Below are 57,671 nucleotides of genomic sequence, written 5' to 3'. Positions count from 1 at the left end.
CGGTGCCTCGCCGAGAGCTTCCATCAATTTGTCAATTGCAGCACGGGCGATGGCTTTCTTGAAAAACCGCGCTTTCGTAATTCCGGAAGATGTGAAAGAAATAGCAAAAGACGTTCTTCGTCACCGTATCGGATTGAGTTTTGAAGCCGAAGCCGAAGAAATTACCGCTGATGAAATTATAGAAAAAATCCTGGGTAAAATTCAAGCGCCTTAACTAGGGCAACAACAAATCAGTGTAACTGTTTACTTAATAATTTAGGGTAAGTGTTACATTGATCAATTATTATATTGATTCATTTGTATGGAAATCAAAGACATCATAAAAAAAGTAAAACAAATTGAAATCCGGACCAAAAAAAAGTCCGAAGCAACTTTGATGGGTCAATACCACAGTGCTTTCAAAGGTCAGGGAATGACTTTTTCAGAAGTCCGTCCTTACCAGTTTGGTGACGAAATCCGAAGAATCGACTGGAATAAAACCGCCCGTTTCCGAGAACCGTTTGTAAAAGTGATGGAAGAAGAGCGGGAATTAACCTTAATGCTTTTAGTCGATATTTCTGCCTCCATGAATTACGGCACACAAACTCAGTTGAAAAGGGAATTCGTCGCTGAAATCGCCGCAAGTTTAGGATTTTCTGCCGCCGGAAATAATGACAAAGTGGGTTTGATTTTATTTGCCGATAAAGTGTATAAAGTGATTCCGCCACAAAAAGGACGAAAACATATTTTGGCGATTATCAGCAATATCTTATCCGCAGAATATATTCCGGCAGAAGCCAAAATTGACAAAGCTCTTGAATACATGATGAGCGTTTTCAAAAAAAAATCACTAATTTTCATGTTCTCTGATTTTGAGGATTCTTATGATTTGAAAATGTTGAGAGTTGCCTCGCGAAAACATCAATTATTAGGTTTGAGAGTTTATGATGAGAAAGACAACGAAATCCCCGATGTCGGATATGCCCTTTTTAAAGATGCAGAAACCGGAAAACAGATTTGGGCAAATACTTCCAATGCAAGATGGCGCTATGATTTTGCGGAACACCAAAAACAAAAAGTAAGAAACGTAACCGAAGATTTTGAAAGTTCTTCCGCAGGATTTATCAATATGAATACCGGCGAAGATTATTCTAAATTTTTATATCAATATTTTAGAAAAAAATAAGTTTTGAAAAGAACATACCTCATCCTTTTTTTACTGATTAGTGCATTCGCATCTTCACAAACCCTAAGTTCCAAACTCGACAAAACCACTTTGGCTCTAGGCGAACCTGGGATTTTGCACATTCATATTTCTAATCTGCAGGCCAAAAATGTTTTGTCTGCTCCGAAAAATGAACTGCTCCCTTTTCATTTTGAAGAAATAAAAGACAGCATTAATAAGCAGGTTGACACCTATGACCGTGTCATTGAATTTGCCGTTTATGATGAAGGGAAATTCACCGTTCCGGCCCTCGATTTCAGAATAAATGGTAAACTTCTAAAAACAATTCCTTACGATGTTGAAGTCATTAATACTGCTCAAAAAGGCGATCAGATCAATGATATCATGAAAAACAAAGAGGTCGATCTCGGCGTGCAGGATTACTGGCAAATGTACAAATGGTATATTTTAGGAGTATTTATTATATTGGCGTTAATTTTCATTATTTATCAACTCATTAAATATGGCAGACGAAAAAAATCTGATCCGGTCGTGATGACCAACCAAACACTGAGAGAATTAGATAAGTTGAAAAAGAAAAATTATATCGAAGACGGAAACTACAGATTGTTTTATGTCGAATTAATAGATATCACAAGAAATTTCATCACCAAACAATATAAAATCCCTGCCGATGTTTTGCTGACCGACGATTTAATAGATGTCATCAAATTAAACAACACCATTTCTCAAGAAAATGAGAAAACAATAGAAGACATTTTCTTGAGAGGAGATCTCGTGAAATTCGCAAAAGTTTTCCCTGATCAACAAAATATGCAGGACGATTTCGATCAGATGAAAGCTTTCGTAAAAAGGTCTTCCAAGGATTTGGAAGCCGAACAACTAAGAACTGGAGTATAAAAATGATGACACTGGATTTTTTAAATTTCGAATTATACAGCCCGTGGTTCTTATTGCTGTTTGTGACTTTCATCCCACTGATTATCCGCGACTTACGCAATAAAAAACGCTCCGGAATCACTGTTCCTTCTACTCAAAATATGCAGGAAAACAAATCGATTCACTTCGTTCTGTTCCTGCTGAAAATCTCAAAATACCTCATTCTTTCCTGCCTAATCATTGCGATGGCAAGACCGCGTACATTTACCATTTCGCAGGATCAGGATGACAGCAAAGGAATCGACATCATGCTTTCAGTGGATGTTTCCCTGAGTATGCTGGCGAAAGATTTAGAACCCGACCGTTTGACTGCGCTTCAAAGCATTGCCAAAAAATTCGTCAACAGCCGGCCTGGCGACAGAATCGGCTTGGTAACTTACGCCGGCGAAGCATTTACCAAAGTACCCGTGACTTCTGATCACGCCGTGGTGATCGATGAGCTGGATCATCTCAGCACTTCAGAACTGACACCGGGAACCGCAATCGGTGAAGGACTTTCTGTAGCAGTCGCCCATTTGAAAAACAGCAAAGCAAAATCGAAAATAATCATTCTGATGACGGACGGTGTCAGCAATGTGGAAAATGCAATGCCGCCGCAAGTCGCCGCCGAATTGGCACGCAGCAACGGGATAAAAGTCTATTCCATCGGAATCGGAACCAACGGTTATGCTTTGATGCCGACCCAACAGGATCTTTTTGGCGATTTGATTTTCACCGAAGCCGAAGTTCAAATCGACGAACCCGTTCTTCGGGAAATTGCGCAAACAACCGGTGGAAAGTACTTCCGTGCCTCTTCCAACCAAAGTTTAGAAGAAGTGTACAACGAAATAAACAAACTGGAAAAGTCAGAACTGAAAACCACCAAACTCTATAATTACCAAGAATACTTCCGAAACTTTCTATGGATTGCCTTAGCCGTTTTGTTGGTTGACGCGCTGTTGCGCTGGGTTTTCTATAAATTTTTAAGTTAGAAAAGAAATGAGTATTTTTAGGACCAACAAGATTTTCGCTTATCCCGAGAGTGGTCCCGCTGTCCACTCTATCCCAAGCAGCAGCAATGCCACCGCTTTTGGGGATGCCGTTCCCACCGGGGCTAGAACTTCAGGCAGTTTGTTTTTCAAAGGAAACCGCAAAAAGGAATACAAAACAAAAGCATTTAATAATAATATTTGGAGAAAAAATTATTTAAAAGTCCTTCAATGAAAGGAAATTAATTGTTGCATTAAGAAAAAATAAAAATAAAAATTTTGTCACTGCTGAGCATTTAATAAAAATCAGACCGTTTCAACATTCCAAAAACAAAATATGAACTGGACTTTAGGAAATAACCTCTATTTAATACTGTTGCTGCTTTTGCCGCTGCTGGGAATCATCATGATTGCCTATATCAAATGGAAAAACCAGCGGAAGAAAATCTTTGCCGAAGCAAGATTTCAGGAAGAATTATTTGAAAAAAATTCAGGTTTTACAAAACTGCTACCGGTTCTTTATTTATTGGCGACATTATTTTTAGTATTAGCAATCGTAGATCTGCTGAGCGGTTCGGAAGAAGTAAAGAGCAAACAAAAAATGAACAACGTTATTTTCCTGCTCGATGTTTCTAATTCGATGAATGCTCAGGATGTTGCGCCCAACCGTTTAGACGAAGCGAAAAACATCATCATCAACACGATGGAAAAAATGAAAAACGACAAAGTGGGAATCGTTGTTTTCGCCGGTGACGCAACTTCGATAATGCCTTTAACTACAGATTTCACGGCAGTAGAAACCTATCTGGGCGGCGTAGAAACCAATATCGTGAAAACACAGGGAACAGACTTTTTAAAAGCAATGCAAACGGTTGCAGACAAGTTCAGAAACATTCCGAAAGGTGCACGCCGGACCGTTCTGCTAAGTGATGGCGAAGACAATGAAAGCAATGAAAAACCAGCGGCAAAATTAGCTTCCAAAGAAGGGATCTCTGTGATCACTGTAGGAATCGGTTCCGAAGAAGGCGCACCGATACCAGAGTATGTGTTCGGTCAGTTGATGGGTTACAAAACCGACAGAGCGGGACAAACTGTGATTTCTAAAAGAGAAACGCTGGCCTTAAAAAATATGGCAAACCAAACGAACGGAACCTATGTGGACGGAAATAACCTCGAAAATGCAACTACTCAAATCATTGATGGGTTGCGTAAAAGCGCAGCTTCTTCCGAAACAATGGTGAAATCCAATAATGCAATTCATTATTATCAATATTTTCTGGCAGCTTCAATTCTTTTATTTCTGATTATTTTTCTGGCAAATCCTAAACGCGACTTCAATATTTGATTCAAAACCAGCACATTCAGCCGAATTTAACCGAAATTTAACAATTTGATCCATAGACTTTAACAAATAAAGGAATAATTTTGCAGTGATGAATCTGAATTTACTTTTTTCAACGTTTCTTGTACTGTTTGGCTGTTCTGTTTTTTCTGCTCAGGAAAATTACAAGACATTAGTCTTCAAAGGCAACAAGCAATTCGACAAAGAAAACTACGAATCTTCTTCTTCGAAATATATGGAAGCTGTACAACTCAACGATAAAGAGTTTATGGCTCACTACAATTTGGGCAATTCTCTCTATAAAAGAAAAATGTACGAGGAGGCCAAAGCGGAATTCGAAAAAGCAGAGAAACTTTCTGCCACTCTGCCGGACAAAAGTGCTGCGCTTTATAATCTGGGCAACACTTATATGCAGACTGAAGATTCCAAAAAAGCCGCCGAACTTTACAAACAGGCTTTAAAGCAAGATCCTTACAATGAAACCATTCGTAAGAATTACGGAATTGCCATGCTGAAAGAAAAGGAAAAAGAGCAGCAGAAAAAACAAAAAGACAATTCCGGTGGTGGCGGTGACGGCGACCAAAACAAAGATAAAAATAAAGGGCAGGACAAAGGAAATCAACCTCAGAAAGAAGCCGGAACCGGACAACAAAACAAAGGAGCGGGCGAAGGAAAAGATCCCAACGAAAACAAAAACAGTAATTCTGACAAAATGCCCAAAGACCTGCAGGATGCGCTACTGAACCGGGTTGGAAATAAAGAACGGGAAACCGCGAAGAAAATTCTTAACAAAAACTCTTATTCGATGCCGGAAAGCAATGAAAAGGATTGGTGATGAAAAAAAAACTTTCCTACATATTTCTACTATTTTCTGCCGTATTCACTTATGGCCAGGTCACTTTGGCGATATCTGAGGTAAAAGATCAAAAGTTAAATCAGCGGTTTACCCTAACTGTTCTTCTGGAAATCAGCGGTGAAAACATGGAGCAGCAAACGCCGCTTCAAATGCCGGATCTTTCGAAGTTTGATATTATCGGAACTGCATCTGAACGGAATACCATCATCCTGGATGCCAAAAAAGGAGATGCAATCAATCAGCTGGTTTATCAGTGCGTTCTTGCACCAAAACAAACCGGTAAAGTAAAAATTGGTTCTGCATTAGTTACCGTCAACGGCAAAATTTACAAAACCGAACCTTTCGACATTTTCGTAAAAGACAGCGAAAAGACAAGTTCTGTCGCCGATAATGCAGACAGGAGCAATATGTATCTGAATTTGGAAGTTCAGGACAAAGTAGTTTATAAAAACGAACCCACGATCGCCGTTTTACGCGCTTACAGCCGTGACTATGACAATTTCAGAAAACTGGGGAAAATTCATTTTCCTGACCAGCCCAATGCGAATATAAAAGCAGTAAGTTTTGCAAAATCCGAGATTGAATCCAATGCCGGAATGGCTTCTCAGGTTATCGGGGTTTTTATAATTTTCCCGTCTGAGTCAGGGACAGTAGAGATTAATCCGATTTCTGCTTCGTTTACCAATGCGTCAAAAGACAAAAGAATTTCATCAAATAAAGTACAGCTGAATGTAAAGAAACTACCCGCAGGAATGCCCGGACATTTTAAAAATGCAGTCGGTCAGTTTACGGTTGATTTATTTCATCTCCGCAATGACGAGATTCCGGAGATCGATAAACCTTTACATATTATTTTGAAAGTGACCGGTTCAGGAAATCTGGGAAGTCTGCATTTACCCAAAATTCTGAATTCTGCTGACTATGCTTATTTTCCTCCTAAAATCACCTCGGAAACGGCTGCGAAAAAGAATGGACTTTCAGGGTTTGTAAGTGCTGAATATATTGTGGTTCCAAAAAAATCAGGTCCAGTAGCGATCACGTTTGAAGATTTCTCGTACTTTGATCCTGATACCAAAAAATACTTAGATGTAGGTTCTAAAGAATTGGTGATCGATGTAAAAACACCCGCTCAGATTGCTGAAGAAAAAACAACTTTAGAAAAAGTAAATGATTATACGAATACTGTTTTAGAAACTGTAAACACTCCGGTTTTGCAAACCCAAAACTTTAAAGTAAAAGATAAAAGCACAATCGACTGGAAAATTGTTTTCGGAAATTTAGCACTGCTGACAACTTTCATTTCCTTATTTCTCATTGTTTTGCGAAAAAGAGAAAAGAGGAAATTAAGACCGCAACTCATCTCCAGTCCAGTTACAACCATTGCTGAAACGGAAGAACTCATCAGAAAAAACCTCAGCAACCACTTCGAAGAAAGTATAGAATATTTAAAAATTTTAAAAGACAATAAAGATTTTATCAATTTCTTTTCGGCCTACAGTGAATTGAACAGAGAGACGAAAGAATCTTATTTTGCAAACACCGATTCAGATTTCCGGGCTATTTTGGAACAAACTAAAGGTCAGCAAATTTCGGAACAGTACAGAGTCCTTTCGGAGCGAATTCAGATTGAAAAATTCGCGCCATTTCATTCCGATGAGCAGATGGATGAGCTCTACAACTCGATTTGTACCTTATATTCAGAAATTAGCAAATAATGATTTATTTTTCATATTTTTGCGAAATTAATAATCTTCACCAATGCTAGAATTTTTCTCATTAAAAGAAACCCTTACTGCCTCAATGATTCTTTTTGCGGTCATCGATATTATCGGGTCGGTTCCCATTATCGTCGGCTTAAAAAAGAAGTTTGGCAAAATTGAGGCTGAACGTGCTGCTATTGTGGCAGGAATTCTGATGATTGCGTTTCTTTTTATCGGGAACAAAATTCTAAAACTCATCGGTGTTGATGTAAATTCATTTGCGATTGCAGGTGCTATAGTAATTTTTGTAATCGCATTAGAAATGATCCTTGGCATTGAAATCCAGAAGAATACAGAATCAAAATCAGCCTCGATCGTACCTATCGCTTTTCCGTTGATAGCGGGCGCCGGTACCTTGACGACTACCCTTTCTTTACGGGCAGAATACCATGACATCAATATCATTATCGGTATTATAATCAATACAATTTTCGTATATTTGGTGCTGAAATCAGCGAACTGGTTGGAGCAAAAATTAGGGGACGGAACACTTCAGGTTCTACAGAAAGTGTTCGGAATTATTCTTCTTGCCATTTCAATCAAGCTGTTTACGGCAAACTTCGCCCAACTTTTTTCAACGTATGTTAAATTTTAATATTTAAAAAAATGCAACTGTTCTATAAAATATTCTTGGCACTTTTCATCGTATTTATCGGTATCAATCTGTATGTTATCGAATGGGGTCTCGGATTTTGGCATGAAGAAAATGCTAAGTTCATCTTTTCGATGTCAGCCGGAATTTTAGGGGTAATAATTGTTTTTGTATTACATACGATGAGCAGACTTGCTGCTGCGAAGAAATAAATTTTCTCCTTCTTTTTAAAACCGCATCACATCTTTTACAACCCCATTATTTTGGGTATGTTGTATCAATTCTCTGATGATGAATTCCTGAATTTTGTCTTCATCTATATTAGCCGGGAAAAGCAAATGAACATTTGCACCGGCATCTAAAGTAAAGAATAAAGGAAGACTGGTTTCTTTTCGGAACTGCCAGATTTTATTAATTACGGCCAACGTTCCGCTCTTCATTAAAATGAACGCAGGTTCGCTCATCATCATCATCGCATGCAAAGTTAAGGCTTCATGCTCCACCATTTTAATGAAAGCGGCCATATCTCCATTTTTCAAGATTGTTTTCAATGTGGCGAAATTCTCATGCGCCTCCTGAAATCTTCTTTCGGCATAAGGATTCGTGTTCATCAAACCGTGACCAACCGTAGAACTGACTGATTTCTCACCTTCGTGAATGAGTAAAACCCAGTCGTTGAAATTTCTGAAAACTTCATGAATTTCCTCATTCGGATAACGAACTGCAAATAAATCTGAACTTCCGGAAACTTCTTTTGTTTCTCCCCAAACGACCAATCCGTCGTACAAACTTCTGCACGCACTTCCGCTTCCTAATCTTGCCAGGAAACTTGCTTTTCTGAGTTTAAAATCCTGATCAACTTTTCCCGAAAACTGCTCATCCAGCTCCATCAAACATTTAGCAATTGCCCCAAAACCAGACGCCGAACTTGCAATTCCGGAGCTGTGCGGGAACGTATTTTCAGTTCTGATGATGTATTTCCCTTTCAAAATCCATGGCAAATATTCTTCAATATTTTTAAAATATTTTTCAATTTTTTCGGCAAATTTTGATTCTTCATTTCCGGCTAGAAAAGTCTGAACAGAAAACGTATCACCGGCAACAAATTCTATCTCCGTATTTGTTTTACATAAATTTAAAGTATAACTGATACTGGGATTTGCAGGAATCTGATTTTCATATTTCCCCCAATATTTAATCAGGGCAATATTTGAAGGGCACGATTCCGAAACCTTTTTATTTGAAACTGTATAATCATTTGAACCAAAAAAATTTTCCATATTGTCTATCGCAGCTTCGCTGCTTTTTTACCATTAAAATATTTACTGCCATCACGTCATGACTTTCACGAACTTCTTTCAAAAGATCGACGGGAAATTCGTCTTTAAGAATGATACATTTTATCTACAAGAACTGCATATTTCTCTAAGACGACGTTCCGTTTCACTTTCAGAGTCGGCGTTATTTCACCACTTCCTATTTCAAATTCAGAAGACATCAACACGAATTTTTTCACCTTTTCAAAACCCGAAAGTCCTTTCTGAATTTCTTCTATTTTTTCCCGATAAAACTCTTTAACGGTCTCGATATTTACGATTTCCTCCCAAGAGGTAAACGGGATATTCATTTTTGAAATCTGTTCCTGCAGCGCTTCAAAATTTGGAATAATCAAGGCTGTTACATAGGGTTTCCCTTCTGCCACAATCATCGCCTGATTGATATAATTGTTATTGGAGAACATATTTTCCATCGGTTGCGGAGTGATATACTTTCCGTTCGATGTTTTCATTAAATCTTTAATTCGGTCGGTGATAAAAAGATTTCCCTTCTCGTCAAATTTCCCGGCATCACCGGTTTTGAACCAACCATCCGCCGTAAAAACTTCAGCAGTTTCTTTTGGCTTTTTATAATAGCCTTTCATAATCCCACTTCCTTTGGCCAGAATCTCATCGTTATCGCCAATTTTAATTTCGGTATCGCCAAATGGAACTCCTGCCGAGCCATGTTCAAAATGATGGAAAGGGAAAGCTGTTAAAGTCGCTGTAGTTTCCGTCAAACCGTAACCCACTGTGATATGAATTCCCAAAGCTTCAAAAAACCGGGTCACTTCAGCCGAAACGGACGCACCACCACAAGGCATAAACCAAAGTTTTCCGCCCATTTTTTTCTTGATTTTATTGAAGACCATTACGCCCGCAATTTTATTCTTCATCTTTAATAAAAAAGGAACGTTTTTATCTAAACGTCTCAGTTCTGCCACTTCAGTCCCGATTTTGATTGCCCAATTGAAAATTTTCTTTTTAGAATCAGAACTTTCATTTACCATTTCATGAACGCCGGCGTAAATTTTCTGATAAAATCTGGGAACAGCGCACATTATCGTAGGCTTAACCTCGGCTAAAGCGCTTGCTATAAGTTTGGTATTCTCCAGAAAATACACTTTCGCACCACCGCAGAGTGCGAGTAAAGTCCAGCTTCTTTCGAAAATATGTGTCAACGGTAAAAAAGCCAGTGAAGTTTCCTTCCCGAAGTTTTTAAATTTAAAAAAATCAAAATGTGCTTCTACAGATTTATGGAAATTTCCGTGGGTCAACATCACTCCTTTCGGAACACCGGTGGTTCCTGAAGTATAAATAATGGTAGCCAGACCGTCATCTTCTACCGGAACTATGTCAAAAGTTTCTTCGGAGTTCTTAATAAAATCTTCGAGATATCGGCTCTTTTCTTTTTTGATCCAGATTGCTTTTTTCGAAACAAGTATTTGGGTCAAAATCTGGTTTCTGTTTAAAATAGAATATGCCGCATCATACTGTTCCTGATTCCCGACCAGGATCATTTTACATTCAGATTCATTGAGGATATATTCTGCCTGCTGCTCGTTATTGGTAGAATAAATGGGAACAGTTACGGCTCCTAATGACAGAATTGCCAAATCGGTAACAATCCATTCTGCTGAGTTATCGGAATAAATGGCAACTTTGTCGTGCTCAGAAATCCCAGCTTCACGAAGTGCATTTGCGGTTTTAAAAACCAGTCTTCTAAAATCCGACCAGGAGATTTCTGTCCACTTTTCTTTTTTCTTAAAGCCAATTGCCGGTTTCGTCGGAAACTTTGCGGTATTTATGTTTAGAAACTCTGCAACATTCATAATTCTTTTTTATCTGATATATAATTTTTTAAGTGAAAATCAAGACTTTCAAAAACCGGAATAAATTGATAGTCAAGTTTTTTTCTGATTTTTTCGTTAGAAACGATGTGGTGTGAAGTTACCGTCTCCAGATTTACTTTGCTCATCATTCTGAGTTTGGGAAACAGCCATCCGAATAATACATTCAAGACGTAACCCGTCTTCAAAATTCCATTTGAAATAACCTTCGCTTTTGATTTTCCTAACTTTTCACGAACAAAATTGGCAACCTCCAGTATTTTTTTTGTTTCTGAAATAACGATATACCGTTCTCCGAAAATATTGTTTTCCATTAATGAAATGGCGATTTTGCTAACATCCCTTACATCGACATACGTAGTACTTCCGCTCATTGCATAAGGATATTTCTCAAAAGTTTCAAACATTTCACCGCTGCTCGAATGCCAGTTTCCACTGCCGATAATTACGCCCGGATTGATGATGACGGTTTGAAGTCCTTCCGCTGATGCCCGCCAGACTTCCATTTCAGAAAAATGCTTGGATTTGGCATAAGGTGAATGATTAATTTTTGGATTATAATTGGAATCTTCCGTGGTTTCTCCATTTTCATTAACTCCATCCAAAACCGCAGTCGAACTTACAAAACAGAATTTCTGAACCGATGAATTTTCACACGCAAAAAGAAGTTGTCTGGTTCCCTCAATATTGGTTTGGTACATCTTAAGCCGGTGATCAGGATGAAAACTCACATGAGCAGCACAATGATAAACTTCCGTTACTTGATTCAGTGCATTTTTCAGAGATTCTAAATCTTGAAAATCGACATCAATCCATTCGATTTTATTAAAAAATGCGTCGGGTTCGCCGGTATAAAACCGGTAAGACTCGCGGACTTCCCGTATATTACTGGAAGTTCTTTTGGTTGCCCGAACCGATTTACCGCGTTTCAGCAAATCCAAAACGATCACTCTGCCGAGAATTCCCGTCGCGCCTGTGACTAATACCATAATGTAGAGGAGAGATTTATAGACATGAGATTTGAAACTTTGAGTTATTGAAGGTTTTGAATATTTTTAAATAAACCAGAATTAAACTCTGTTTTCCGAAAGGAAATCTTTCACCAGTTCGTTAAAGTCAGTCGGGTTTTCTGCCTGCACCCAATGTCCGGCATTTTTTACCGTAACAATTGATGCATTGGGAAATTGCTGTTTAATCTGGAATTCATCCTGAGGCAAAATATAGTTGGATTTTTCCCCCGAAACAAATAAAGTTTCTCCGGCAAACACGCCGAATTTTATGGCATTTGAAACAAATTCTGTGTATTTTTCGGAAAGGGTTTTCAGGTTAAACCGCCAGTTCAGTTTTTTATCATCCGTCCAATAAAGGTTTTTTGCTAAAAACTGAATCACCGATTTCTCAGGAATATATTGGTAAAGAACTTCTTCCACTTCCTGCCGCGAAGTCACTTTATCGAAATCGATACTTTCCAGAGCCTTTATAATCCCCTGATGATGGGGCGGATAGGCTTTTGGCGAGATATCAACCACGATCAGTTTCTGTACTTTCACGGGATATTTTATGGCAAACTGCATCACGGCTTTTCCACCGAGAGAATGCCCTAACAGATTGACTTTCTCTAACTTGTGGAATTCCATATAATGCAGAATATCATGCGCCAAATCATCGTGCGTCATTTCTAATGAATGAAAACTTTTGCCGTGATTTCTTAAATCGATTAAATGAACCGGGAAAAACTCGCTCATTTCTTTGCCGAAACTTCCCCAGTTATCGAGCATCCCGAATAATCCGTGAAATACCAAAAGCGGTATTCCGGGTTGATCTTCTCCGTATATTTTTGAGTGTAGAATTTCCATTTTTTTTTAATTAAAGTTTATTCAAACTGAGCGTTAAAAATCTGCTTTTCTCTTTCTATTTCGTTTCTCAATTCTTCTTCAGTAGGCAAAAACAGTTTGTATTTTGAGGCAAACAATTGTTCATTCCCTTTTAAAATAGAATATTTTGCAATATCACTGTCCGTTTCGGTACAAAGCACTATTCCGATGGTGGGATTGTCAGATTCTGATTTTTCTAAATCATCAAACATTCTCACATACATATCCATTTGGCCAATATCCTGATGGGAAATTTTCGCAGTTTTCAAATCCAACAATACAAAACATTTAAGTTTGTAATTGTAAAATACCAAATCGATAAAGAATTGATTGTGGTCTGTTCTGATTAATTTCTGCCTTTCTACGAAAGCAAAACCTTTCCCCAATTCAAGTATAAATTTTTGAAGATTGTCAATTAAAGCTTTCTCCAATTCTTTTTCGGTGTAGGAAAGACTATTCGGAAGATTTAAAAACTCTAAGACCGTGGGATTTTTAATAAATTCAAATGGATCCAACTGAAAGTCTTTTGTTTTCTCGATCATCTCCTCTTCTACTTCCTTCTTATTTTGACTCATCAAAAGTCTTTCAAAATAAAGGGTAGAAATGTTTCTGTCTAAAGTTCTTACCGACCAATTATTCTCTGCAGATTCTTTGAGATAATAGTTTCTGGCTTTTTCATTATCCTGCCTCATAATCAACCTTATGTGAGACCAGCTCAATTTGGCGCACAGTGTGTACCGCATCTCTTCATCTGGAAAAGTAAGGTAAAACTGTCGGAAATTTCTCAAATTCCGCTCCGAAAAACCTTTTCCCAAAGCCTTTGTAAGTTCTGTTGCGAGTGATTTGACGACAAACTTTCCGTACTCTGCCCTTTCTTCCCCATTTTGTTCCTCTTCAACTATTCTTTTGCCGACGAACCAGTATGCTTCTACCATCGCAGAATTAATGGCGGAATAAGACTTTTGCCTTGCCAGTTCTAAAATATGCTGAATGTCTGAAACAAAATTCATTTTTTAAATAAAATCGTAAAGCTTTTAATATTTAAAACAATACTACCATTTCGCCAATCTCTTCAGATAAGCCTGTACTGTATTTTCTAAACCCATATACAACGCTTCGGAAATCAGTGCATGACCAATTGAAACTTCCAGTAAATTTGGAATATTATCGGCAAAATATTTTAAATTCTCTAAACTTAAATCATGACCGGCATTGATTCCCAATCCATATTTTTCTGCTTCCAAAGCGGTTTCAATATACGGTTTTATCGCTTCTTCCTTATTTTTCGAATAATGGGTTGCATACGCTTCCGTATATAATTCAATTCTGTCGGCACCTGTTTCTTTAGCATATTTCACCATTCCGGGATTTGGATCTAAGAAAATAGATGTTCTGATTCCTGCATTTTTAAATTCCTCAATCACCAGTTTCAGAAATTCTAAATTGTGTTCGCAATCCCAGCCAGCGTTAGATGTAATAGCGTCATCGGTATCCGGAACCAGTGTTACCTGATCCGGTTTTACGTCCAAAACCATATCGATAAACGGACGGTGCGGATTCCCTTCAATATTGAATTCGGTATAAATTAAAGGTTTTAAATCATAAACATCTTTTCTGGTAATATGTCTTTGATCCGGTCTTGGATGAATGGTAATTCCCTGCGCACCGAATTCCTGCAACTTAACGGCAGCTTCGGTCACACTTGGTAATTCGCCCCCTCTTGCATTTCGAAGGGTTGCAATTTTATTAATATTTACGCTAAGTTTCGTCATTTTTTTAAATTTTATTGAGCTGCATAATTTCTAAATCAAATTCTTTTGATGCTACCAAAAGATGGTCAAAAATATCTGCCATTATTCCCTCATAATTTACCCATGCGGAATCGTTTGTGAAACAATAAATTTCCAACGGCATTCCATGAGGCGTATTCTCCAGCTGCCTCACAATCAAGGTTCCTTTTTGATCGATATGCTTATTATTTCTAAGATAGTTAAAGGTATATTCCCGAAAAACCCCAATATTAGTCAGTTGCCTGCCATTAATAACAAGTTCTGAATTTTCGATATGCGACCGTTCTTCGATTATTTCATCTTTCATTTCCTGAAGATAATCTCTGAGTAAATTAATTTTAGACAACCGGTCCACCTCTTCTAAATTTAAAAATTTGAAAGACTTAATATTAAAAATAATGGAGCGCTTAATTCTTCTGGTATTGCTCTCTGACATGACCTGAAGATTTTTAATTTCTGTGGTCAGAAAGTCATAAGTCGGAATGGTAGAGATCGTCTTATCGAAATTCTGAATTTTCGTTGTTAAAAGATTTAAATCGACAATGGTTCCTTCCAGATTGTATTTCGGGATGCCAATCCAGTCACCTACTTTTAAATTTTTAGAAGTTGCGACATGAATCCCAGTAACAAAACCAAGAATCGTATCGCGGAAAACCAAAACCAGAACGGCGGTAATTGCTCCCAAACTGCCAACGATTGCAGAACCGCTGATTCCGAAAATCACACAAATTGCAACAACGGAGGACACGAAAATTCCGAAAATTTTGACGGTTTGCGAAACTGCATTCAATGCAATAATTTTATAATAATCTTTTTTGATGACGAAGAAATTGCGGAAAGCACTCATCCCCCGGTACAGCATTCCAGCCACCACAAAAACGATGAATAAACCCATCATTCTTTCTAAGAAAGTAAAGCTTTTTGGGTGTCGGTAGAAAATAGAAAACAGGGCATAACTACCGAAAAGCAACGCGATGATATGGGAAAACGAATTCGTAATTCTCGCAGCATAAATGGACTTCAGAACAGGATATTTATCTTTATCAAAAAATAACTTAAAAATAGTATTAATTACCAGTTTGAAAAGAAAATCAACCAAGTAGATTATGCCTACAAAGAAAGCAAATTTCAATAAAATCTGAAGAAGCAGCACCCAACTATCCGGCGAATGATCTCTCACAAAAAAGTGAATCGAGTCGCTTACATTCTGCAGTAAATCTTTAGTATCTATCAGATCTTTATTCATCCCAGCAAAAATAAGAATTCTGTTTGTCTTTCGCAGATTTATAAGTACATTTAACAAAATTTAGTAACGATGGACACTACTTTAATTGAAATTGTCAGTATTATATTATTAGTTCTTGGGATTTTAGGGACTTTTCTGCCCGTTTTGCCGGGATTATTATTGAGCTTAGCGGGTTTGTTGATTTATAAATTCGGAACAGATGCACCTTTATCCATGGTTTATATCTGGATTTTCGTTTTCCTCACCATTCTGTCGACCGTTCTCAATTATGTAATTCCGGCCAGAACCAACCGGAAATATGGCGGCACGCGTTGGGGAAGTTTAGGTTCGGTGGTGGGAACATTTGTCGGATTATTTTTCATTCCTGTTCCGTTCGGATTTTTAATCGGGATGTTTCTGGGCGTTTTCATCGGCGAATTACTGCACGATGCCTCCGATAAAAAGAAAGCCTGGAATTCTACCAAAGGTGCTTTAATTGGATTTCTCTACGGAACAGGTTTCAATTTCATCGTGGGATTGGCAATGTTTTTGGTAGTTTTAATTGATCTGTTTTAAAAAACCAATCCTATGATTTACAGAATATTAGTAAGCTCACTGACTTTTTTCACTTTGGCAACCTGTCAGAGTCACACTGCAACAAATGCAACAAAAACAGGCAAAGTAAAAAACACCACAGTTATAACGGATTCCAGTTCGCAACCTATTCCCAAAAAAGAAGCGTCGGCAATGTCGACAGTTGTGCCACCCGACGACCAACCAGTGAAAACGGCAGAAAAGGAGCAATCAATCTCAAATAAAAAAAATGTGGTTTATTTCAAAGAAGGCGAAAACAAATTCCTGAAGGAATATGAGATGAATGTCACCTTCAAAAGAATGCTTGAAGACAGCCGCTGCCCGAAAGACGTACAATGCGTCTGGGCCGGAAATGCAATGGCAGAAATAGAAGTGATGGGTATTTATACCAGACCTGTAATTTTACAGCTCAGCACGATGAATGATGCAAGCAGAAGCTATTACAATACCCAAAACTTCAATGGATATAAGATTTCGCTGGTCGAAGTAAGTCCGGACATCACTTCTGCCAAGGGATTTAAAGCATTAAAAGGAAGCTACAAAATTGCTCTTCAGTTTGAAAAAGAAACGCCGGGAGATTCCCCAACTCAGAAAGGAGGGATTACCACGAAATAGGATTTATCTTTTTCGATTTCAAATAATCATTAATCTGCGAAAAGGGTTTGCTTCCATAAAAACCCCGATAAACAGAAAATGGCGACGGATGCGCAGATTTTACGATAAAATGTTTGGAGGAATCAATCAGTTCCTCTTTTTTTTGTGCAAATGCGCCCCATAAAACGAAGACTACATTTTCCTTTTTATCTGAAATCTCTTTAATGATAAAATCGGTGAATTTTTCCCAGCCTATATTTTTGTGAGAATTCGGTTCGTGGGCTTTCACTGTCAAGGTGGCATTCAATAGCAAAACGCCCTGTTTCGCCCAGTCATCGAGGTCTGTTCTGGATCTTTCAATTCCCAGATCATCTTTCAGTTCTTTAAAAATATTTTTAAGCGAAGGCGGTGCTTTTACTTTTTCAGAAACAGAAAAACACAGACCGTTCGCCTGATCATCATTATGATAAGGATCCTGTCCGATGATCACTACTTTTACGTTTTCAAAAGGAGTTAAATCCAACGCTCTGTATATTTCCTCTTTTGGCGGAAAACATTTTTGTGTTGCATAAGCTTCTTCTACTTTTCGGCAAATATTTTTGAAATATCCGGTGTTTGTAATCGGAGAAAGAATTTCAGTCCAGGTCATTGTATGATTTGATGATTAATTGATGTGGTGATGTGGTGATGTGGTGATTTTTTAAATGGCGCTTAATTCAAAAATAATATTTTCCGGGTACTTTTCATCCTTTCGTTTTTTGCTTAAAACAAATTTTGTTTTCTCGAGTAATTTTATAGAGTCCAAATTATTTTTATTGGTAAAAGCTTCGATTTTCTTTAAGTTCAAATCATTGAAACCATAATCCAAAATACAGTTTACGGCTTCCGACATGATTCCTTTTCCCTGATAATTCGGCAGTAATTCATATCCTAGTTCAGCCGTAGATTTATCTTTAGAAAAATTCCACAGGCAAATTGTGCCTATTAATTTCGGGTCATTTCCGAGCGTAATTCCCAGAAAAACGATTTCTTTATTCTCCGTTTTTCTTTTGATATTTAAAATAAAATAGAGCGCTTCAAAAGAATCTTTCGGAGGATCGCGGTGAAGAAATTCATTAATTCCAATATTGCTTCTAATGTTTAGAATGTCGTGGGCATCATATTCTGTGACCGTTCGCAAAATTAATCTTTCAGTAGAAAACTTCATCTTTCAAAGATATAATTTAGAAATTAATTTTGCATTGTCGAAACCGTTGTCTCAAAACTTTTGTAACTATGGCCTCAAAATAAGTAAATTTGCGTGTGCATATACAAAAAGAAGATTTAAACGAACTCGAATTTCCGGAACTTTTGGCGGAGATTTCCCCTTTTGCTTTCTCGAAAAAAACGGCAGCTAAAATTGCAGCCATCCGACCATTTGATATTGATGAGGCCGAATTATCCTTAAAAAAAGTGGCCGAATATTTATCGAGTTTTGAAAGTGACAACGCGATTCCTTTCAGCGAATTTGAAGATATCGACGCAGAATTAAAACTGATGCTGATTGAAAATTTCAGATTAGACAATGCGGCTTTCCTGAAAATAAAAAGTCTGACGGAGCAAATTGCCCGGCTTCAAAAATTTTATCCCGCGTATGAAGATTTATTTCTTCATCTCAATAACGATGTTAAAGATCTAGAATACCGGAAGGAAATCGTCGACAAAATCGACAAGGTTTTCAACCGTTTTGGGGAAGTGAAAAGCGACTCGTCTCCAGTTCTGAAAACTTTGCGGGCTGATATTTCCCACGCCAAAAAAACAATTCAGGAAAACTTTAACCGGGCACTTACCGCGCTTTCTTCCACTGATTTTCTCGATGATATCCGCGAGAGTATTGTAGACGACCAAAGGGTTTTAGCCGTAAAATCCGGTTATAAAAAGCGGGTTCCGGGAAGAGTTCTGGGACTTTCTAAAACCGGCTCGATTACTTATATCCAACCGGAATCGGTAGTAAAACATCAGTTTAAATTAAAGGAAGATATTGAAGAAGAAAAGAAAGAAGTCGATAAAATATTGCGGAAATTAACCTTTGAAATTTCAGAATTTCAACCTCAACTTTATTCTTACCAAAAATATATTTTTGATTTGGATGTCACACGGGCCAAAGCAAAATTCGCTGAAAAAATCGGCGGTATTTTACCCAAAATCAACCGTCACCGAACGATGCGCCTGATCAACGCTTTTCATCCATTATTGCTGATTAGAAATCAAGTTGAAAAGAAAAAAATATTTCCACAGACTTTAACCTTAACCGAACAGAACCGCATTTTGTGTATTTCCGGACCGAATGCCGGTGGGAAATCGATTACTTTGAAAACCGTCGGCTTACTGCAACTGATGATTCAGAGTGGGATTCTTGTTCCGGTTCATCCGAGATCTGAAATGTTTTTCTTTGATAAATTAATGACCGATATCGGCGACAATCAATCGATAGAAAACCATCTTTCGACGTACTCTTCGCGGCTCAAAAAAATGTCGAAAATCATTCGGGAAGCCGATGCCAAAACGCTGTTGCTCATCGACGAATTCGGAACGGGTTCTGATCCCGAATTGGGAGGTGCTTTAGCAGAAGCTTTTCTGGAATTCTTCTACGACAAGAAAAGTTTTTCTATTATTACCACGCATTACACCAACATTAAGCTCGTCATCGAACAGTTGCCCAATGCGCAAAATGCCGCAATGCTTTTTGATGAACATTCTCTGGAACCACTGTACAAATTAGAAGTCGGACAAGCCGGAAGCTCATTCACCTTTGAAGTTGCCGAGAAAAACAAAATCCCGAAATTCATCATTGAATCTGCTAAAAAGAAAGTGGAACACGATATTATTAATCTGGATAAAACGATTGTAAAATTACAGCAGGAAAAATTTGAAGTCGAAAAGCTGAAAACCGACCTGACAGAAAAAAGAGATTCCACTCAAAACAAAAAAGAAAATCTGGAAAAACTGAATGAGCAACTGGAGCAGAAACTTTTTAATTTTCAGAAACTCTACGAAGACGAACACCGCAAGCTGCAGTTCGGAAATAAAATTGAAGCATTCATCGATTCTTATGTCAAAGGGAAATCGCGGAAACTGGTCGTGGCAGATTTTGTAAAAATTCTGGAGCAGGAAAAGTTCCGCAAACTCGGCGCTGATAAAGATGAAAATAAAAAGCTGCAGATCGTAAAACGCAAAATCACACAGCAGTTAAAGAAAGTGGATGTTCGGGAAAAAATCGTGGAGACCAATGAAAAACTGGAAGACAAACGCCAAAAAGAACGCGCCGTCTGGATGAAAGTTGGCCAGCGTGTCCGAATAAAAGGATCCGCAAGCGTAGGAACCATCGATAAAATAGAGAAAAACGGGAAAGTTTCCGTAAACTACGGAAGTTTCAAAACGCAGATTTCTGGTGATGAGTTGGAGCGGATTTAAAATTTAAATAAACTTAAATAAATAATGCGAGATTTTTCAATCCCGCATTTTTTATTTGTATCCAAAATATTACAAATCAGCTTTCCAACTTGCCTTCATCAATTGCCTTTCTAAGCAAAATATCAAACGCTTCTCCCATTTCTTCGGAAGCCTTTCTCACTGCTTTGCCTACGATATTTTCAACCTGGTGCGGCTGTATTCCAGCTTCCGTCCAGCTGACACCATCACCATAAACATTTAAAATAAATGGCATTATCCGGTCGACAGCACAGGCGAAAACGGCGTCCGGAGTTTCTTCGGCTTCAAACTCAATCCAAAGACTAAGAAAATCGGAACTTAAAGGTTCATCCAATATGCCGAACGTCTTCTTTGCAGCTGCCAATTCTCTTTCATATTTACCGGTCATTGCACTTTCGTCAAAAATAAAAGTATCACCGGCTTCGATTTCAACCACATCGTGAATAGAAAGCATTTTGATGACCCGCAGAAGATCGATTTGTTTTTTATCTTTTGCATAAGGCCATAAAATCTGCGCAAAAACCACGATTTGCCAACTGTGTTCGGCAGTATTTTCCCGGCGTGAATTATCCAGATTAAAGTTTCTGCGATTCACATTTTTCAACTCATCCAGGGCGAGAATAAAATTTATTTCTTTTTCTAAAACCATGTTGCTAATTTCGGAAAAAAAAGCTCGGAACTTATAAAAAGTTCATTTTTCGGATCAAGTATAAAACTTGGGGAGAAAGATATAAATATTTAATTTTGAAGAATGTTAATTTTTAAATTCCTGCTGATTCAACCAGGCAATAAAGAGGAGCCAGACCTTCAATTATTCTACAAATACCGATATTCACCTCCTGAAACCATGATAAGAGTCAGCATACAGTCAGCATAAGCCAGGGGTTGGTATGGGGATGAGTGCACTTTGGTTATGTGGAGAAATGGGTATAGTTTGCGAAGCTCCAATATCTTTTTAGCTCCCGCACAGAAATCCGATTGCTGACTAAGGACTGTATCATTTTCACATTATTCAAAATTTTTGCCTAGTCCCCAAGTTTTGATACTGATCCTTGATACTGATCCCATTTTTCGTGCGTAAATCGTGCTAAACCAAAAAAAATCACCTACGAGAATCGTAAGTGATTGTAATTAAAGTGGTCTCTCCAGGAATCGAACCAGGGACACATGGATTTTCAATCCATTGCTCTACCAACTGAGCTAAGAGACCTTTCGTTAATTGAGTGGTGCAAAAGTAACAACTTTATCCTTACCATGCAAATCATTTGCAAACTAATTTTAACAATTTTAACAATATTACTGATTATCAGAGACATTATTTTCTTCCCGTCTGATCTGTTCACTCATTTCTTCTAAAACCGGCTTTATCGTACTCTCCGGTAATTCACTAATCCGAATATACATCAACCCATCAATCGCGTCATTAAAACTGGGATCTACATTGAAAGAAATCACTTTCGCATTTTGCTTGATATATTTTTTAATCAAAACAGGCATACGCATTTCCGGCTCCAAATCGTCGATAATCTTATCGAGCTTATTCAAATCAGATTCTACGTCATCGAAAAAAAGATGCTTGTCACGGTCCTTTAACTTCACCTTAAACTCATTTTTAGGGTGAATGTACTGCGCCACGGCAGAATCGTAGTAGTGAGACCTCATAAACTCAATCATCAGGGATTTGGAGAATTCCGAGAACTTATCGGAAATACTTACGCCGCCCATCAGGAATTTATGTTCGGGATTTCTTAAACAGACATGCACAATACCGCGCCACAAAAGGAAAAGTGGTAACGGCTTCTGCTGATATTCCTCGGAAATATAGGCTCTTCCCATCTCGATCACTTTCCTGAAAAAAGGGCGGAGTTCGGGATCAAATTCAAAAAGAGAACTGGTGTAAAAGCCATCGATACCGTGCTTCTTCATCACTTCACTTCCCAAGGCCATGCGGTAAGCTCCGGCTAATTTCTGCGCCTGGCTGTCCCACAGGAACAAATGGTGATAATGCTCGTCATATTCATCAAGATCAAACGGGAGATTGCTTCCCTCGCCGATTTTCCTGAAGGTAAGTTCGCGCTGCCTTCCGATTTCACGCATGATGGAAGGGATATCGTTATACGAGGCAAAAAATACTTCATAATTTCCATTCCTGAAAAGCATTTTATCATTTTTGCTGAGCGTTTCTATTTCACCTACAATATCTGCTGTCGGTGTTTCATCAATAATATTCTGAACGACATTGGCTTCTTTTTTCAGAGAAAAATTAAGTTTCAGATTGGGAATATTTAAGCGGTCGGTAATCGATTTCCTTTTTTCGTAATAAGACTTCAAAAGGAGGATTTTCTTTTGCAGAAACTCCCCCATTTCTTCGATGGTATCATGATCTTCCAGCACTTTTACCGAGACCGGTTTTCCCAGTCTGATCCGGATGGGTTTTTCTCTTTTATACATCATTTCAGATGGCAATAAAAGCGTTTGTAAATCAGGATGCACCTTTGCCAACTGATAAAATAACCGGCTGTTTTTTGCATGAAAATACATCGGAACCACGGGAACTTTTGCCATCTTGATTAATTTCAGCGCAGGCTTTTCCCATTTTTTATCTAAAATCTCACCGAATTCGTTGTTCCGGTTCGAAACTTCGCCGGCCGGGAAAATTCCGATGCAGCCGCCATTCTCTAAGTGTTTTAAAGATTCACGCATTCCTGCAGAACTGCTTCTGAGCTCTTTTCTGTTTTCGAAGGGATTTACCGAAATGACGAAAGGCTTCATCGGTTCAATCTTTTCTAATAAAAAATTCCCCATGATCTTGAAATCAGGCCGAATCTCGGTAAGAATTTTGGTCATTAAAATCCCATCAATAGCACCGAGCGGATGATTGGAAACCAAAATGAAAGAACCGGTTTTGGGAATTCTGGCCAAGTCTTCTTCGAAAACGATATATTTCAAATCACGTTCGCGCACGAAAGAATCAAAAAAATCTTTTCCGACTTTGTCTTTCAGCACATCGTATAATTTATTAACCTCATCGATTTTTGTCAACCGCATAATCGCTGATGCGGCAGGATTTTTCAGTAATCCTAATTTGCTTAAACCCGACGCTTTAATCAAATCACTTTTAGAAATTAAACTCATTGAAATTAATTAATTACAACCTGTATGGTTTTTTGGGAAATCTGCTCCAGCAATATTTTTTTATCTTGATAAAATTTATTCAACTGCTCTAAATTAGCGTTTCTTATGGTATAAAGCGAAACATTTTTAATAATTTCTGTATTGAACAGTTTTTGAAGTTCTTCATCCAGTTCTTCAACAGTCAGATAGAGATCTTCCAAACACAGATCCAGAGAAATCGCAGAATTCTGCATCAAAGAAATTTTGATTTTATATTTGGCCAAAAGAGAAAATATCTGGCTTAAATGCTCCTCAGCAATGAAAGAAAAATCTCGCGTTGCAATCCTCATCAAATGCTGGTTTTCCTTTAAAATAAAAGATTCTTTCTGGCTTCTTTCTTCACTCGCGCCAACTTTGGTTCCCGGATTTTTGGGCTCCAAAAAGGATTTTACATAAAAAGGAATATTCTTTTGTTTAAGCGGCTGCAGCGTTTTGGGATGAATTACCGATGCGCCGTAATAAGCCATTTCTATGGCATCTTCGTAGGAAATATGGTCGAGTAGGGAAACATCCGCAAACTTTCTGGGATCGCCCGTCATGACTCCGGGAACGTCTTTCCAGATCGTCATGGCTTCTGCATTCAGACAATAGGCGAAAATTGCGGCCGAATAATCGGATCCTTCTCTTCCTAAAGTGACCGTAAAATTATTATCATCAGAACCAATGAAACCTTGTGTCACATAACAGTTCTGCTGATTCAGCGAGTTCATTTTCTGTTCAGTTTCCTGCCAGTTGACATTTCCTTCGCGGTAATTATTGTCGGTCTTAATAAAGTCACGCGCATCACACCAGGTATTTTTAAACTGAATATCGTTCAGGTATTCGCTCAGAATTTTAGAAGATATCAATTCACCACAACTCACCACCTGATCGTAAACGAAATTGTAATTCGGCGATTTATTTCTTCTTAAAAAAGATTCGATATCACCAAAAAAGACAGAAATCTCAGCAAAAACGGGATGGTTCTCTGCAAACAGATCCTGTGAAATCTGCAAATGATTCTGTTTCACTTTTTCGATTTCAGCCTGGTAATCGGTTTTGGAAAAATAGTTCTCAACGACTTTTTCTAAAGCGTTGGTGGTCTTTCCCATGGCCGAAACCACGAGGAGACAACTCTGAAAACCCTGCGTTTCTAAAACCAGGGCTACATTTTTTACACTTTGTGCATCTTTTACCGATGCGCCTCCAAATTTAAAAACCTTCATTTAAACAGTTCAATATCAATAATTTATTTTCACCAGAGGCAATCTCTGTACATAATACCAGGGGTCAAAATTATTAATTATCGATGAATAAAAAAAACTTGGATTCATATTAAAAAGGAGATTAAAAAAATAATAGTTATGAGATAATTTTCCAGAAGCACGCTTTAGAGAAAAGAAACGCCGATTTCTGTCATTTAATAAAAACAAATGCTGCTAAATTGAAAGAATTTTACGAAATTTGTAACAACCCAAAAAGTAAAATAATGTCAGAACAGTCGTTCCAAACTCTTGGTGAATTCATCATCGACAAACAAGAAGATTTTTTGTATTCCACCGGGGAACTTTCCCGTCTGCTGAGCGCCATCCGTTTGGCCTCGAAAGTGGTTAACCGCCAGGTGAACAAAGCCGGAATCGCTAACATCATCGGCAAAGCCGGTAATGAAAACATTCAGGGCGAAGAACAGCAAAAGTTAGACGTACTGGCCAATGAAATTTTCATCGAAGCATTATCCCAAAGAGAAGTGGTGTGCGGAATTGCCTCGGAAGAGAGCGATGACTTTATCGAAATTCAGGCAAGCTGCAATGCGCATTTGAGCAAATATGTGGTTTTAATTGATCCTTTAGACGGATCGTCAAACATCGATGTGAATGTTTCTGTAGGAACTATTTTCTCGATTTACAGAAGAGTTTCCGAACCGGGGACTCCAGTTATTCTGGAGGATTTCTTACAAAAAGGAGTCAATCAGATCGCTGCAGGATATGTGGTTTACGGTTCATCCACGATGATTGTTTACACGACCGGAAATGGCGTCAATGGTTTTACACTGGACCCAAGTCTAGGTACTTATTACCTTTCCCATCCCAATATGATGTTCTCCCGTACCGGAAAAATCTATTCCATTAATGAAGGAAATTACATTAAATTTCCGCAGGGTGTGAAAGATTATATCAAATATTGCCAGCGAGAAGAAGAAGACCGCCCATACACTTCCCGATATATCGGAAGTTTGGTTTCTGATTTCCACCGAAATATGATCAAAGGCGGAATCTATATTTATCCTTCGACTTCGCAGTCACCCAACGGTAAACTGAGGCTTTTATACGAATGCAATCCAATGGCCTTCCTGGCTGAACAGGCAGGCGGAAAATGCACCGACGGCTTCCAGAGGATTATGGAAATTCAACCGACCGAACTGCATCAAAGAGTTCCGTTTTTCTGCGGAAGTTATGATATGGTAGAAAAAGCAGAAGAGTTTATGAGAGAAGCCGCTGCGAAATAATCAAAACAAAAACAATCTAATCCGGTCAGAGCGTGCTCTGACTTTTTTTATGAAAAAAGCAACTTTTAAACAATATCTTTTAGAATTCAAACAAGCCAGCGGAACATCCCGCGGTATTCTAACTTCCAAGGAAACCTATATTCTCGAAATCACCGAGGGTGATAAAAAAGGAACCGGAGAATGCGCAATTTTCCGCGGACTCAGTTTTGAAGACGTTCCCGAGTATGAGGAAATGCTTCAGTGGCTTTGCGACAACATCAATGAGAACAAGAAACTTCTCAGAAAAGAACTGCTTCATTTTCCTTCCATCTGGTTTGGTTATGAACAGGCGATGCTGAATCTGAATAACGGTGCAGACCTCTATTTTCCCAGCGATTTTTCAGAAGGATATTCTTCCATCAAAATCAATGGCTTAATTTGGATGGGCGATGCGGCTTTTATGCAGCAACAAATTAAAGAGAAACTTGACCAGGGCTTTCATTGCCTCAAACTGAAAATCGGTGCGGACTGGAAGTCGGAAAAAGAAATCTTAAAGCAGCTGCGGGCACAATTCCCGAAAGAGGAACTCGAATTAAGGGTTGATGCCAACGGTGGTTTCAGTTTTGAAGAAGCCAAAGTGGTATTACAGGAACTTTCGGATTTGGGAATTCATTCTATCGAACAACCGATTAAAGCTGGAAACACCGATCAAATGGCCGCACTTTGCAAGACGACTCCAACACCGATTGCTTTGGATGAAGAGCTGATTGGCGTCTTAAATTTCGAGGATAAAAAAGAGCTTTTAGAAAAGATCAATCCGCAGTTTATTATTTTGAAACCGTCCTTGGTTGGCGGTTTTTCCGGAACCGACGAATGGATTTCTTTCGCCGAAAACAAAGGCATCGGCTGGTGGATTACGTCTGCCCTGGAAAGCAATATCGGCCTGAATGCGATTGCACAATATACTTTTACGAAAAATCCAAAAATTCCGCAAGGTTTGGGAACCGGCGGATTGTTTACCAACAATGTAGAAACCAGGTTGGTTCTGCATGGAGATGAATTGATGATGAGATAAATTATTACGGCTCAGTTTTGAATTCTTTATTGAAGTTTTCAAAGCTGAGCCGAAATAGCTGTAATGAAAAATTAAATATTAAAACCGATATCCCACTGACAGACCAGATCTCACGCCGGCCCACGGTCCATCAACATTAATACTTGCTCCGTTCGCATCTGTTGTGGCAGTATATTTTACGAAAGGAATATCAAGGCCTTCAATTTCTTTTTTCAATTCCTGCTGCTCAGAAGGCGTTAGGATTCTGGATGAATTTCCACGGAAGTTTCCATTGCCTTTCCCGTAATGGGCGCCAATAATCCACCAGTCTAAAACCCAATTATCTTTTTTACCTAAAAACCATTGGGCGCCGACCAATAATCCGCCACTGTTTCCGCTTGCTTTACCTGAAATTTTCAAAGCAACATTTCCCATCCCGTAATCTGAAGTTAGCACTACACTATCAGCATTAAAAGATGAATACCTGTAATAGGGCGCCAGATAAAAACCATGTCCATATCCTTTGCCCAAATATATTCTCGGTTCTATGGTGAAATTTGTCAAAGAAACTTCGATGTTGGAAAGTTCTGTATCTTTTATATAACTGCTGCTAAAAGGAACACCTCCCTTTCCCATGGACCCGAATCCAACGGCAACGGAGAATTTTTGGTTGATAATACGCTCGTAACTGAGATTCACATTTCGAAACGCGTAAGCCGTGAGGTTTGTTTTAACAATATTCATTTTCTCCGGTGAAGCGGTTTGCGAAAAAAAAGTGCCTGAAATAAGCAGCATGAAAAATAAAGTCCTCATAGGGTTGTTGTTATTCATTGGTATTAGATTTTCATTTAAGATAAGCCTAAGATATTAAAAAATATTAAAGAAACATGCGTAATTTACACATATAGGGTCAGCAGTTATTTACAAATTATTCTTTTGATTTGCTGTTTTTCAAATTTGAATTTTGTCCTTTTTAAAAGGGATTGTATAGGCATTCACCTAGATTTCAAATTTTAGCCAAAATATCTTTCATAATGATTTCTGCATGAACCCGCGAGTTTTCAATGAACCACAGATGCGTGTCTTTACCTCCACAAACTACGCCGGCCAAATATAAACCAGCCACATTGGTCTCCATGGTATCTTCATTATAAAAAGGTTTGAGATGATCCCCATGAAGTTCGATGCCGGAATTTTTCAGGAATTCAAAATTCGGAAGATAACCGGTCATAGCTAAGACAAAATCATTTTCTATTTCCCGGATAGTGTTGTTTTCATCTTTAAAGATAATGGTTTCCGGAGTTATTTCTAAAACCTCTGCATTGAAGTGAGCGGCAACAGTTCCTTCTTTAATTCGGTTTTCAATATCCGGCTTTACCCAATATTTCACGCTTTTAGAGATTTCAGCATGACGGATAATCATGGTGACTTCTGCCCCTTTTCGGTAGGTTTCCAAAGCCGCATCAACCGCAGAGTTACTGGAACCGATCACGGCAATTTTTTGATCGGCATAAGGATAAGGCTCGGAATAATAATGCTTGACCTTGGGCAGATCTTCTCCTTTGACATTCATCATATTCGGAATATCGTAGAAACCTGTGGCGATGATAACCTTCCTGGCGAGATATTTACTTTTGTCCGTTTCAATTAAGAAATTATCTTTCTCAGTCACTTTTAAAACCTCTTCGTATAAATTGATATTTATTTTCCGATGTCTCGAAATTCCCTGATAATATTCCAGCGCTTCTCTCCTACCCGGTTTTTGCGCGGTAGAAATAAAGGGAATATCTGCAATTTCCAATTTATCGGCGGTGGAGAAAAAAGTCATATATAAAGGATAATGGTAAAGTGAATTTACAATCGTTCCCTTTTCGATGATGAGATAAGAAAGTCCCGCTCTCTCGGCTTCCAAAGCACAGTTTAAGCCAATCGGACCGCCACCGATGATTATAAGATCATATAATTTCATAGTGCAAATATATTGAACTGAAATTTCTTCAGATTAAAACAGCGTCTGTAATTTCGTAAATTCAAAAATTGACAATTACAGTATTAAAGAAGTTGCTTTGTACTTATTGCAACCGGGATTTAATTTCTGTTTTTCACTAAAACCCAGCCTGTAAACACGCGGCCATCGGCCAAAGTTAAAACATACCAGTAAGCATCCGTAGAAACCACGCGACCTAAAGTTTTGCCATCCCACTCTAAACGGGTTGCACTTTCCTGTTCAAAAATCTTTTCTTTGAATCTGTTGAATACTTTCAAGTTTGTTTTCTGGCCATCAAAAACATTGAGATCATCGATAATCCAGGTATCATTAATACCGTCGTCATTCGGACTGAAAGCATTTCGAATATCTAAAACCAATCCTTTTTTTATTTGTGGATTACAATCTGATCCTTCAAATTTCACATAAAACGTGATTACGCCATAAGGTAAATCATAAAAAACATTTGAATCCTGATAGTTAATTCCGTCGAGGGAATAAAGGATTTTCTTGCTTCCGGTTGCAATGACCGTGTAGGAATTTCCGTTGGGCAATAATTTAGTGATAATGGGAACCTCATAAATTTTAACATTTACATCAGTAGTGAAGGTACAGTTGTTAGAGGCGGTTACCGCTAGTGAATAAACGCCCGCTGTTTTTACATTTTTTAATTCTTGGGTGGTGGAGATTAATTCTCCTGCCGGATTCCTCCACTCAAATTTCACAATACCAAGATTAGAAAAATCGGGTTTAATATCCACAAAACCATCCGGGCAGAAATAATAATCCGGCAAACTGAACATGGGGGTTTTCTTAAGATTTAATTTAATTCCCACCTTTTCCGGACAGAATCCCGGTGCGCTTACTTTGGCAAAGATTGTTTCAGGTCCCGTATTTTCATTAAATAAATAATTATTGGGACTGGCGATTATATTGGTTCCGTTATTTATATCTAAAAGAGTCGGGTAATACTCAAAATTCGCAGTGCCGGAATAAATAGTTTTTTCAAACTGCGTGAGATCCACATTTTCTACGTTGTCGTTTCCCGTGTCACAGTTATTAATTAGAAACGGTCCGCCATTGTTAAAGGTAATTTTATTTCCCAGAGATAAATCAATGGAAGCGGTATCAAAACATCCCGGGATATTTTCTACCCGCACCCAAATTCTCGTAAGAGAAGGGCCAAAGCTAAATTTATCCGGATTTGCAATCCGATTGGTATTGGTATCTGCATCTGCTTTGGTGCGGAAAAAACTGAAAGTATTTTCGGGATCTTCTGTATACACCATTCGATGCGTAAAAGCCGTTAAATCAACATCTGTTAATCCATCAAGATTTTCATCGCACAAGTCTGCAATTACAGCGCTCATCGCTTTCGGAGGAAGATAGGTCAAGAGCTCGATCGGCGCTACAGAATAACAGCCGATAGACTTAGATGTAAACCTCGCCCATACAGTTGTTTTTGAATTGATGGTGACTACCGGTGAACTAATTTGGGCAGCAGGAACTCCTGCATTGGCCGCACTTTCTGTTTTATAATAAGAAACCGTGAGATCGCCAATGGTGAGTAAATTTTCATTTGGATTAAATAACTGCGGCAAAGCCTCTGTCAGATCAAAAGATTCGTTGAGATTAAAGTCATAATCACATTTTTTAAGAACTGCTTTTTTTAAAACAACAACCGGTAAAAAATTCAGTTGGATATTTATCGTGCTCACAGAAAAACAACCACTTCTAAAAGAGACCTTCACGTAAACAACCTTCGTTTTGGGAATAACAAATCCAGAAGGCGTTGAGATCAAACCTGTCAAAGAATTGTTCGCAGGATTATAATCGGTATAGTACTGAAAGCTGACGGCATCAGAACCTGTATAAATTTCGGATTCATAACTGGTGAGATCGAAGGCTTCCAGTCCATCATTATTATTATCACATACATCGTTTTTAACAACTGTGATCAATTCCTTAACAACGGGTGTTGAAACCAAAGAAAGCTCAATTTCAAAAACTGCTGAACAACTATATGATACTATTCGCACGAAGAGTTTCGCTGTATTCTGAACGTTATAACTGCTGATCACATTCGTATTGTTCTGGGCATCAGTGAGATTAGAAAAATAGGAAACAGAAGCATTCTGAGATCCTATGATCCGTTTGCTCAGGGTAGAAAGCGTCACATTTTCTGTGCCATCATTTTTAAAGTCACAAATATCAAACTTAGACTGTTTTATGACCACATGCACCAAATTAATTTCAATTGTTCTCACCGCATAACAATCTGTAGCGTCAGAGAATTTCACATAAAAAGTTTTGGTCACCAGATCGCCGTTATCCGTAATGATCTGGAAATTTGAAATTGGATTTACATCTTTTTCTGCGTCAGTGGCTGATAAAAAGAATGTTGTTGTGATACCAATGGGAGACTGTAACAACATTTTCGACGCATAATCATTTAAATCAACAGCCATATCCTTAGTTCCATCAAAACAGATATAAACAGTTTCGTCTTTGGCTTCAACTTTCGTGAAAGTAATATCTAAATTGATGGTAGCAACACTGAAACAGCCTCCAGGTGCCTGCACTCTTACATAAACCTGATAATTCCCATCTCTAATAGTAGTCAAAACAGCACCTGTACCGGAATACGCTTCCTGGTAGGTTGCATAGAAACTTAAGATCATGTTTGGATCGGAGGTGACTTGGGAACCCAATATCGCCATAAAATCAAAAGGTTCCGTCAAATCACCCAAATAATCACAGGTGGAGAGAACCAATGGTATCGGAGAATTTACCACCGGTGACGATAAAAAATTCAGTGTAACTGGACCAAAAGTCTGGCTGCATGTCGCGGTTTTATAATTAACGTAAAACTGAAAACCGTTAACAAGATTAGCCGTTTGAACTTCATTAATATTATTTTCGGCATCTGCCTGCGATAAAAAATAATGAATACTTCCGTTAACAGGCGAAGCAAATAATTTCGGGTTAAAAAGTGAAAGTTTAAAATTGTTTTCTAAACCATCATTATTAATATCACAGATACCGATGTTGGAAGTAAGCAAACTTTTAGAAATGAGATTAAGATTTACAACGGCAGTCCGAAAACAACCCGGCTCAGACTTACTTTGAACGCGCACATAAAAAATCCTGTTTGCGCTCAGCACAAAATTTGCCGGTTGCGGATTCACCGCATTCTGGGCGTCTGCCAAGGAATTATAAAAACTAAAAATCAAATTACCCGGATTTTGTGGCGTAAGATCAGCAACATAATCCTCCAGATTAACATTAAATGAATTGTTTCCGCAGAAAACTTCAGTTGAATTTTTTGCCAAAGGATAATCCAGCGCATAAGCTACCGATGAAGTATCCTGCAAAACATACTCCAGATTACCACAAATCGGATAGGAAACTTTTGCAGTATAAATTTCATTTTTTTCCGGACAAACCTTTACAACATCTCCACTTCCAACCTTTGCATTGCTTGAATTGAACCAGGAAACCTGCGGAATGATCGCATTACCGTTTGGCATAAATTTCCAGGCTTCATTTTGCGCTGCCCAAATTCCCGAATTTCTGCCGGCAGGTGAATATCCTATGGTCGCTGCTGAATTTATAATTCCCAAAAGCGAATTTTTAAATTTTGCTTCTGCACAAAGCAGCGGTTTATTTTCCACAAAAATCTCCACAATGTTAGAACCTTCTGAAAGCACAATTTGGGAAGTCACCGTTTGATTACATCCCAGTACTCTTCCTTTATAAAAATTCACGACGAGTTTCCGGCAGGGAGCTGTTCCGATAATACTGTAATACACTTCAGAATCGTCGGCTTTCGAAAAAACCAAATCACTGAATACGCCAAAAATACTGTTCTTAGGAAGGGTAATGCTTGGATTAGGATTCTCCACATTGGGATAATTTACTTTTCCCAACTGGGTACTGTCAAAAGTAAGAACACCATTGCTGCCTACAATTACCTCGCTGTAATTTTTTCCGAAATAACAAAAATTAAAAGGAATATTTATTTTACCGAAAAACAAATCATCCGCATCTGCATTTAGCGGCGTTCCGGCATTAAAATCGCCATAAGGAGTGTAATTTTCCAAAGAAATAAGGTAAGAGGTCGTTTCAAAAAAAGTGGGATAGGTCGCTTTCAGTTGAAGACAGCTTCCGTCGAGTGGATAACTGCAGTCTATAAAAGGATCTTCGCTGCCGTTAAGATCAGTGATTTTTACCGCATTACAAAACTGCTGACCAAATAAAGGCAGGCAGAACGTTAAAAAAGATAATGTTAAAAAAATTAATGTTCTATGCATAGCACTATTTACAATTTTTCTATAATTTACCTTTCAAAATTTGTGTTTTTTTTCGGAAAGAAACTTCCTTGAATTTGAGTCCGCAATGTACGATTATATTCCGAATTATTTATATTATGTTAAGTTAAATTTAATAAATCAACTTTTGTCATTTAAAAATAAATATTGAAAAACACTGACAGACTGTGTAGTACAGAGTTTACTTGCCATAAAAGAACAATATTTGCAGCGGGATTGAAAACATTTTCATTTTGTAGAGAGACCGGGCTTTTTCGCGGATTGAGAGAAATAAATAAGGATCCTTGAGACAAATACCTGACAATTATATTAATTAATATTATCTGACCTCCGACAGCTTATTTATCTTAAAAAAGAGGATTAAGATTAAAATAAATCTCATAATTTAAATATAATGTTTAAATTTATCATTAGAAAAAAAAGCTCTCTGTGAGGTGATAAAACCGAATTTAAAAACAAAAACAAAGTCGGTGTTTAAATAAAATGCCATTACTAGTTGAGAATCATCTTAACGCTCAAGGTCAAACGCATTATAATCGCACTGCTTTTTCAATAGAATAACATTTAATTCTTCAATATAAAAGTTCGTAAATAATTTTGAATAAATTAAACTTCAAAGAACTGCATTTCTTTAATAAACAAAGCGCCTTTGTTTAACTTTAATTCAGCTTTCAGTCCTTTGTGTTTAACTAAAAAGAAATCCATCATTACTCTGCTAATGATAAAATGAATTGAAGATGTAACCCTTTTTCGGAAGGAAGGATTTTAAATTGACCTTTCATCGCAGTCATTCTGCTTTCCATATTGGCAAATCCATTCCCTCCTGAGTGGTTGGAGCTCAGTCCGACTCCGTCATCTTTCACGTCAAGTACAAAATGGTTTTCTTTCTGTTCAAAGTTAAGGAAGACATTTTCGGCTGAGCTGTGTTTGTAAATATTGTTCAGAGCTTCTTTGACACACAGATACAAATTACGGCGAATAACAGTTCCCAGCACTATATTTTGGTGACCTTCATTATGGATATGCGGTTTTATTTTTGTTTTCTTAAAGAAATTCACTGCGTAAACAGTCACATAATTGATGAAACTTTCCAAGCTGTCATAACTTGAATTCAAACTCCACAACATTTCACGCATGGAATGATTCAGATGATCACAACTTGTTAATAAATCTTCAATATTCGCATCAATACTGCCATCGTGTTTTGAAAGTTTCAAAAATTCGATCTGAAGTTTCAAAGCGGAAATACCCGACCCAAAATCATCATGCATATCGCGGGAGATCCGTTGCTTTTCTGCCTGTGCTTCTTTTTGCACTTCAATTTCTTTTTGCAGGATCAGATTTTTAAATTCTGCTTCTTTGAGTTCATTTTTCTTTTTCGACATCGCCTTTTTACGGTTAGTAAGAATGATCAGGAAAATGATAAAAACTGCAAATGTCACCATCATAAAAACAGTGAGAAGATGAGAAGGTCTTATCTCAAAAGGCAAATGTGTAACCACAGGATACAGGTTTATTAGGTACGGACAACTGCGATGAAAAAGAAAAGAAAGATAATAAAAGTTGTCATTTTAAAAACGATATTAATTATTGCTTACCACCAAACTACTTCCTCCAAACTCTTATCGGTAAATCCAGCAGAGAAAAAATACTCCAAAAAAGCAGAGCATATACCCAAAAATTTCTTTTTAAATAATAGCCCCCTCCTATTTTTGCTATATAACTTAGATAAAAACGCCGGAAAGAAGAACATTAAAGATACAAAATATAATCCCTCAGACCATTGAATAATTTTGCTTTTAGTTGAAAAATAAATGCGGCAACTTCTTATTTTACGAAAAAGAACACCAAAATATTCTACTTTTTAATTTCCTCACTTTTCGCTAAATTTGCGCAATGAACAATCCCATGGAAGAAGATAAAAAACCCCTCAATTTTATTGAGCAAATAATAGAAGAAGATTTAGCGAATGGATTACCGAAAGAAAAATTACGTTTCCGTTTCCCGCCAGAACCCAATGGATACCTGCATGTAGGCCACACGAAAGCCATTTGCATCAACTTCGGGTTGGGCGAGAAATATGGTGCGCCTGTAAATCTTCGTTTTGATGACACCAATCCTGAAAAAGAAGAACAGGAATTTGTAGATGCCATCAAAGCTGATATTGACTGGTTGGGTTTCAAATACGATCAGGAATTGTATGCTTCCGATTATTTCGACCAATTGTACGACTGGGCCGTTCAGATGATTAAAAACGGTAAGGCTTATATCGATGAGCAACCCTCTGAAAAAATTACTGAACAAAGAAAAAACCCTTTCGAAGATGGCGTTGAATCTCCATTTAGAAACCGTCCGGTTGAAGAGAGTTTAGCTCTTTTCGAAAAAATGAAAAACGGTGAGTTCGAAGAAGGTGCGATGTCGCTTCGTGCAAAAATCGATATGGCTTCTCCCAATATGAATATGCGCGATCCTGTGATGTATAGGATTTTAAACAGACCGCATCACCGAACCGGCGACAAATGGAAAATTTACCCGATGTACGATTGGGCGCACGGTGAATCCGATTATATCGAACAGATTTCTCACTCTTTATGCTCTTTAGAGTTTGAAAATCACCGGCCGTTATACGATTGGTATTTAGATCAGGTATACGTAAAAGGGACCACCAGAAACAAGCAACGTGAATTTGCGCGCATGAATGTTTCTTATATGATCACTTCTAAAAGAAAATTACAGCGCTTGGTTGCCGAGAACGCCGTTACAGGTTGGGATGATCCAAGAATGCCTACCATTTCGGGGATGCGCAGATTAGGTTTTACCCCGGCTTCCATTAAAAATTTTATTGAAAGAGTTGGTGTGGCGAAAAGAGAAAATCTGATCGACATTCAGTTGCTGGAATTTTTCGTACGTGAGGATTTGAATAAAATCGCAACCCGTGTAATGGCGGTAATCGATCCGGTAAAACTGGTCATTACCAATTACCCGGAAAACGAGGAAGAATGGCTGGAAACCGAGAATAATCCTGAGCAGGAAGATGCAGGAACAAGAACAGTTCCCTTCTCGAAAGAACTATATATCGAAAGAGAAGATTTCAAAGAAGAAGGAAACAAGAAATTCTTCCGTTTGAAATTAGGCGGGGAAGTCCGTTTGAAATCGGCCTATATCATTAAAGCAGAAAGTGTAGACAAAGATGAAAATGGTGAAATTACAACCATTTATGCAACTTACGACGAGAAAAGTAAATCCGGAAGTGGAACGGAAGAAAGTTTGCGAAAAGTAAAAGGAACACTCCATTGGGTTTCAGCAAAACATGCGCTGCCTGTTGAAGTAAGAATTTACGACCGATTGTTTACTACGCCACAACCCGATGCAGAGAAGGAAACAGATTTCATGGAATTCATTAATCCTGAAAGTTTAAAGATCGTTCAGGGATTTGCAGAACCCAGTTTAGAAAACGCTGAAACCGGTCATCCTTATCAATTTCAAAGAATTGGCTATTTCACCAAAGACAGAGATTCTTCTGCGGAAAAAATTGTGTTTAACAGAACGGTAACTTTAAAAGACGGTTTCAAGCCAGAGTAATTTTTTAAAGAAAACATTTAAAACTTCGGAATTTCCGGAGTTTTTTCATTTTATTTGACTTAAATTTCAGATACATTGCTGAAAATCAAAATCTTTTGTTCCGCATTTTTTAACTCAAATGCTCAGATCACTTTAATTCAGCTCCTATTTTAACTCCCTTTTATAATATTATAATTAACTTCGCACCGAATTTTATTAAAATGAAAAAAACGCTCACTTTCTTTTTCTTACTTATTTTCTTGATATCATTTTCTCAAGAGTCGATTAATTTTGAAAACACCAGTTTCAAAGAAGTTTTAGCAAAAGCAAAACGCGAAAAAAAACTGGTCTTTATGGATGCTTACGCTTCCTGGTGCGGACCCTGTAAATTAATGGAGAAAAACATCTTTACCCTTCCCGCCGTAAAAGCATATTACAATGCCAATTTCATTAATGCAAGATTCGACATGGAAGTGGGAGAAGGCCGGGATATCGCCTTAAAATATCAGATCCGCTCCTATCCCAGTTTTCTCTTTCTAAACGGTGATGGCGATGTGGTGATGAAAAACTACGGTTATATGGGAGAAGAAGATTTTATCGCAATTGCGAAAGAAGCGAATAATCCTTTATTAGTAAACAGTAATCCAAAAGAACTTTTTGAAAAAGGAGAAAGTGATCCCGCATTTTTATTAAACATGATGCGCCAGAATGCACAGACCGATTACGAATTGGCAAAGAAAGTTTCCGAGCGTTATTTTAAATTAAAAAAAGACCAGGAACTTACAAGAGACGACATCGGATTGCTGCTGTATTTCGTAAAAACGCCGGGCGACCCGAATTACCAGGTTTTTAAGGACAGAAAAGCAAATATCGTTAAAGAAATGTCTGAAGATATTTACAACCAGTTTGATGTGAATATTAAAATTTCTAAAATAATGGAAAATTCTCTGGATCAAAATTCAGGAATTATCAATGACGATTATTTTTACCAAAACGCAATTCCTTTAGTGGGAAAAGCAGAGGCAGAAACGGCGTTGAATAGAATGAAAATTATTTATTATCCCAATGTCGGCAATTTTAAGGAATATGAAAAAGCGGCCTTACTCTATTATAAAAATGCAGAGGATTTCGCTCCTGAAGAATTATTGAAAGCAGCCTGGATTTTCAGTGAGCATGTGGACAATAAAACCTCCTTAAAAAAAGCCGAAGAATGGGCAGAAAAATCAGTAATGAAATCTGAAAACGCAGAAAACACTTATATTCTTGCCAAAATCTACCAAAAAACAGGAAAGAATGAAAATGCAAAAATATATGCCGAAATATCTAAAAACCTGGCCCAACAACAAGGGAAAGATTCTTCTGCAGCCCTACAGCTTTTAGAAAATTTAAAATAAATTACTGATTTTGAAAAAGATAATTCTGCTATTTGCCCTCTTAATTGGTTTTTTGGGTAATGCTCAAAACCAAAATACTGAAACTGCTAAAAATATCTTCCTCAAAGGAAATGCTCTTTTTCTTCCGCTTGGAATGTTAAATGCCGGTGCAGAATTCCAATTAAAAGAAAGGATAACACTGCAAGCCGATGTTTTTATATCGCCCTGGAAATCATTTATGGGGAAATATGCCCAGATTTATATGATGGGTTTCGATGGCAGATATTATTTTGACGAAGCTTTTAAACATTGGTATGTAGGCGCTAATATTTCGGCAGCACGCTTTATCATTCAAAAATTCAATTATTGGGGCGACGGTATTTCTCAGTTCACTCCCGAGTCACCAATTTATAATAGCAAAGATCTTTACCAAGACGGTTTTGCTGTTATTCTAGGAGCAACAGTCGGATATCAGTTTCAGTTGAGTGACCGGTGGAATATGGATCTGTATTTAGGAGCCGGCAGTTCGCAGGGTTTTTATAAAGGATATCACAAAGAATTGGGAATCCGTTATGATTACGATGGCCGCCGCTGGGACAAAAGCGGCGAATGGATCCCGTACCGAGGTGGAATAATGATCGGCTATAAATTATAATCATGAATATAAAAAGTACAAAATTTGCGGTCATTGCCGTACTGACCTTCATCATCTTATTCCTGTTTAATTATATCGGAAATACGCAGCCAGACAAAACAGAACGTGCCCTGATGACTGCTGTTGCAGGAGTCATCGGCTTAACCATCGGAATGTGGTTTGTTTATAAAAACTCGAAAGACGACACCCACCACGACTTTGATTAAAAAAGTAAAATAGACTTCAGCTGAGGTCTGTTTTTTTTTATAACAAACCGCTCCTGTTTTTCCTTTCATAATTAATATCTTTGCACCATGATAAAAATCGGAAATATAGAACTGCCCGAATTCCCATTGTTGCTCGCACCAATGGAGGATGTCTCGGATCCACCCTTTCGAAAGTTATGTAAAATGCACGGTGCAGACTTGATGTATTCTGAATTTATTTCTTCCGAAGGATTAATTCGCGATGCGATGAAAAGCATGAAGAAACTCGATATTTTCGATTACGAAAGACCGGTTGGAATTCAGATTTTCGGCGGCGATGAAGAAGCGATGTCACTTTCAGCAAAAATTGTAGAAGCCGTAAATCCTGATCTCGTCGATATTAATTTTGGCTGTCCGGTAAAAAAAGTAGTTTGTAAAGGAGCCGGCGCCGGCGTTCTGAAAGATATTGATCTGATGATTAAACTTACCAAAGCTGTGGTAAATTCCACCCATCTTCCTGTAACGGTAAAAACGCGGTTAGGCTGGGATACAGAAAGCATCAACATTATGGAAGTTGCCGAAAGACTGCAGGAAGCCGGAGTAAAAGCTTTGACGATTCATGCAAGAACGCGTGCTCAAATGTACAAAGGAGAAGCCGACTGGAATTACATTCATGCGGTAAAAAATAATCCCAATATCGAAATCCCAATTTTCGGAAACGGTGATATCGATTCTGCGCAAAAAGCGTGGGAATATAAAAATAAATTCGACTGTGACGGCATCATGATCGGTCGTGGTGCAATTGGTTACCCCTGGATTTTCAATGAAGTAAAACATTTCTTCAAAACTGGAGAACTCCTTCCTGAACCTACCATTACCGAAAGACTGGAAGCCGTAAGACAACACGCTGAATGGTCCAAAGACTGGAAAGGCGAACGGCTTGGACTGATTGAAATGCGCCAACATTACAGTAATTATTTCCGCGGCATTCCCCATTTTAAAGATTTCCGACGTCAGTTTTTGGAGGTTTTCACTTTAGAAGAAATGGATGCTGTGATCGCAGAAGCAGATGCTTTTTACAGGAATTTTGACTTTGTGAATTAATATTAGTCTTAAAGAGCCAAGGTAAAAGTAAAAAGAGCCAAGTTTGTAATTCAGTGTTTGGGTTATTATCGAGTATTTGAACAAACAAGTGTTTTCTTACTTTTCACTCAAACACCCGATTACGGAATTACACCAAAACTTCTACATAGCCCTGATTGTACGGCATTTTTGAGCTTCTTTTACAGATTTCCAGATGGCATTTAGCGATTGGGAGAATCCGTAAAAAGCGGGTACTGAAAGCATCCCGTCTTGAGGACGAGACGGCTTCTGAAAATTTGTCTTAATTTCCGTAACTTTTGCCTTATTTAAAGGACTAATCATTTAAAATTATTTCGATGCTCAAAGCAGAAAACGTTACTAAAACCTATAACGCCGGTAAAAAACTGGCGTTAGAGGATTTCTCCATAGATGTTCCGGAAGCCAGTATTTATGGACTTTTAGGTCCGAACGGTGCAGGAAAAACCACTTTCATCAGAATCATCAATCAGATTACACAAGCCGATTCCGGTAATGTTTATATCAATAAACAAAAACTGAATCCCGACCATATCCGCCAAATTGGGTATATGCCCGAGGAGCGCGGTCTGTACAAAAACATGACCGTGGGCGACCAACTTTTATATTTCGGCGAACTCAAAGGAATGACCAAAAATGACGCATTAAAAGAAGCGAAATATTGGTTTGAGCAATTGGAAATCGACCAGTGGTGGAAGAAAAAACTGAGTGAGCTTTCAAAAGGAATGGCACAGAAAATTCAGTTTGTAGTGACGGTTTTGCACCGGCCGAAATTATTGATTCTGGATGAACCTTTTTCGGGTTTCGATCCTGTGAATGCGAATTTAATTAAAGATCAAATCCTTAATTTAAAGAAGAACGGAACGACGATTATCCTCTCTACTCACCGCATGGAAAGTGTGGAGGAAATGTGTGATTATGTCGCACTGATCAACCAATCAAGAAAAGTTTTAGACGGAAAAGTATTTGATGTCAGAGAACAGTTCAAGAAAAATATTTTCAATGTTACTTTAGCTGAAGTGGATCAGGAAAGATTTACTCAATTTAACAGTCAGTTTGAAATCCAGAATTATTCCACAGAAAATCAACTGGTGTCATTCGATTTGAAAAATGATAAAGATCAAAATCTGTTATTGAATGAACTGATGAAAGTTGGAAAAATCCGTTCGTTTGATGAGAAAATTCCGAGCATGAACGAAGTCTTCATCAATGCGGTAAGTGGGACTGAAAAACCGGAATTCTCTTTATAATCCGGACTAAAACTTTAATTAAAAATATTTATGAAAAATATATTCCTGATTACCAAGAGAGAATATCTGACGCAGGTTAAGAAAAAATCTTTTGTTATTTTGACGCTTTTAGCACCGGTTCTGATGATTGGTTTTGCCGCTTTGATTGCTTTTATGTTTAAAGCGAATGAAAGTACGAGCACCTTCAACGTGGTTGACAAAAGCGGACTTTTTGTAGGAAATCTCAAAAGTACCGATAAAATTAAATATGTATTTGTGCCAGCTGTAAACGAAAAATCTCTCGTTGCTACGCTGAAAGATATGGATGGCATTGAAGGTTTACTGATTATTCCGGAACTGAAAAATCAAAACTACGACGGGTTACAAAAAGATTCTAAGTTATTAATTAATAAGAAAATAGGTTTCGACACCAAAACAAAAGTAGCATCGGACCTCGCTAAAATCATACGGAAAGAAAAGATAAAAACGCTGGGCATTTCTGAAAACCAGATGAAAAATCTGGATGCAAATTTTGAACTGAATACTCAGAATGTGGTGGATAATAAAAGTTCTGATAATGATTTATCGTTCGGCGTAAAATCCGGCTTGGCGATGGTTCTCATGTACGCCGTTTTTATGTTCATCATTATTTATGGAGTTCGGGTGATGCGCAGTGTTTTAGAAGAAAAAAACAACCGTGTGGTCGAAATCATCATTTCGTCGGTAAAACCATTTGAATTGATGATGGGAAAAATTCTGGGCGTAACTTTGGTTGCATTAACGCAGTTCAGCATCTGGATTACGATGTCTGTAATCGGAGCCTTATTTCTGAATACAGGATTTGCCGCGATGAACAATCAGATTCCCGGCGGAGAGCAGTCAGCAGAAATGATGCAGAAATTTGACTTTCAGCAAATCGCCGGAGAAGTTTCCCATATTCTTTTAGACATGAATGTCGCGTTGATTATCGGCGTATTTATCGTGTTCTTTCTGCTCGGATATATTTTCTACAGCTCGATGTACGCGGCAATTGGTTCTGCAGTTGATAACGAAACAGAAACCCAGCAGTTCACCATGTTTGCCATCATTCCACTGATGGTGGGAATGTACGGAAGTTTCACGATCATGAATAATCCTGAAGGCCCGCTTGGCTTTTGGTTGTCGATGATTCCGTTTACTTCACCTGTTGCGATGATTGCCAGGATTCCTTTTGGAGTGCCGGTTTGGCAAATTATACTTTCCGCTTCCTTGCTTTTAGTTTCCACTTTATTAATGATTTATATTGCTGCAAAAGTGTACCGTGTCGGCATTTTAATGTACGGAAATAAAGCGACCGCAAAGGAACTTTGGAAATGGATCAGAAGCTAGGTGTTGGATGTAGATGTTAGATGTTAGATGTTAGTAAAAATTACAGGAAAGTTCCTACCAATAAGAAACGTCGCAATTACTGCGGCGTTTTTCATTTCTGATCTTTAAATTTATTTATTAAATCTTTTCAAATCAACTTCTTTCATTAACTCGCGGCCATTTTCGATGTGCTCATACAATTCTTTGGAAAAATAGCAGCCATTGAGAATACCTCTCGCTCCTAAACCGTTGAAAATATAATAATTTTGGTGTTCAAGAAGATTTCCGATAATAGGCCGACGGTCTTTTACTGTCGGACGGAAACCGTAATTCACTTCTTCAACTTCAAAATCATGCGGATAGAAAGCAGAAAGTCCTTCTTTCAATTCTTCAGTTTTAAAATCATCGATTTCATTTTCCCGTTCGTTGGGATCATAAGTTCCTCCGTAATAGTAGATATCATTATTTAAAGGGAACAGAAAATGCTTTTTCTTTAAAGTATATTGATGCTTCATTTTTTCTGACAGTTTCACTTTTAAATGATGACCTTTGTTTGCAATCACCTGAATATCGGCAAAAAAAGGATTTTCTCTGACGCCCATTCCTTCACAAAAGACAATATTTTTAAAATTAAATCCGTCATAAGTTGAGCCTTGAATTTTAGAATAATTAAATTTTTCTTTCACTACCCTTTCATTGTCCTGCAAATAGGCCGAGATTCCTTTGAAAAAACCATTAACATCCAAACGGGCAGATTGATTTACCTCGCCGGTCCCAAATGGATTTATAATGGTTTCCAGCGTTTCGAAATCTGGATTTAGAAAGGGTTTCAGTTCATCGGTTTCCGCTTTCATTAACCATAAATCCTTTTCTCTTTCATCATGAAAAATACGGTGGATTTTTTCCTGAATTAAATAATTTTCACCGGTATAAGTTTCAATTTCCGAAACTGTTTTGGTCAAAAATTCTATTTGCTCCGCAGCCAGCCAAAATGTGGTAAATTTCTTTAACACCAAAGGATTCACAATTCCCGCGGAAACTTGAGAAGCTCCTTTTTTATCCGCAGAAAACAAAACAAAAGATTTTTGATGAAGAATTAGCTGATGGGCAAAAAAGAAAGCAGCGTAGCCGTCGCCAACGATAATATAATCTACATTTTTCATTGATAATTTAATTGATAAAAAGGGATTTTTGAACTCAGTATAAGTTCAAAAAAAACCTGAGTAAAGGTACTCAGGTTTTTGTTTATCTTCAAAGGAATTGTTTAATAATTCCACATGTCGCTTTCCATTTGCAGGATTTGCGCTTTGATTCTTTCGCTTTCTTCTAACTGCTCGTCGGCATCATTCGGGATATAATCCTTGATGATCCCATTTCCTAAACCATTATCTGATTTATAGATAATGCTGGAGAATCTTCTTGCATTTAATAAATCATCAAAAGAAATATCAGAAGAAAGATTTTTATTATTAAAAGCCACGGCGTTCGCTAAAACATTTCTTGCATCTGGATAATACACCCAGAACAGGTCAATCAGTTCATCCTTAGAAGCAAGCGGCTGACCGTCTGGCCCAAACTGTCCCATCAATGAAGGATCCTGGCCCATTGCTGCAATCCCAAGTAATCTGTATTTCATCTGGCTATCTCTACGGTCGATATACCACATTCCTTTAATTTTTAAAACCTTTACATTTTCAGTTTTGGTTTCATACACATTGGTGAACTCCTTCATTTCCTCGGCAGTCAATTTACCGGCTTCATTAATCCGGTCAATTCCTGCGTTGCTCATCACCTCGTTTTTAATACGGGACTGAATTGCATCTGGTCTTAATCTTGTCTGGAACATTTCATCATCATACACTTCTTTGATTCTGCCGTCGTTGATAGCATCAAACAAAAGTTGATAAAGTGATTTGTTTTCTGAGACCAATCCATCTTCGTTATGATAAAAAGGCTGATTGATCTTATCATTCATATCGATGACTTCCCACACCACCATACTCTTCAAAATGTCTTTATCTTCAATAAATCCATATTCTAAAGGAGTAATTTTGTTAGAAACCATAGAGTCACCCTGCTTGATTAAGTTCAAATCTCTATATTTTCTAAAGGATTCCGGAGATTTCGCATTTAAAATAGACATTGAATTAATTGGTGTATCATCTACCGACTCCCCCTGATATTCCGCAGGCATTTGTGCAACCGGCTCCGCCTGTTCCACAGGTTTTGCAGCAACTGTCTTTTTAGGCGCAGCTTTCTTTTTTGGTTTTTTCTTGGTTTGTGCTCCAACTGCGCTGAAACTCAGAGCAAGCACTATCAATATGAATTTTTTCATTCTAAATTATTTATACTAATGACAAGATATACTATCAAATCAATAACGTAATTATTGTACGTTTATTACTACCGGAGGAATCTGTTTTAAAGTTTGTCCACCAAGGCCAGTCGCTGTTGCATTAATATTATATACATACGCAATATCCCCGTTACGAAGATTTTTCGTGAGATTCGCTACAGAACTCAGTGAGTTTCCATTAATCAACATTCCCGCTTTTCCTGGTACTCTAAACATAAAACTGTTTACGGTAAAACTTACCGGGAAATCGAAGTCCGGCATCACTACAGAAACTTTTTGGTTCGGGATTGAACTTGCAGGCATCGAAACCACATAATTTCCCTGAATTTGTCCAACTGGCGCCGGCACACTTTTAATTCTGAAAGGGAATGCCTGTGAAATAACACCACCTTTCGGATCACGTCCTGAAATCGTTAAGGTCACCGTGCTTCCACCTCCAGGTGTAACGGTCCATTTTCCTCCGCCTCCGCTTACAGATGCTCCCGGTGCAGATAAAGAAATCCCTGACATATCTGCTCCTAAGATTGATCCTGAAATTGGATTCGGCAATCCACGGTACAGCACATTCATTTTATCGGCAGTTACAAGTGCTCCTTTTTGTGCTTTCAATTCCTGTGCACCAGCGATTACTTTATAAGTATGGTTGTATTTTAAAGGAATGACTTTGCCGTTTACGTCGGTAAATGAAATTTCTCCGCTAAAGGTTTTTTCACCTAATGTACCTGTTTCTAAATTCTTAATTCCCTGACCATTTTCAACGGTCAAACCTGGCATCGATAATCCCGGAACATTGCTGGAATAGTTACCGATGGCGACTTTACCCTGTGCCGGTTCTCCCTGAATAACCGTTGCCGGTGCGGAGACAATCGCAGAGTAAGCATCAAACTTGATATCTGCATCCACTTTTTCCTGAAGCATTACCGATAAAGCATCACCCTGAATTCCTCTTGCAGAAGACTGGATTACTTCTAAATTCGATAAGGCAGCAATTAAAGGCTGGTTATAAAATTTATATTGATTGAAATTTTTATTGTTTTTAGGTTTTGCAAACTCCGAAATCATTTGTTGATTCGTTCTGTCAACCAAAGCTTTCATCAACTGGTTTGACCCGAAAGTCTGGTTTACATAATTTCTAAAAGCATCAATCTTTGTTTTTAAATCAAGTGCTATTTTGGATGGTTTTGTTTCATCGCCTCCAACAAAAAACATATTGGTAGAAGGTTCTGTATTATTTAGTGCAGCAAAACTTTCCTGAATTTCATTTTTAGTATCGTATTCTGCGTCCTTACTTAAATTTCTTTTTAACTCTTCGATTGATCCCACTAAATCGTCAGCTTTCGCTTCCAGTCCTTTATAGTTATCCAGAGGTGCAGTAAATGTTTCTGGAGATTTTTCAGCTTTTACTTCGAGAGTCTTTTTAAATATCGCATTATTACTCTCCGTCAACACCCTGGTCTCTTCCAAAGAACCGGTCGTATCTTTATATGATCTGATGATTTCCTGATCGATCTGCATTGCAAGCATCGCAATGAAAACCAAATACATCAAGTTGATCATCTTCTGACGAGGTGTCTGTTTTCCTTGTGCCATTTTAATAAATTTTGTTAATAGTTTAAATTTTAAATATAAATGGTAAGAAAACTATGATTTCATTGCGCTAAGCATTCCGCCGTAAACTCTGTTAAGACTATTAAGGTTAGAAGTTAATCCTGATAATTCTTCGTTAAATTTCTCTGAATGTAAAGCAGATTTCTGCATGTCTTCTACATACTTTTTGCTATATTCAGTTTGCGTTTTTCCGTGCTCCAACTGAAGTGCGTATAATGCATTCATGCTTTCAAGATGACTTGCTGCCAACATCAGCTGATCGTTATATTTTGCGGTAGAACCACTAACATCCACTGTTTGATTGATTTGATCTACAGAACTTGAGAATTTTTCGATTCCTGTTCTTAACCGGTCAAATAAGTTTACATCCAATTTAGCATCAGCAAGCATTTTATCTAATTTATCTGATAAAGAAATCTCCAGTTCTTTCACTTCTGCCAATTGCATTGCACCGGAAGAATGTTTTGGATTTGGAGTGGCATGGCTATCTAAAAGTTCCGGATACACGTTTTCCCAAGCATAAGATTCTTCAGATTTTGGAGCATCAAATGCGAAGATCGTAAAAATAACCGCCTCAGTAATCAAACCGATCGCCAAAGTTACATTACCTGTAAGCGGACCAATACTCCAGTGGGTCATTTTGAAAAGTGCTCCTAAAATTACGATTGCAGCCCCAATTGAGTAGATGAAATTATAAGTTGCTTCTTTAGTTTTAAACATGTGCTATGATTTTATTAGTGGTTATTAAGTAATTACTGTTTTTTTTTTAATTTGTTCTCTTCTTGTATTTAGCAGTTCCCTCAGGAATATCCTGAACTGTTCTAAAACCAATATAACTTCTTGCCGAATCTTTTCTCTCGTAATCTCTAGATCCGGTCATTAACAAATAACCGATATCTTTCCAAGATCCACCGCGTACTGTTTTCCGAGGCTCTCTGTATGCTTGATTGGACAAATAAGGATTCAAGGTAGACGCAAACTGGTAAGTTGAATTATTGTAAGGAGATTCCGTCCATTCTGCAACGTTCCCTGCCATATCATAAAGCCCAAATCCGTTTTTAGGGAATTTCTTTACGGGAGCAGTATAGGTGTACGTTCCTTTCTTTTCATCTTCGATATAATTACCTCTTTTCGGTTTAAAGTTTGCCAAATAACATCCTCTGTCATCTTGCAGATAAGGCCCACCCCAAGGATAGGTTGCGTTCTCTTTACCTCCTCTGGCCGCATATTCCCATTCAGCTTCAGTCGGAAGACGGAATGACATTGCTTTTTGCTTTTTCTTTTTCAAAGATTCGTTATAATCGGATTTTAACTTTGATTTAAAATTACAAAACGCTCTTGCCTGATCCCAGGTTACTCCGACTACAGGATAATTTTTGTAAGCACTGTGCCAAAAATAGCCATCATACAGAGGTTCGTTATATGCATAATTAAAATCCTTTAACCAAACCGTGGTATCGGGATAAACGGCGATACTTTCTTTTTTCAAATATTTAGCACCTCTTGATTTATCTTTAACTGCAGACTCAATATCTTCCCAATTGTAAGCGTACTTCAGTTTTCTGGTATCAATAATTCGCTCATTATTGATTCTTTCTGCCGGCGGAAGGTACACTGATTCTAAAATCTCTGCATACTGAGCATCCGGATAATCCGAAGTTCTCCATTTCAACGGAACGCTCCAATCTAATTTTTTAGACTCGTCATAACCATCTCTTCCCCCCTGGGACTCCATAAACTCCTGGTAAGCATTGGGAGTGGTACCTGCTTTTTTAGAAGCGTAGGCAAAACTACCAATCCCTGCTCCTGAACCGTCGCCAGCTGCTTCAGCTAATAAAGAGCGCACGACACTATCCCGAACATAATTAATAAAAACTCTATACTCGGCATTAGTGATTTCGGTTTCATCCATAAAGAACGAAGAAACAGTAACCGTTTTAAGCGTTGCCTTTTCGGGAGTATTGGTAAAATCCTGATCAGCTAAACCCATCACATAAGACCCGGCAGGAATTGCCACCATACCGTAAGGTCTTTCTGAAACAAAGGATTTTGATTTGTTTCTGGGTATCAACTCTCCTTTGGATCCTCCCTTGCCGGCTGAGCTTCCCCCGCTTTTTGAACACGAGATTACTACAGTAGCTGATAATAATATAAGGAATACTCTTTTCATTCTAATAATTGAAATTAAGCGGTAAATATATAATTTTTTGGAAAAACATTTATGATTTTTTTTCCAAAACGTAAAAATGTCTGTATTATTTTACAATCATTTACTTTTTATTCAACAGTAACTGATTTTGCAAGGTTTCTCGGTTGGTCAACATTGGCTCCTCGGTACACTGCAATATAATAAGCCAGTAATTGTAAAGGTACGGAGGCGATAATTGGGGAGAAACATTCTGAAGTTTCCGGGAATTCAATTACATAATCTGCCACAGAAGCAACTTGCGTGTCACCCTTGTTTACCACTGCAATAACTTTACCTTTTCGCGCTTTAATTTCCTGAACGTTACTTACAATTTTGTCATAATGCCCTTTTTTCGGAGCGATAATAACGATTGGCATATTTTCATCGATCAAAGCGATCGGACCATGCTTCATTTCGGCTGCAGGATATCCTTCTGCATGAATATAAGAGATTTCTTTTAACTTCAAAGCTCCTTCCAGCGCAGCAGGGAAATTATATCCTCTTCCTAAATAAAGGAAATTCTGGGCATCAACAAAGTTCTTTGCAATTTCCTTTGTAATTTCGTGGGTGGTTTCTAAAACTTCCTGAACTTTTTGCGGAATGGTATCCAGTTCGGTGATTAATCTCATGAACTCCTGATTGCTCAAATGTCCGTTGTGCTTCCCTAATTTTAAAGCAATCAAAGAAAGAACGGTCAACTGGGCAGTAAACGCTTTTGTTGAAGCAACACCGATTTCCGGTCCTGCGTGCGTATAAGAGCCTGCATCAGTAACTCTTGAAATGGAGGAATCGACGACGTTACAAATTCCGTACACGAAAGCGCCTCTCTCTTTAGCCATTTTAATAGCGGCCATCGTATCGGCAGTTTCACCTGACTGTGAAATTGCAATCACGATATCTTTTTCAGAAATAATTGGATTTCTATATCTAAATTCCGAAGCATATTCTACTTCTACAGGGATTCTTGCAAACTCCTCGATTAAATATTCTCCGATAAGACCGGCATGCCAAGAAGTACCACAAGCGATAATGGTGATTTTCTGTGCTTGGTTTAATCTTTCCAGGTTATCCCAGATTCCGGCCATTTTGATGATCCCTTCTTCTACCAATAGTCTGCCTCTTAAAGTATCGTGAATCGATTTTGGCTGTTCGAAAATTTCCTTTAACATGAAATGTTCGTAACCTCCTTTTTCAATCTGCTCCAAACTCAGTTTTAACTGTTGAACTTCCGGGGTAATTTTTACATTATCTTTAATATTTCTGATGTCAACACCGTTTTCTAAAGAAATAGTAGCCATGTGACCTTCTTCTAAATAAACGGCCTCTTTTGTAAATTCAACAAAAGGAGAAGCATCCGAAGCAATGAAATATTCATTATTTCCTAAACCGATGGCTAAAGGAGAACCTAATCTGGCAACCACCAATACTCCGGGAAAATCTTCGTGCATCACTGTAATTGCATACGCACCGAAAACTTCATTTAAAGCATAACGAACTGCCGTAGGGAAATCCATTTCCTCATTAATATCCATAATGTATTGGATGAGATTCACCAATACTTCTGTGTCTGTTTCTGACTGAAAAGCAAATCCTTTCTCGGTCAACATAATTTTCAGGGTATCATAGTTTTCGATAATCCCATTATGAACCAAAGCGATTTTTTCATTATTTGAAAGATGTGGATGTGAATTTCTATCACTTGGAACCCCGTGTGTTGCCCATCGGGTATGCCCCATTCCTATATGTGCGGTACCTGCTAAATTTCCTGAAATAGCGACCAAATCATCTACTTTACCTTTCGTCTTTGAAACACTAAAAACTGAATTATCATTTTCGAGTACAATTCCCGCACTGTCATATCCTCTATACTCTAATCTGCGAAGCCCATTGATTACAACTTCATAAGCATCCTGAAAACCAGTATATCCTACAATTCCACACATATAATATCTTATTTTTTAGTTATTGTTTTTCTAATTATTGTTTTTGTCCGTAAGTCAGGATCAATCTTGCACTTTTATCATTGCCTGGATTTGTAAGATCGGTTCCTACCAATACCGCTCTGTTAGGGGTGTAACTTCTGGTATTAAAATTCTGAGCACCTAAAGAAGGATATAAAGATCCTACTAAATTACCTCCGGCATCTGTAGTATAAGCACCAACATTTAATATCAGATCGTAATTGCGTTCTTGTTTTTCAATAATATTTTTAAAGGTCTGCGTAATTCCAATATCATAGTATGCTGGATTTTTTTGCAAATCATAGGCTTTCACCAAATTATAAATTCCGGTGCCTGCTAAAGCACTCATGTCAAGCAAATAATTGTCAAGATATTCTTTCTCCCCTGGTTTAGGAGCTAAGTTTCTTTGTCTTACAACAAAATAATTAGGTTTTGCGTAATTATTAGACCAACTGGATACATCAGTATAGATACGGATTTTGGCTGAAATAATACCAATCTTATTATTGTTAAATAAAGTTCTGATATTGGCAACATCTGCAGCTGGAACCCGAAGACCAATTCCCGGGCCTCCCATTCCCTGTGCAAAAAGCTTTGCATCACCGGTTATTTGGTTTGTTGTCGCTAAAGCAGTTGCCGAAGGTGTTCCTGTCCTGTTGAAAGCAATCTGATTAAAAAACGCATTAGAACCTCCCATATTCATCATGTACACCGACTGCTCTCTGGTGGTTACTCCATTAGTGACTTTATCATTTTTGTAATAAAGATTAAGCTCTGTGGTAGTAGGATCAAAATTAAGAAGATAGCCGTCGTTTTCATCAACAGAAACTTTAATCCCTTTAAAATATCTTATAAATGAAGCTGCATCGGCAAGCTCCGGAGAAGAGGCTTTATTAATAATCTGATTCGCAAAAAACGCACTGTCTAAAGGGATTCTCAGTGCAGCACTTCTTTCAAACAATACTGTATTATCACTCGTTTTGGTCACTTTAACCAAATGAACATTTCCGTCAAAAGTTTTTGCGCCAATCTGCGCACCTGTATTCACAACTTTGTTAGAATAAACGACATCCGTATTTGAACCTAAAAAGTCGGTAACTTCATAAACCTTAAAGTTCAAAAGCGTTTTCCCTCCAATTTTGGTATTACCATATTTAATCACTGGATAGGTACTGACAACTTTTTTCGACGGTACAGCACCTTCCGGATAAATATATTTATCATTGGTCACTGTAGTCACAGAATCTGCTGCATACTGCGGCTTAATGACCAATACCGCTGAATCCAGTTTTGCATTGGTTCCAAAATCGGGATTTGCTCCAGATAATCTAACCTGAGAAACGTATGCAGATTTCTGCATTCCAAATTGAGACTCCGAAAAAGCGCCCAAAGTTGCACTTTGCAACCGCGCCGCATCTGTTCTTATGGAATCGTGATTATTGGAATTATAAGCGATAATGGGGTAAGATACTTCCTTCCCTTTCGCTCCGTCTTGAAAAAATTGTGAACCCAACTGATCTGCATCCGGTTCACAATTCACTAAAATTAAACTCCCAATTACTAATGTTGCAGTAATTTTGAATAATTCTTGGATATTTCTTATCATTAAATATAAATTGATTTAGTATAATTTGTTGATTGAATCAGCGTCTATATATTCTGATTTGGCCGTTTTAGTATCGGTGAAAGCTTTGTTAAGATCCTCTTCAAGGAATTCATCACCTTTTATTACTAAATCAACCATATCGATACTTTCGATAACGAAACTCTGAAAACTTGGATTCTTAAACGCTTTTAGTCCGGTTATATTGTCGAACTTCATTTTTTCTTCTACAGATTCAGATAATGCCATGTTATCTTCATTATAAACAGAAAGCACTATTTTTGAATCATTAAAATAAGAATCATTTTTGTAAAAAGTCTTTAAATAAACCGGTATAAATGAGGCCATCCATCCATTCAGGTGAATCACATCGGGCACCCAGTTAAGCTTTTTGATGGTTTCGATCACTCCTCTGGCAAAGAAAATCGCACGTTCATCATTATCGGTGAAAGGCTGTCCTTTATCGTCGATGTAGAATTGTTTTCTCTTGAAATACTCCTCATTGTCGATGAAATAAACCTGCAATCTCTCTCCCGGTAAGGATGCTACCTTAATAATCAGGGGTTGATCCAAATCATTAATAATAATATTCATTCCGGATAGACGAATTACCTCATGCAATTGAAATTTTCTTTCGCTGATCTGGCCAAATTTTGGCATAAACACTCTCACATCATTTCCGTCTTGGTGCATTTTGAGTGCCATTTTACTCACCATTGTCGCCATATTGTTATCTTCCTGATAAGGAGACATCTCCGTGGTTACATATAAAATCTTTTGGTTCGGCATAAATTCTAACTTTCTTCTAAATTTTTGGGCAGAATATTCTACAAGGCAAATTTACGAAATTTTAATGTAATAATTTTTAATTAACATTAATTAAGATTATTACCCAAAAAAAATGACAGTATTCCAAAAAAATCATAAAAATTTACCTGCCCGTTTGCGGGAAATTGTTATTTTTACAAGGATAATCTAATTAATTATGGAAATTTTCAGAGACAAAAAAACACTTATAGATTACGTCGAAAGACAGAAAGAAATGGGCAAAAAAATCGGTTTTGCTCCAACAATGGGTGCATTACACGAAGGCCATCTTTCACTGTACAAAATAGCCACCGCAGAAAACGATCTGGTTATTTCCTCCATTTTCGTGAATCCTACTCAATTCAATAATCCTGATGATTTAACCAAATACCCGCGTGATACCGAACGGGATATTGCGCTACTGAAAAACACCGGAATTGTTGATGCCTTATATCTGCCAGAAGTTGCCGATCTCTATCCAGACGGACTAAAAAGTAAATCCTATGATTTCGATGGTCTGGAAAATGAAATGGAAGGTAAGTTTCGTCCCGGACATTTTGATGGAGTAGGAACAGTAGTAGAAGAACTGTTAAGACAGGTAAAACCCAACAATGCTTACTTCGGGGAAAAAGATTATCAACAATTGGCTATTATCGAAAAGCTGGTCGACCAGCTACACCTTCCTGTGAAAATCCACGGTGCACCAATTTATCGGGAAGCAAATGGGCTCGCCATGAGTTCTCGAAATGAAAGACTAACCCCTGTTCAAAGAGATGCAGCCAAAGTGATTCACGATACTTTGTTAAAAGTAAATGACTGGTTCCGGGTCATTACCGTTCCTGAAATAAATAAACGCGTGAAAGATATTTTTGATGACCAGCGCGGAATGACTTTAGAATATTTTGAAATCGCCGATGAAAAAACTTTAAAACAAACCGATTTCTTTTATAAAGATAAAAAGTACCGCGCGTTTATCGTCGTAAATGTTGGTACAGTGCGGTTAATTGACAATTTGCATTTGGATTAAATTCTTTGAAACCTAAAAAAGAGTGTACTTATATTGATGCTCAACTCCGAATATTTGAAAAATAAATGACAACATATAAATACTTTTCATAAATTCCCCTGGGTATCCATCTTCAGGGGATTTTTTGTATGTTTAACTTTTTATTAATAACCTCTTATCAAAAACGAAAACATGAAAGCACTGCTCTATCTTGCACTCCTGCTTCCCGTCAATTTTCTGGCGCAGGAAAAAACAAATTCCGAAAAATTCTGGACACAATTAGCAGCACATTGCGGAAAAGCGTATGAAGGTGAAATAATTTCCGGAGGTGCTGAAGGCGACGGATTTACCGGCAAAAAACTCATAATGCACGTTCGGTCATGTGAAAAAAAAGAGATTAAAATTCCTTTTTTCGTAGGTGACGATAAATCCCGAACGTGGGTCCTGCATATTAATCCCGATAAAATTTTAAGTTTAAAACACGACCACCGAAATCCCGACGGGACCGAAGAAAAAGTAACGCAATATGGTGGCACAAGTTCAAATGTAGGTCTGGAGAACCTTCAAATGTTTCCTGCTGATGCACATACCACCCAGATGTTGCCGAAAGCAGCTACCAATATTTGGTGGTTCACCATTGATAGTGAAAGTTTCACTTATAACCTTCGCAGAGTCGGAAGCGACCGTTTGTTCACCGTACGATTTGATTTGACTAAAACGATTGAAACACCAGGCGCGCCTTGGGGAACAAAAAATTAAAATCAATCGCTAAATCATAAATCCAGTATAAAAAACATCCATTTTGAGTCTACAAAATGGATGTTTTTCATTGCCGAATAGCTGATTATTCAACCCTGAAAGAAACCTTACAAACGCATCCGTAAGTTGAAATTTCACCATCTTTCACATGGCATTTCATATCTTTTACATAAACGCTGTCGATGTTTTTTATGGTTCTCGAAACTTCTTTTACGGCATTTCTCACAGCGTCATCGAAACTAATTTCTGAAGTAGCAATTACTTCAAGTACTTTTACAATCATAACAGGTGTTTTTAGGTTACCCTAAATTTAATTTAAACATTTCAAACCAAAGAAGATTTAACAAACTTTAATACAATACATTAAGGAATAAATTTTAATCTAATCATTAGGTGCTCAGATAAAAATCCCAGACAAAAACAGAAAAATTAATGATCAAATCTGAACCAGTCATTCTGAAATCTGCGATTATCAACTCCAAAATTTGAGCTTAAACGATAAAATAACAATACCTATTTTTTAAATAAAGCGAAATCATAAAAAAATACTGTTACTATTTAAATCTACTTATAAATCAATAGTTTAAAAAAAAAACGTAAAATGTAACTGGCATTTTTTGGAAATTCAAAATATTTATATAGATTTGCAGTCTTAAACGTTCTTTAAAACATCGCAACTTATTCAGAAAAGTGGAGGGAATTGACCCTATGAAACTTTGGCAACCTGTTTAGAAATAAATAAGGTGCAAAATTCAACTCGCCAGCGCGGGAAAGATAAGTCAGATATTAAAATTTAGAAAATAGAATTTCTATATATTAAGCTCTTTTGATTTGTCGAAAGAGCTTTTTTTATGCTCTTTCGACAAGTATTTTCAAAGGATAAGTTGCAAAATTTAAAACAAATTAATTAAAATATGAGCAATTTAAAATTTGAAACTTTACAGGTTCACGCCGGTCAAACCGTAGATCCAACCACCAACTCACGAGCTGTTCCGCTCTATCAAACCGCCTGCTATACTTTTAATGATGCAGATCATGCAGCTAATCTTTTTGGGTTAAAAGAATTCGGAAATATCTATACGCGACTGATGAATCCAACCACCGATGTTTTCGAAAAAAGAATGGCTGCTTTGCACGGCGGTATCGCCGCTTTGGCAACAAGTTCGGGACATGCCGCACAGTTTTTAGCATTGACCAACATCCTGCAAAACGGCGACAATTTCGTGAGTTCTCCCTATTTATACGGCGGAAGTTTTAACCAGTTCAAAGTCTCCTTTAAAAAATTAGGGATAGAAACGCGCTTCGCAGATAATAATGATCCAGAAAATTTCGACCGGTTGATTGACGAAAATACGAAAGCCATTTATTTGGAAACCATTGGAAATCCAAGTTTAAATATCCCGGATTTTGAGGCAATTGCGGAAGTTGCCAAAAAACACGGTATCCCATTAATTGTCGATAATACTTTTGGTGCTGGCGGTTATCTTTTTCAGCCCCTGAAGCATGGTGCGAATATCGTGGTAGAATCTGCTACCAAATGGATCGGTGGGCACGGAACTTCTATAGGCGGAATCATTATTGATGGTGGAAATTTCGATTGGGGTAACGGAAAATTTCCGCAATTATCCGAACCTTCTGAAAGTTATCACGGCTTGGTATTTTCAGATGTTTTTGGGGTAGATTCTCAGTTTGGAAATATCGCATTCATCATTAAAGCCAGAGTTGAAGGTATGCGTGATTTCGGCCCTGTGATTTCTCCTTTCAATTCTTTTCTTTTGTTGCAGGGTTTAGAAACATTGTCGCTTCGCTTAGAAAGAACGGTGAGCAATGCGCAAACCATCGCTGACTATTTGGAAGATCATCCTAAAGTAGAAAAGGTACTATATCCGGGATTATCGAGTTTTCCGGATCATGAAAATGCCAAAAAATATTTAAAAAAAGGTTTTGGCGGCGTGCTTAGTTTTGACATTAAAGGAGGAAAAGAATCCGCTGTGAAATTCATTAATCATTTATCCCTGATCAGTCACGTTGCGAATGTTGGAGATTCGAAAACTTTGATTATCAATCCATCATCAACGACTCACGAACAACTTTCTGAAGCCGAACAAGAAAAAGCAGGCATTCGCCCAGGCCAAATAAGATTGAGTGTGGGAATCGAACATATTGACGATATTATCGCTGATTTGGAATCAGGTTTTTCGATCATTTAATTATTAAAGTTAAAAGAAAAGAGTGAATAATTTCACTCTTTTTTTATTTAATAAATATTTAGTTTATAATCTAACAGAGGAAATTTAGCCATTTTATTTTTCTCAAGTTTCCTTGTAAAACTACTTCAATCATCGAAGTACAAATGCATCCGCAGAATCTTTCAACGCAAAAAATTAAAAAATTCAGAAGCAACTTCAGAGGAGTCAGAGATCGGGCGTTTTTTCTATTCAGACTACAAAATATTTTTGCATAAACACAACTTTTGATACTGTACTAAAAAAGTGTGTAAAGTAAAAAGTTGTATTTTTAAATTACAACAAATAAACGTACAGACTTATGAACTTTACACAAGAACAA

Annotated in this window: 50 protein-coding genes, 1 tRNA gene, 1 pseudogene and 1 riboswitch (1 of these 53 running past the window's edge); of the genes and pseudogenes, 26 read left to right on the top strand and 26 right to left on the bottom strand. The window is 37.7% G+C overall.

The window, feature by feature from the left end; translation table 11 throughout:
• The 10 genes from QF004_RS10145 to QF004_RS10100 all read left to right on the top strand — a co-directional run.
• On the top strand, nt 1-214 hold the 3' end of the coding sequence (locus tag QF004_RS10145) for a MoxR family ATPase (RefSeq protein ID WP_133438664.1). It extends 791 nt beyond the left edge of the window; only the last 214 of its 1,005 coding nucleotides appear in the window; its start codon lies off the left edge, out of view; it ends in the stop codon at nt 212-214.
• 87 nt (nt 215-301) lie between these two features.
• Nucleotides 302-1,165 (top strand): DUF58 domain-containing protein, encoded by an 864-nt coding sequence (locus QF004_RS10140; RefSeq protein WP_133438665.1) that lies wholly within the window; start codon nt 302-304, stop codon nt 1,163-1,165.
• 3 nt (nt 1,166-1,168) lie between these two features.
• Nucleotides 1,169-2,065 (top strand): BatD family protein, encoded by an 897-nt coding sequence (locus QF004_RS10135; RefSeq protein ID WP_307425831.1) that lies wholly within the window; start codon nt 1,169-1,171, stop codon nt 2,063-2,065.
• Nucleotides 2,066-2,067: 2 nt separating this feature from the next.
• Nucleotides 2,068-3,075, top strand: coding sequence for a VWA domain-containing protein (locus tag QF004_RS10130; protein ID WP_373456899.1), 1,008 nt, complete (start codon nt 2,068-2,070; stop codon nt 3,073-3,075).
• A 7-nt stretch (nt 3,076-3,082) separates the two neighbouring features.
• A complete protein-coding gene (locus QF004_RS10125) occupies nt 3,083-3,307 on the top strand; it encodes a hypothetical protein (RefSeq protein WP_307425828.1) in 225 nt (74 codons plus the stop codon).
• A gap of 102 nt (nt 3,308-3,409) precedes the next feature.
• A complete protein-coding gene (locus tag QF004_RS10120) occupies nt 3,410-4,417 on the top strand; it encodes a VWA domain-containing protein (RefSeq protein WP_307425826.1) in 1,008 nt (335 codons plus the stop codon).
• Between the two features lie 88 nt (nt 4,418-4,505).
• Nucleotides 4,506-5,249 (top strand): tetratricopeptide repeat protein, encoded by a 744-nt coding sequence (locus QF004_RS10115; RefSeq protein ID WP_133438669.1) that lies wholly within the window; start codon nt 4,506-4,508, stop codon nt 5,247-5,249.
• A complete protein-coding gene (locus QF004_RS10110; RefSeq protein WP_307425821.1) occupies nt 5,249-6,985 on the top strand; it encodes a BatD family protein in 1,737 nt (578 codons plus the stop codon). Before QF004_RS10115 ends, QF004_RS10110 begins: the two co-directional genes overlap by 1 nt.
• Before the next feature lie 43 nt (nt 6,986-7,028).
• On the top strand, nt 7,029-7,625 hold the full coding sequence (locus QF004_RS10105; RefSeq protein ID WP_307425817.1) for a MarC family protein: 597 nt from the start codon (nt 7,029-7,031) through the stop codon (nt 7,623-7,625).
• An 11-nt stretch (nt 7,626-7,636) separates the two neighbouring features.
• The gene (locus QF004_RS10100) at nt 7,637-7,834 is read left to right on the top strand and encodes a hypothetical protein (protein ID WP_133438672.1); all 198 of its coding nucleotides are present in this window, start codon (nt 7,637-7,639) and stop codon (nt 7,832-7,834) included.
• A 15-nt stretch (nt 7,835-7,849) separates the two neighbouring features.
• Here the strand turns inward: QF004_RS10100 and QF004_RS10095 are convergent, their stop codons facing one another.
• The 7 genes from QF004_RS10095 to QF004_RS10065 form a co-directional block, all read right to left on the bottom strand.
• Nucleotides 7,850-8,902, bottom strand: a complete 1,053-nt coding sequence (locus tag QF004_RS10095) for a diphosphomevalonate/mevalonate 3,5-bisphosphate decarboxylase family protein (protein WP_307425814.1) — start codon at nt 8,900-8,902, stop codon at nt 7,850-7,852.
• Between the two features lie 104 nt (nt 8,903-9,006).
• Nucleotides 9,007-10,770: a long-chain fatty acid--CoA ligase gene (locus tag QF004_RS10090; protein ID WP_307425811.1), complete on the bottom strand. Its 1,764-nt coding sequence runs from the start codon at nt 10,768-10,770 to the stop codon at nt 9,007-9,009.
• Nucleotides 10,767-11,777, bottom strand: coding sequence for an NAD-dependent epimerase/dehydratase family protein (locus QF004_RS10085; protein WP_307425808.1), 1,011 nt, complete (start codon nt 11,775-11,777; stop codon nt 10,767-10,769). Before QF004_RS10085 ends, QF004_RS10090 begins: the two co-directional genes overlap by 4 nt.
• An 81-nt stretch (nt 11,778-11,858) precedes the next feature.
• A complete protein-coding gene (locus QF004_RS10080; RefSeq protein WP_307425805.1) occupies nt 11,859-12,644 on the bottom strand; it encodes an alpha/beta fold hydrolase in 786 nt (261 codons plus the stop codon).
• A 17-nt stretch (nt 12,645-12,661) separates the two neighbouring features.
• Nucleotides 12,662-13,672 (bottom strand): YhcG family protein, encoded by a 1,011-nt coding sequence (locus QF004_RS10075; RefSeq protein ID WP_307425802.1) that lies wholly within the window; start codon nt 13,670-13,672, stop codon nt 12,662-12,664.
• A 42-nt stretch (nt 13,673-13,714) separates the two neighbouring features.
• Entirely contained in the window at nt 13,715-14,434 is a 720-nt protein-coding gene (locus QF004_RS10070; RefSeq protein WP_307425799.1) for a pyridoxine 5'-phosphate synthase, read from the bottom strand.
• 4 nt (nt 14,435-14,438) lie between these two features.
• On the bottom strand, nt 14,439-15,698 hold the full coding sequence (locus QF004_RS10065) for a mechanosensitive ion channel family protein (protein ID WP_307425796.1): 1,260 nt from the start codon (nt 15,696-15,698) through the stop codon (nt 14,439-14,441).
• Nucleotides 15,699-15,767: 69 nt separating this feature from the next.
• Here QF004_RS10065 and QF004_RS10060 point away from each other — a divergent pair, with 69 nt between their 5' ends.
• Together QF004_RS10060 and QF004_RS10055 are read left to right on the top strand one after the other, a co-directional pair.
• A complete protein-coding gene (locus QF004_RS10060; RefSeq protein ID WP_307425794.1) occupies nt 15,768-16,253 on the top strand; it encodes a DUF456 domain-containing protein in 486 nt (161 codons plus the stop codon).
• Between the two features lie 12 nt (nt 16,254-16,265).
• Nucleotides 16,266-16,886: a hypothetical protein gene (locus QF004_RS10055; protein WP_307425791.1), complete on the top strand. Its 621-nt coding sequence runs from the start codon at nt 16,266-16,268 to the stop codon at nt 16,884-16,886.
• Here QF004_RS10055 and QF004_RS10050 read toward each other — a convergent pair.
• On the bottom strand, nt 16,873-17,514 hold the full coding sequence (locus tag QF004_RS10050; protein WP_307425788.1) for a uracil-DNA glycosylase: 642 nt from the start codon (nt 17,512-17,514) through the stop codon (nt 16,873-16,875). The genes QF004_RS10055 and QF004_RS10050 overlap by 14 nt on opposite strands.
• A 51-nt stretch (nt 17,515-17,565) precedes the next feature.
• Nucleotides 17,566-18,072 carry a GNAT family N-acetyltransferase gene (locus tag QF004_RS10045; RefSeq protein WP_307425785.1) on the bottom strand — a complete coding sequence of 169 codons (507 nt, stop codon included), beginning with the start codon at nt 18,070-18,072 and terminating at the stop codon, nt 17,566-17,568.
• A gap of 95 nt (nt 18,073-18,167) precedes the next feature.
• Here QF004_RS10045 and QF004_RS10040 point away from each other — a divergent pair, with 95 nt between their 5' ends.
• Nucleotides 18,168-20,318, top strand: a complete 2,151-nt coding sequence (locus QF004_RS10040; protein WP_307426011.1) for a DNA mismatch repair protein MutS — start codon at nt 18,168-18,170, stop codon at nt 20,316-20,318.
• Between the two features lie 76 nt (nt 20,319-20,394).
• Here QF004_RS10040 and QF004_RS10035 read toward each other — a convergent pair whose 3' ends face one another.
• The 4 genes from QF004_RS10035 to QF004_RS10020 form a co-directional block, all read right to left on the bottom strand.
• Nucleotides 20,395-20,985, bottom strand: coding sequence for an HD family hydrolase (locus QF004_RS10035; protein ID WP_307425782.1), 591 nt, complete (start codon nt 20,983-20,985; stop codon nt 20,395-20,397).
• Between the two features lie 488 nt (nt 20,986-21,473).
• Nucleotides 21,474-21,546 (bottom strand) — tRNA-Phe (locus QF004_RS10030).
• 86 nt (nt 21,547-21,632) lie between these two features.
• Nucleotides 21,633-23,471 (bottom strand): lysophospholipid acyltransferase family protein, encoded by a 1,839-nt coding sequence (locus QF004_RS10025; RefSeq protein ID WP_307425779.1) that lies wholly within the window; start codon nt 23,469-23,471, stop codon nt 21,633-21,635.
• A 5-nt stretch (nt 23,472-23,476) separates the two neighbouring features.
• Nucleotides 23,477-24,715, bottom strand: a complete 1,239-nt coding sequence (locus tag QF004_RS10020; protein ID WP_133438686.1) for an aspartate kinase — start codon at nt 24,713-24,715, stop codon at nt 23,477-23,479.
• A 263-nt stretch (nt 24,716-24,978) separates the two neighbouring features.
• On the opposite strand from QF004_RS10020, the gene fbp reads away from it, so the two are divergent.
• Together fbp and menC are read left to right on the top strand one after the other, a co-directional pair.
• Nucleotides 24,979-25,995, top strand: a complete 1,017-nt coding sequence (fbp, locus tag QF004_RS10015) for a class 1 fructose-bisphosphatase (protein ID WP_282906264.1) — start codon at nt 24,979-24,981, stop codon at nt 25,993-25,995.
• A gap of 49 nt (nt 25,996-26,044) precedes the next feature.
• The gene (gene menC, locus QF004_RS10010; RefSeq protein WP_307425774.1) at nt 26,045-27,049 is read left to right on the top strand and encodes an o-succinylbenzoate synthase; all 1,005 of its coding nucleotides are present in this window, start codon (nt 26,045-26,047) and stop codon (nt 27,047-27,049) included.
• A gap of 78 nt (nt 27,050-27,127) precedes the next feature.
• Here the strand turns inward: menC and QF004_RS10005 are convergent, their stop codons facing one another.
• The 4 genes from QF004_RS10005 to QF004_RS09990 form a co-directional block, all read right to left on the bottom strand.
• Nucleotides 27,128-27,859: a DUF3575 domain-containing protein gene (locus QF004_RS10005; RefSeq protein WP_307425772.1), complete on the bottom strand. Its 732-nt coding sequence runs from the start codon at nt 27,857-27,859 to the stop codon at nt 27,128-27,130.
• Between the two features lie 175 nt (nt 27,860-28,034).
• The gene (locus tag QF004_RS10000; RefSeq protein ID WP_307425767.1) at nt 28,035-28,997 is read right to left on the bottom strand and encodes a YpdA family putative bacillithiol disulfide reductase; all 963 of its coding nucleotides are present in this window, start codon (nt 28,995-28,997) and stop codon (nt 28,035-28,037) included.
• A gap of 119 nt (nt 28,998-29,116) precedes the next feature.
• On the bottom strand, nt 29,117-33,328 hold the full coding sequence (locus tag QF004_RS09995; protein WP_307425764.1) for a T9SS type B sorting domain-containing protein: 4,212 nt from the start codon (nt 33,326-33,328) through the stop codon (nt 29,117-29,119).
• A gap of 725 nt (nt 33,329-34,053) precedes the next feature.
• Nucleotides 34,054-34,794: a sensor histidine kinase gene (locus QF004_RS09990; RefSeq protein ID WP_307425761.1), complete on the bottom strand. Its 741-nt coding sequence runs from the start codon at nt 34,792-34,794 to the stop codon at nt 34,054-34,056.
• A gap of 460 nt (nt 34,795-35,254) precedes the next feature.
• Here QF004_RS09990 and QF004_RS09985 point away from each other — a divergent pair, with 460 nt between their 5' ends.
• The 7 genes from QF004_RS09985 (at nt 35,255) to QF004_RS09955 (ending at nt 42,836) form a co-directional block, all read left to right on the top strand.
• Nucleotides 35,255-36,928 carry a glutamine--tRNA ligase/YqeY domain fusion protein gene (locus tag QF004_RS09985; RefSeq protein ID WP_307426009.1) on the top strand — a complete coding sequence of 558 codons (1,674 nt, stop codon included), beginning with the start codon at nt 35,255-35,257 and terminating at the stop codon, nt 36,926-36,928.
• 200 nt (nt 36,929-37,128) lie between these two features.
• On the top strand, nt 37,129-38,301 hold the full coding sequence (locus QF004_RS09980) for a thioredoxin family protein (RefSeq protein WP_307425757.1): 1,173 nt from the start codon (nt 37,129-37,131) through the stop codon (nt 38,299-38,301).
• Between the two features lie 10 nt (nt 38,302-38,311).
• Complete coding sequence (locus QF004_RS09975) at nt 38,312-38,935, top strand: DUF3575 domain-containing protein (RefSeq protein ID WP_307425754.1); 624 nt, start codon at nt 38,312-38,314, stop codon at nt 38,933-38,935.
• A gap of 2 nt (nt 38,936-38,937) precedes the next feature.
• Complete coding sequence (locus QF004_RS09970) at nt 38,938-39,141, top strand: hypothetical protein (RefSeq protein ID WP_133438696.1); 204 nt, start codon at nt 38,938-38,940, stop codon at nt 39,139-39,141.
• A gap of 87 nt (nt 39,142-39,228) precedes the next feature.
• Nucleotides 39,229-40,224 (top strand): tRNA dihydrouridine synthase DusB, encoded by a 996-nt coding sequence (gene dusB, locus QF004_RS09965; protein WP_133438697.1) that lies wholly within the window; start codon nt 39,229-39,231, stop codon nt 40,222-40,224.
• A gap of 335 nt (nt 40,225-40,559) precedes the next feature.
• Nucleotides 40,560-41,489, top strand: coding sequence for an ABC transporter ATP-binding protein (locus tag QF004_RS09960; RefSeq protein ID WP_133438698.1), 930 nt, complete (start codon nt 40,560-40,562; stop codon nt 41,487-41,489).
• A 30-nt stretch (nt 41,490-41,519) separates the two neighbouring features.
• Nucleotides 41,520-42,836, top strand: a complete 1,317-nt coding sequence (locus tag QF004_RS09955) for an ABC transporter permease (RefSeq protein ID WP_133438699.1) — start codon at nt 41,520-41,522, stop codon at nt 42,834-42,836.
• A gap of 110 nt (nt 42,837-42,946) precedes the next feature.
• On the opposite strand, the gene QF004_RS09950 is transcribed toward QF004_RS09955, so the two are convergent.
• From QF004_RS09950 to QF004_RS09915, 8 genes are all read right to left on the bottom strand, one after another.
• Nucleotides 42,947-43,978, bottom strand: coding sequence for an FAD-binding oxidoreductase (locus tag QF004_RS09950; protein ID WP_307425742.1), 1,032 nt, complete (start codon nt 43,976-43,978; stop codon nt 42,947-42,949).
• A gap of 101 nt (nt 43,979-44,079) precedes the next feature.
• Complete coding sequence (gene gldN / locus QF004_RS09945) at nt 44,080-45,009, bottom strand: gliding motility protein GldN (protein WP_246012507.1); 930 nt, start codon at nt 45,007-45,009, stop codon at nt 44,080-44,082.
• A 192-nt stretch (nt 45,010-45,201) separates the two neighbouring features.
• The gene (gene gldM, locus QF004_RS09940; RefSeq protein WP_307425739.1) at nt 45,202-46,761 is read right to left on the bottom strand and encodes a gliding motility protein GldM; all 1,560 of its coding nucleotides are present in this window, start codon (nt 46,759-46,761) and stop codon (nt 45,202-45,204) included.
• A 51-nt stretch (nt 46,762-46,812) separates the two neighbouring features.
• Nucleotides 46,813-47,499: a gliding motility protein GldL gene (gene gldL / locus QF004_RS09935; RefSeq protein ID WP_307425736.1), complete on the bottom strand. Its 687-nt coding sequence runs from the start codon at nt 47,497-47,499 to the stop codon at nt 46,813-46,815.
• Nucleotides 47,500-47,545: 46 nt separating this feature from the next.
• On the bottom strand, nt 47,546-48,949 hold the full coding sequence (gene gldK / locus QF004_RS09930; RefSeq protein WP_133438704.1) for a gliding motility lipoprotein GldK: 1,404 nt from the start codon (nt 48,947-48,949) through the stop codon (nt 47,546-47,548).
• 107 nt (nt 48,950-49,056) lie between these two features.
• A complete protein-coding gene (gene glmS / locus QF004_RS09925) occupies nt 49,057-50,910 on the bottom strand; it encodes a glutamine--fructose-6-phosphate transaminase (isomerizing) (RefSeq protein WP_307425731.1) in 1,854 nt (617 codons plus the stop codon).
• Nucleotides 50,911-50,944: 34 nt separating this feature from the next.
• The gene (locus QF004_RS09920; protein ID WP_307425727.1) at nt 50,945-52,534 is read right to left on the bottom strand and encodes a DUF4270 family protein; all 1,590 of its coding nucleotides are present in this window, start codon (nt 52,532-52,534) and stop codon (nt 50,945-50,947) included.
• A 15-nt stretch (nt 52,535-52,549) separates the two neighbouring features.
• On the bottom strand, nt 52,550-53,320 hold the full coding sequence (locus QF004_RS09915; RefSeq protein ID WP_133438707.1) for a glycogen/starch synthase: 771 nt from the start codon (nt 53,318-53,320) through the stop codon (nt 52,550-52,552).
• Between the two features lie 196 nt (nt 53,321-53,516).
• Between QF004_RS09915 and panC the strand changes: the two genes are divergently transcribed.
• Entirely contained in the window at nt 53,517-54,365 is an 849-nt protein-coding gene (gene panC, locus QF004_RS09910; protein WP_307425722.1) for a pantoate--beta-alanine ligase, read from the top strand.
• Between the two features lie 171 nt (nt 54,366-54,536).
• Entirely contained in the window at nt 54,537-55,103 is a 567-nt protein-coding gene (locus tag QF004_RS09905; protein ID WP_307425720.1) for a hypothetical protein, read from the top strand.
• An 85-nt stretch (nt 55,104-55,188) separates the two neighbouring features.
• Here the strand turns inward: QF004_RS09905 and QF004_RS09900 are convergent, their stop codons facing one another.
• A complete protein-coding gene (locus QF004_RS09900) occupies nt 55,189-55,386 on the bottom strand; it encodes a dodecin family protein (RefSeq protein WP_133438710.1) in 198 nt (65 codons plus the stop codon).
• A gap of 392 nt (nt 55,387-55,778) precedes the next feature.
• Nucleotides 55,779-55,884, top strand: a riboswitch (SAM riboswitch).
• 133 nt (nt 55,885-56,017) lie between these two features.
• On the opposite strand from QF004_RS09900, the gene QF004_RS09895 reads away from it, so the two are divergent.
• Entirely contained in the window at nt 56,018-57,313 is a 1,296-nt protein-coding gene (locus tag QF004_RS09895; protein ID WP_307425716.1) for an O-acetylhomoserine aminocarboxypropyltransferase/cysteine synthase family protein, read from the top strand.
• A gap of 118 nt (nt 57,314-57,431) precedes the next feature.
• Nucleotides 57,432-57,567: pseudogene (locus QF004_RS09890) on the top strand (transposase); the annotation flags it as partial.
• Nucleotides 57,568-57,671: the final 104 nt, after the last annotated feature.

Origin of the sequence: Chryseobacterium sp. MDT2-18 (assembly GCF_030815285.1) — a bacterium.
Lineage (GTDB): Bacteria > Bacteroidota > Bacteroidia > Flavobacteriales > Weeksellaceae > Kaistella > Kaistella salivictor.
This window is presented reverse-complemented; position numbering and strand designations above follow the sequence as displayed.

Excerpts from the sequence above, each read along its gene's own strand:
- QF004_RS10115 (WP_133438669.1), top strand. The coding sequence starts at position 4,506 with ATGAATCTGAATTTACTTTTTTCAACGTTTCTTGTACTGTTTGGCTGT.
- QF004_RS10090 (WP_307425811.1), bottom strand. The coding sequence starts at position 10,770 with ATGAATGTTGCAGAGTTTCTAAACATAAATACCGCAAAGTTTCCGACG.
- QF004_RS09955 (WP_133438699.1), top strand. The coding sequence starts at position 41,520 with ATGAAAAATATATTCCTGATTACCAAGAGAGAATATCTGACGCAGGTT.
- QF004_RS09905 (WP_307425720.1), top strand. The coding sequence starts at position 54,537 with ATGAAAGCACTGCTCTATCTTGCACTCCTGCTTCCCGTCAATTTTCTG.
- QF004_RS10105 (WP_307425817.1), top strand. The coding sequence starts at position 7,029 with ATGCTAGAATTTTTCTCATTAAAAGAAACCCTTACTGCCTCAATGATT.
- QF004_RS10095 (WP_307425814.1), bottom strand. The coding sequence starts at position 8,902 with ATGGAAAATTTTTTTGGTTCAAATGATTATACAGTTTCAAATAAAAAG.
- menC (WP_307425774.1), top strand. The coding sequence starts at position 26,045 with ATGAAAAAAGCAACTTTTAAACAATATCTTTTAGAATTCAAACAAGCC.
- QF004_RS10005 (WP_307425772.1), bottom strand. The coding sequence starts at position 27,859 with ATGAATAACAACAACCCTATGAGGACTTTATTTTTCATGCTGCTTATT.
- panC (WP_307425722.1), top strand. The coding sequence starts at position 53,517 with ATGGAAATTTTCAGAGACAAAAAAACACTTATAGATTACGTCGAAAGA.
- gldK (WP_133438704.1), bottom strand. The coding sequence starts at position 48,949 with ATGAAAAGAGTATTCCTTATATTATTATCAGCTACTGTAGTAATCTCG.
- QF004_RS10045 (WP_307425785.1), bottom strand. The coding sequence starts at position 18,072 with ATGAAGTTTTCTACTGAAAGATTAATTTTGCGAACGGTCACAGAATAT.
- QF004_RS10070 (WP_307425799.1), bottom strand. The coding sequence starts at position 14,434 with ATGACGAAACTTAGCGTAAATATTAATAAAATTGCAACCCTTCGAAAT.
- QF004_RS10125 (WP_307425828.1), top strand. The coding sequence starts at position 3,083 with ATGAGTATTTTTAGGACCAACAAGATTTTCGCTTATCCCGAGAGTGGT.
- QF004_RS09985 (WP_307426009.1), top strand. The coding sequence starts at position 35,255 with ATGGAAGAAGATAAAAAACCCCTCAATTTTATTGAGCAAATAATAGAA.
- QF004_RS09970 (WP_133438696.1), top strand. The coding sequence starts at position 38,938 with ATGAATATAAAAAGTACAAAATTTGCGGTCATTGCCGTACTGACCTTC.
- QF004_RS10000 (WP_307425767.1), bottom strand. The coding sequence starts at position 28,997 with ATGAAATTATATGATCTTATAATCATCGGTGGCGGTCCGATTGGCTTA.
- QF004_RS10020 (WP_133438686.1), bottom strand. The coding sequence starts at position 24,715 with ATGAAGGTTTTTAAATTTGGAGGCGCATCGGTAAAAGATGCACAAAGT.
- gldN (WP_246012507.1), bottom strand. The coding sequence starts at position 45,009 with ATGCCTGCGGAATATCAGGGGGAGTCGGTAGATGATACACCAATTAAT.
- QF004_RS10130 (WP_373456899.1), top strand. The coding sequence starts at position 2,068 with ATGATGACACTGGATTTTTTAAATTTCGAATTATACAGCCCGTGGTTC.
- QF004_RS10055 (WP_307425791.1), top strand. The coding sequence starts at position 16,266 with ATGATTTACAGAATATTAGTAAGCTCACTGACTTTTTTCACTTTGGCA.
- QF004_RS10075 (WP_307425802.1), bottom strand. The coding sequence starts at position 13,672 with ATGAATTTTGTTTCAGACATTCAGCATATTTTAGAACTGGCAAGGCAA.
- QF004_RS10050 (WP_307425788.1), bottom strand. The coding sequence starts at position 17,514 with ATGACCTGGACTGAAATTCTTTCTCCGATTACAAACACCGGATATTTC.
- QF004_RS09990 (WP_307425761.1), bottom strand. The coding sequence starts at position 34,794 with ATGATGGTGACATTTGCAGTTTTTATCATTTTCCTGATCATTCTTACT.
- gldL (WP_307425736.1), bottom strand. The coding sequence starts at position 47,499 with ATGTTTAAAACTAAAGAAGCAACTTATAATTTCATCTACTCAATTGGG.
- QF004_RS10120 (WP_307425826.1), top strand. The coding sequence starts at position 3,410 with ATGAACTGGACTTTAGGAAATAACCTCTATTTAATACTGTTGCTGCTT.
- QF004_RS09995 (WP_307425764.1), bottom strand. The coding sequence starts at position 33,328 with ATGCATAGAACATTAATTTTTTTAACATTATCTTTTTTAACGTTCTGC.
- QF004_RS10100 (WP_133438672.1), top strand. The coding sequence starts at position 7,637 with ATGCAACTGTTCTATAAAATATTCTTGGCACTTTTCATCGTATTTATC.
- dusB (WP_133438697.1), top strand. The coding sequence starts at position 39,229 with ATGATAAAAATCGGAAATATAGAACTGCCCGAATTCCCATTGTTGCTC.
- QF004_RS09950 (WP_307425742.1), bottom strand. The coding sequence starts at position 43,978 with ATGAAAAATGTAGATTATATTATCGTTGGCGACGGCTACGCTGCTTTC.
- QF004_RS10140 (WP_133438665.1), top strand. The coding sequence starts at position 302 with ATGGAAATCAAAGACATCATAAAAAAAGTAAAACAAATTGAAATCCGG.
- gldM (WP_307425739.1), bottom strand. The coding sequence starts at position 46,761 with ATGGCACAAGGAAAACAGACACCTCGTCAGAAGATGATCAACTTGATG.
- fbp (WP_282906264.1), top strand. The coding sequence starts at position 24,979 with ATGTCAGAACAGTCGTTCCAAACTCTTGGTGAATTCATCATCGACAAA.
- QF004_RS10065 (WP_307425796.1), bottom strand. The coding sequence starts at position 15,698 with ATGAATAAAGATCTGATAGATACTAAAGATTTACTGCAGAATGTAAGC.
- QF004_RS10080 (WP_307425805.1), bottom strand. The coding sequence starts at position 12,644 with ATGGAAATTCTACACTCAAAAATATACGGAGAAGATCAACCCGGAATA.
- QF004_RS10060 (WP_307425794.1), top strand. The coding sequence starts at position 15,768 with ATGGACACTACTTTAATTGAAATTGTCAGTATTATATTATTAGTTCTT.
- QF004_RS10085 (WP_307425808.1), bottom strand. The coding sequence starts at position 11,777 with ATGGTATTAGTCACAGGCGCGACGGGAATTCTCGGCAGAGTGATCGTT.
- QF004_RS09915 (WP_133438707.1), bottom strand. The coding sequence starts at position 53,320 with ATGCCGAACCAAAAGATTTTATATGTAACCACGGAGATGTCTCCTTAT.
- QF004_RS10035 (WP_307425782.1), bottom strand. The coding sequence starts at position 20,985 with ATGGTTTTAGAAAAAGAAATAAATTTTATTCTCGCCCTGGATGAGTTG.
- glmS (WP_307425731.1), bottom strand. The coding sequence starts at position 50,910 with ATGTGTGGAATTGTAGGATATACTGGTTTTCAGGATGCTTATGAAGTT.
- QF004_RS09895 (WP_307425716.1), top strand. The coding sequence starts at position 56,018 with ATGAGCAATTTAAAATTTGAAACTTTACAGGTTCACGCCGGTCAAACC.
- QF004_RS09920 (WP_307425727.1), bottom strand. The coding sequence starts at position 52,534 with ATGATAAGAAATATCCAAGAATTATTCAAAATTACTGCAACATTAGTA.
- QF004_RS09900 (WP_133438710.1), bottom strand. The coding sequence starts at position 55,386 with ATGATTGTAAAAGTACTTGAAGTAATTGCTACTTCAGAAATTAGTTTC.
- QF004_RS09980 (WP_307425757.1), top strand. The coding sequence starts at position 37,129 with ATGAAAAAAACGCTCACTTTCTTTTTCTTACTTATTTTCTTGATATCA.
- QF004_RS10110 (WP_307425821.1), top strand. The coding sequence starts at position 5,249 with ATGAAAAAAAAACTTTCCTACATATTTCTACTATTTTCTGCCGTATTC.
- QF004_RS09960 (WP_133438698.1), top strand. The coding sequence starts at position 40,560 with ATGCTCAAAGCAGAAAACGTTACTAAAACCTATAACGCCGGTAAAAAA.
- QF004_RS10025 (WP_307425779.1), bottom strand. The coding sequence starts at position 23,471 with ATGAGTTTAATTTCTAAAAGTGATTTGATTAAAGCGTCGGGTTTAAGC.